Annotated in this window: 39 protein-coding genes (1 of these 39 only partly in view); 4 read left to right on the top strand and 35 right to left on the bottom strand. The window is 53.4% G+C overall.

Annotation, left to right across the window (positions count from 1 at the left end; genetic code table 11):
- From T260_RS125700 to T260_RS125750, 11 genes are all read right to left on the bottom strand, one after another.
- Positions 1–1037, bottom strand: a 1037-nt coding sequence (locus tag T260_RS125700) for an MFS transporter (RefSeq protein WP_023634304.1), incomplete at its 3' end; no start/stop codon positions are given.
- A complete protein-coding gene (locus T260_RS125705; protein ID WP_023634303.1) occupies positions 1022–1945 on the bottom strand; it encodes a TetR/AcrR family transcriptional regulator in 924 nt (307 codons plus the stop codon). The genes T260_RS125700 and T260_RS125705, both read right to left, overlap by 16 nt.
- A 340-nt stretch (positions 1946–2285) precedes the next feature.
- Positions 2286–3158 (bottom strand): ROK family protein, encoded by an 873-nt coding sequence (locus tag T260_RS125710; RefSeq protein WP_023634302.1) that lies wholly within the window; start codon positions 3156–3158, stop codon positions 2286–2288.
- Positions 3159–3320: 162 nt separating this feature from the next.
- Positions 3321–4142 (bottom strand): carbohydrate ABC transporter permease, encoded by an 822-nt coding sequence (locus tag T260_RS125715; RefSeq protein WP_011232675.1) that lies wholly within the window; start codon positions 4140–4142, stop codon positions 3321–3323.
- Positions 4142–5113, bottom strand: a complete 972-nt coding sequence (locus T260_RS125720) for a carbohydrate ABC transporter permease (protein ID WP_011232676.1) — start codon at positions 5111–5113, stop codon at positions 4142–4144. Before T260_RS125720 ends, T260_RS125715 begins: the two co-directional genes overlap by 1 nt.
- A gap of 61 nt (positions 5114–5174) precedes the next feature.
- Entirely contained in the window at positions 5175–6473 is a 1299-nt protein-coding gene (locus T260_RS125725; RefSeq protein WP_014196864.1) for an ABC transporter substrate-binding protein, read from the bottom strand.
- Between the two features lie 324 nt (positions 6474–6797).
- Positions 6798–8339, bottom strand: coding sequence for a response regulator transcription factor (locus T260_RS125730; RefSeq protein ID WP_023634300.1), 1542 nt, complete (start codon positions 8337–8339; stop codon positions 6798–6800).
- The gene (locus T260_RS125735; RefSeq protein WP_011232679.1) at positions 8317–9786 is read right to left on the bottom strand and encodes a sensor histidine kinase; all 1470 of its coding nucleotides are present in this window, start codon (positions 9784–9786) and stop codon (positions 8317–8319) included. The genes T260_RS125730 and T260_RS125735 overlap by 23 nt, the downstream gene beginning before the upstream one ends.
- A gap of 161 nt (positions 9787–9947) precedes the next feature.
- Entirely contained in the window at positions 9948–10961 is a 1014-nt protein-coding gene (locus tag T260_RS125740; protein ID WP_014196867.1) for a sugar-binding protein, read from the bottom strand.
- 219 nt (positions 10962–11180) lie between these two features.
- Positions 11181–12059: an Rpn family recombination-promoting nuclease/putative transposase gene (locus tag T260_RS125745; protein WP_023634299.1), complete on the bottom strand. Its 879-nt coding sequence runs from the start codon at positions 12057–12059 to the stop codon at positions 11181–11183.
- Between the two features lie 213 nt (positions 12060–12272).
- Positions 12273–13616: a 6-phospho-beta-glucosidase gene (locus tag T260_RS125750; RefSeq protein ID WP_011232682.1), complete on the bottom strand. Its 1344-nt coding sequence runs from the start codon at positions 13614–13616 to the stop codon at positions 12273–12275.
- Between the two features lie 124 nt (positions 13617–13740).
- Here T260_RS125750 and T260_RS125755 point away from each other — a divergent pair, with 124 nt between their 5' ends.
- Entirely contained in the window at positions 13741–14496 is a 756-nt protein-coding gene (locus T260_RS125755) for a MurR/RpiR family transcriptional regulator (RefSeq protein ID WP_023634298.1), read from the top strand.
- A 5-nt stretch (positions 14497–14501) separates the two neighbouring features.
- Here the strand turns inward: T260_RS125755 and T260_RS125760 are convergent, their stop codons facing one another.
- The 5 genes from T260_RS125760 to T260_RS125780 all read right to left on the bottom strand — a co-directional run bounded on the left by T260_RS125760 (position 14502) and on the right by T260_RS125780 (position 21262).
- Positions 14502–15938, bottom strand: coding sequence for a glycoside hydrolase family 1 protein (locus T260_RS125760; protein ID WP_023634297.1), 1437 nt, complete (start codon positions 15936–15938; stop codon positions 14502–14504).
- A 381-nt stretch (positions 15939–16319) separates the two neighbouring features.
- Entirely contained in the window at positions 16320–17687 is a 1368-nt protein-coding gene (locus tag T260_RS125765) for an FAD-binding oxidoreductase (RefSeq protein WP_023634296.1), read from the bottom strand.
- Positions 17688–17796: 109 nt separating this feature from the next.
- Positions 17797–18774, bottom strand: coding sequence for an alpha-ketoacid dehydrogenase subunit beta (locus T260_RS125770; protein WP_023634295.1), 978 nt, complete (start codon positions 18772–18774; stop codon positions 17797–17799).
- Positions 18775–19854: a pyruvate dehydrogenase (acetyl-transferring) E1 component subunit alpha gene (pdhA, locus tag T260_RS125775; protein WP_023634294.1), complete on the bottom strand. Its 1080-nt coding sequence runs from the start codon at positions 19852–19854 to the stop codon at positions 18775–18777.
- Positions 19855–19954: 100 nt separating this feature from the next.
- On the bottom strand, positions 19955–21262 hold the full coding sequence (locus T260_RS125780; RefSeq protein WP_023634293.1) for a dihydrolipoamide acetyltransferase family protein: 1308 nt from the start codon (positions 21260–21262) through the stop codon (positions 19955–19957).
- A 516-nt stretch (positions 21263–21778) separates the two neighbouring features.
- On the opposite strand from T260_RS125780, the gene gloA2 reads away from it, so the two are divergent.
- Together gloA2 and T260_RS125790 are read left to right on the top strand one after the other, a co-directional pair.
- On the top strand, positions 21779–22165 hold the full coding sequence (gloA2, locus tag T260_RS125785; protein ID WP_011232689.1) for an SMU1112c/YaeR family gloxylase I-like metalloprotein: 387 nt from the start codon (positions 21779–21781) through the stop codon (positions 22163–22165).
- A 98-nt stretch (positions 22166–22263) separates the two neighbouring features.
- Positions 22264–23250, top strand: a complete 987-nt coding sequence (locus T260_RS125790) for a Gfo/Idh/MocA family protein (protein WP_020755923.1) — start codon at positions 22264–22266, stop codon at positions 23248–23250.
- 95 nt (positions 23251–23345) lie between these two features.
- Here T260_RS125790 and T260_RS125795 read toward each other — a convergent pair whose 3' ends face one another.
- The 14 genes from T260_RS125795 to T260_RS125855 form a co-directional block, all read right to left on the bottom strand.
- Entirely contained in the window at positions 23346–23783 is a 438-nt protein-coding gene (locus T260_RS125795; RefSeq protein ID WP_014196879.1) for a DUF4275 family protein, read from the bottom strand.
- A gap of 228 nt (positions 23784–24011) precedes the next feature.
- Entirely contained in the window at positions 24012–24431 is a 420-nt protein-coding gene (arsC, locus tag T260_RS125800; RefSeq protein ID WP_023634292.1) for an arsenate reductase (thioredoxin), read from the bottom strand.
- Between the two features lie 15 nt (positions 24432–24446).
- Entirely contained in the window at positions 24447–25511 is a 1065-nt protein-coding gene (gene arsB, locus T260_RS125805; RefSeq protein ID WP_023634291.1) for an ACR3 family arsenite efflux transporter, read from the bottom strand.
- A gap of 24 nt (positions 25512–25535) precedes the next feature.
- Positions 25536–25883, bottom strand: a complete 348-nt coding sequence (locus T260_RS125810) for an ArsR/SmtB family transcription factor (RefSeq protein ID WP_013146521.1) — start codon at positions 25881–25883, stop codon at positions 25536–25538.
- A gap of 197 nt (positions 25884–26080) precedes the next feature.
- Positions 26081–26464: a DUF1360 domain-containing protein gene (locus tag T260_RS125815; protein WP_020278781.1), complete on the bottom strand. Its 384-nt coding sequence runs from the start codon at positions 26462–26464 to the stop codon at positions 26081–26083.
- 61 nt (positions 26465–26525) lie between these two features.
- Positions 26526–26711, bottom strand: a complete 186-nt coding sequence (locus T260_RS125820; RefSeq protein WP_014196885.1) for a hypothetical protein — start codon at positions 26709–26711, stop codon at positions 26526–26528.
- A 155-nt stretch (positions 26712–26866) separates the two neighbouring features.
- Positions 26867–27802, bottom strand: a complete 936-nt coding sequence (gene rbsB, locus T260_RS125825) for a ribose ABC transporter substrate-binding protein RbsB (protein ID WP_023634290.1) — start codon at positions 27800–27802, stop codon at positions 26867–26869.
- A gap of 34 nt (positions 27803–27836) precedes the next feature.
- Positions 27837–28781 (bottom strand): ribose ABC transporter permease, encoded by a 945-nt coding sequence (gene rbsC, locus T260_RS125830; RefSeq protein WP_011232697.1) that lies wholly within the window; start codon positions 28779–28781, stop codon positions 27837–27839.
- Positions 28778–30271 (bottom strand): sugar ABC transporter ATP-binding protein, encoded by a 1494-nt coding sequence (locus tag T260_RS125835; RefSeq protein ID WP_014196887.1) that lies wholly within the window; start codon positions 30269–30271, stop codon positions 28778–28780. Before T260_RS125835 ends, rbsC begins: the two co-directional genes overlap by 4 nt.
- Before the next feature lie 21 nt (positions 30272–30292).
- Positions 30293–30703, bottom strand: a complete 411-nt coding sequence (gene rbsD / locus T260_RS125840; RefSeq protein WP_011232699.1) for a D-ribose pyranase — start codon at positions 30701–30703, stop codon at positions 30293–30295.
- A complete protein-coding gene (rbsK, locus tag T260_RS125845) occupies positions 30703–31596 on the bottom strand; it encodes a ribokinase (RefSeq protein WP_011232700.1) in 894 nt (297 codons plus the stop codon). Before rbsK ends, rbsD begins: the two co-directional genes overlap by 1 nt.
- Positions 31593–32582, bottom strand: coding sequence for a LacI family DNA-binding transcriptional regulator (locus T260_RS125850; protein WP_011232701.1), 990 nt, complete (start codon positions 32580–32582; stop codon positions 31593–31595). The genes rbsK and T260_RS125850 overlap by 4 nt, the downstream gene beginning before the upstream one ends.
- A 308-nt stretch (positions 32583–32890) precedes the next feature.
- The gene (locus T260_RS1000000140330; RefSeq protein WP_013146530.1) at positions 32891–33007 is read right to left on the bottom strand and encodes a DUF3789 domain-containing protein; all 117 of its coding nucleotides are present in this window, start codon (positions 33005–33007) and stop codon (positions 32891–32893) included.
- Positions 33008–33093: 86 nt separating this feature from the next.
- Positions 33094–33546, bottom strand: a complete 453-nt coding sequence (locus tag T260_RS125855; protein WP_011232703.1) for a VanZ family protein — start codon at positions 33544–33546, stop codon at positions 33094–33096.
- A gap of 515 nt (positions 33547–34061) precedes the next feature.
- On the opposite strand from T260_RS125855, the gene T260_RS04570 reads away from it, so the two are divergent.
- On the top strand, positions 34062–34784 hold the full coding sequence (locus T260_RS04570) for a PIN domain-containing protein (RefSeq protein WP_011232705.1): 723 nt from the start codon (positions 34062–34064) through the stop codon (positions 34782–34784).
- Positions 34785–35125: 341 nt separating this feature from the next.
- On the opposite strand, the gene T260_RS125860 is transcribed toward T260_RS04570, so the two are convergent.
- From T260_RS125860 to T260_RS125880, 5 genes are all read right to left on the bottom strand, one after another.
- A complete protein-coding gene (locus T260_RS125860; protein ID WP_023634287.1) occupies positions 35126–36310 on the bottom strand; it encodes a M20 family metallopeptidase in 1185 nt (394 codons plus the stop codon).
- A gap of 33 nt (positions 36311–36343) precedes the next feature.
- A complete protein-coding gene (locus tag T260_RS125865; protein WP_023634286.1) occupies positions 36344–37573 on the bottom strand; it encodes a Zn-dependent hydrolase in 1230 nt (409 codons plus the stop codon).
- Between the two features lie 156 nt (positions 37574–37729).
- Complete coding sequence (locus T260_RS125870) at positions 37730–39058, bottom strand: helix-turn-helix domain-containing protein (protein ID WP_014196895.1); 1329 nt, start codon at positions 39056–39058, stop codon at positions 37730–37732.
- 256 nt (positions 39059–39314) lie between these two features.
- Positions 39315–40688, bottom strand: coding sequence for a UDP-glucose dehydrogenase family protein (locus T260_RS125875; protein WP_023634285.1), 1374 nt, complete (start codon positions 40686–40688; stop codon positions 39315–39317).
- Positions 40689–40928: 240 nt separating this feature from the next.
- Positions 40929–41294, bottom strand: the 3' end of a protein-coding gene (locus tag T260_RS125880) for an N-acetylmuramoyl-L-alanine amidase family protein (RefSeq protein WP_023634284.1). The gene runs 975 nt beyond the window's last position; the window shows 366 of its 1341 coding nt (coding positions 976–1341); the start codon falls outside the window, past its right edge — the gene reads right to left on this strand; it ends in the stop codon at positions 40929–40931.

Below are 41294 nucleotides of genomic sequence, written 5' to 3'. Positions count from 1 at the left end.
GAAAACGGCTTTAAAAACCAGCCGAAAAGCGGCTTCACCCCGATCCGGTATACCAGTCGACCGCCAAGGACGCTGCCGATGATCATCGTGATCATCATCGGCGTCATAATCGTCCCGGATTGGGTGGCGCTCACACCGACAATGCCTTGCATAAAAAACGGCACAAACATAATCGCGCCAAACATGCCGACGCTCATGAAAAAGCCGATGCCATTGAGCAGCGTAAACGTCCGATTGCGGAACAACCGAAGCGGAATGATCGGCTCCTCCGCCCGTTTTTCCGCCCAAACAAACAAAGCGAAAAAGACAACCGCGGCCGCAAACAACGAAACGATTTGCCACGACCCCCACGGATATCGGTCGCCGCCAAACGTCAACCCCAACAACAAGCTGACGACGCCCGCCGTCAACGTCGCCATCCCGGCGATGTCAAATTTCACCGGCCCTTCGGCTTTATATTTGCTTAACCCCATCGCAATCAGCACCGTGGCGAGAATGCCGACCGGCAAGTTGATGTAAAACACCCAGCGCCAGTTCAAATGGTCGACGATAAAGCCGCCGATTTGCGGGCCCAGCACTGAAGCGAGACCGTACAAACCGCCGAACACCCCTTGCCATTTCGCCCGCTCCTTGCCGGTGAACACGTCACCGATGACAATCATCGCCATCGGCATCATAATCCCGCCGCCCAGTCCTTGAATGCCGCGGTAAATGATGAGCTCGGTCATATCGTTCGCCATGCCGCAAAGCGCTGAACCAGCCATAAAAATGACCAACCCGCTCACATAGACAATCCGACGGCCCAATAAGTCGGCGAGCTTGCCGGCGATCGGCACGACCGTCGTCGACGTCAACATATACGCTGTCGTCAGCCACGTCATAATCCCCAATCCGTGAAGCTCCCCGACGATGCGCGGCATCGCCGTGCCGACGATCGTCCCGTCTAATGCCGCAAACAGCATGGCAATGATCAACCCGGTAATGAGCAACGGACGATGACGAATGGTGCTCGCTGGCACTGTTAACGCTTTTTCCATGGTTCTCTCTCCCATCCATTGAGTCGTTGATACGCTTCCATTTCTTGGCTCAGTGCGTCCAAAGCCGACGCAAGTCGAGGCGCCTGTTGATGGCGCAAATACAAAAGCAGCGCTTCAACGATATAGGCGCGCGGCGGCTCATTGCGCCCAAGCACTTCCTCCTCCAGCGCCGCTACGGCTTCAAGCACATCGTTCGCCTGCTTCGGATCGAGCCCGTTGGCGGCCTCCCGGACGGCGGCGAACGCCGAAACCAGCCGCTCCCGCTGGCGCTTGCGCTCGCGCTCTTCGAGTTCTATCCATGGCACGAGCGCCTCCTCGGTCAACAACGGGCGCTCGCCGGCCGCAAAGCTAGCAACAATGGCATCAATGCGGCGCACGAGAAAACGAGCCGCTGCGTCCGCATCAAACGCCTCCTCGCGAAAAAAGAAGTAAAACAAATATTGTCGGATGATGCCGTTGGTCATCATGGCGACATCATACACATACGGACCGACTTCCTCTCCGTACACCTCCGCCAGACGGGTGCAATACCATAAAAAAAGGCGCCCATGCTGGCGGAACATATACCGTTCCACTTCCGGATTGACTTTCGGCAATTGCTCCGACATCATCATACGCAAAAAGTCTTTGTACTCGCGAATGTGAGAAAAATGGGCAGCCAGCTGGCGAGTAAACCGTTCTTTTTCCGTCCCTTCCCCGCCGTCCGCCATGAAATCAGCGACCATTTTTTCGCTGTAGTAGCGGAGCACCGCCAGCAACAAATCTTCCTTCGAGGCGAAATGGTGATAAAACGCTCCTTTGGAAATCCCCCATGCCTCAACCAAATCTTGAATCGAGGTGGCATGATACCCTTTTTCCGCAAATAGTTTCATCGCGGTTTCAATAAATCGAACACGCCGTTCATCCATGGCAGCGTCTCCTTCCTTTCCCATTCCTCTCCATCCACTGCAGATAAGACGGCAACAATATGCGCGGTTTCACGAAATCAACCCGCACGCCGCACCGCTGCAGCCATTCAACCAACCGCCGAACATCGGCCATTGTCCTCGCCTCCATATCCCATATGACCATTTGGTCAAAACGATTATAAACTACTGTTATAAAGGTATGCAACTCAAAAACGATATTTTTTGACCAAATAGTCATTTTTTCAGACTAAATTTGTTGAACAATCAGTCAACATCCCTGCCTTCAAACAAAAAAAAACGGCCCCACCGCCTGATTGAAGACGGTGGACGGCCGTTCTTGCTATTCATTTGCCGCCGCTGCGAGCGCCAAGGCACCCGCAACACCGGCGTTGTCGCCAAGCCCTGGAAGAACGATGTACTCGTCGATCTTCTCGAGAATCGCTTCGTGCTGAACATACCCATTGAGCAACTCCTGCACATGACGGCGCACAAGCGGCAACACGTGCGTCTGCTTCATGACGCCCCCGCCCGTGATCACCTTTTTCGGCGATAAAATGAGGATGTAGTTGGCGATCGCTTGGGCTAAGTAAAACGCCTCAAGCTCCCACACCTCGCTCCGGTCGGCCAGCTCCGCCCCCTTTTTCCCCCAACGCCGCTCAATCGCCGGGCCGGACGCCATGCCTTCCAAACAGTCGCCATGATACGGGCAGATGCCGGCAAACGCATCATCCGGATGGCGGCGGACGAACATATGTCCCATTTCTGGATGAAGCATCCCGTGAAGCAGACGCCCTTCCACGACGGCGCCGACACCAATGCCTGTCCCGACCGTCATATATAGGCAACTATCCAATCCTTGCGCCGCCCCCCAGCGCTGCTCACCGAGCGCCGCCGCGTTGACATCCGTGTCAAAGCCGATCGGCACGGGAAAATGCTGCTTCATCGTGCCGACAAAATCAAACTGCGCCCACGCCTGTTTCGGCGTGCTCGTAATGTACCCGTACGTCGGACTGTCCGGACGCAAATCGACTGGGCCGAATGACCCGATGCCAATCGCCTCGATGCGGTGCGGACGGAAAAAGTCGATGACGTGCGCCATCGTCTCTTCCGGCGCCGTCGTCGGAAACACCGCTCGTTCATGGATGTTCCCCTGTTCATCGCCGATGGCGCAGACAAATTTCGTGCCTCCAGCTTCAATGGCTCCTAGGATCATATGTACGCCTCTCTTTCTTCATCTGCTCTTTTCTTGTATCTATCTTACTAGAAAAAGGGAGAGGGCATCAATGACAAAAAGCCGCTGATCAGCGGCTTTTTGAAACATAGCGCAATCGATTCTATTGTCTACCGGGTTTGTTGATCTACACTGCTGATTGGCTCACCCCTTCACCGAACCAGCCAACAACCCACGGACAAAATATTTGCCAAGGAAGATGTACACAAGCAAGGTCGGCAGCGCCGCCAACAGGGCTCCCGCCATTTGCACGTTCCATTGGACGATTTGACTGCCGGATAAGTTTTGCAAGGCGACCATGATCGGCTGTTTGTCCGATGTCGTGATCGTCACGGCGAACAAAAACTCGTTCCAAATGTTTGTAAACTGCCAGATCGCCACGACGACAAATCCAGTGATGGACAAGGGGAGCATAATATAACGAAAAATACGGACAAACCCAGCGCCGTCGATTTTCGCCGACTCAATCATTTCATCGGGGATCGCCGCGTAGAAATTCCGAAACATCAGTGTGGTGATCGGAATGCCGTAGACGACATGGACGAACACAAGCCCCGGAATCGTGTTGTACAGCCCGATTTCGCGCAAAAATTGGATGAGCGGAATGAGAATGCTTTGATACGGAATGAACATCCCGAACAAAATGAGCGTAAAGAGCGTATCCGCTCCTTTAAACTTCCATTTCGACAGTACATAGCCGTTGAGCGACCCCAGCAGCGCGGAGAGCAGCGTCGCCGGCACGACGAGCAAAATCGAATTCCAAAAGTTTGGGGCGAGCTTGTCAAATGCCGTCGCGTAGCTGCTCCAATCGATCGTTGACGGCAGCTTCCACATATCGGCCAATGTCACTTCATCGAGCGGCTTCAAGCTCGTTGTGACCATGACATACACCGGCAACAGGAAAAACACGCTCATGACGAGGGCCAACAAATACAAAAACGGCCGCGCCCACATGGATCTCGCCATCACGATCCCCCCTTGCGGCTTGAGATGAGATATGGAACGATAAAGATGGCGACCGACAGCAGCATCACGATCGCAATCGCCGCGCCGTTGGCGTAATAGTTGCCGCGGAACGTCGTTTCAAACATGTACACGCCCGGCACATCGGTGACAAAGTTCGCCCCCGGCCCGGTCATGGCGTAAATCAAATCGAAAATTTTGAGCGAAATATGAGCCATGATGATGATGACGCTGACAGTGATCGGCCGCAGCAGCGGCAAAATGATTTTCCAATACAATTGAAACTCGGTCGCTCCGTCCATCCGCGCCGCTTCCCGCACTTCATCTGGAATGGCGCGCAGGCCGGCGAGATACATCGCGACGGCAAAGCCAGTCATTTGCCAAACAGCCGCCACGACCACCGCAATGATGGCGACCGGGATGCCAAACTCAATCTTGCCCCAATGAAATCCGAACAGAATGTTCGTATCCGTATACCATTTTCCATCCAAGCCAAGCGGTTTTAAAAACAAGTTGACGCCCGTTGACGGGTTGAACAGCCATTGCCACACGACTCCGGTGACGACAAATGACAAGGCCATCGGGAAGAAGAAAATGTTGCGGAACAGCGACTCGCCGCGCAGTTTTTGGTCAAGCAAAATGGCAAGCAGTTGGCCGAGCACAATGACGGCGGCGATAAACAACACCGTAAACACAAGTGTATTGCGCAAGTCGGCCTGGAAGCGGAAATCATGAAACAAATACAGATAGTTTTTCAACCCGGCAAACGACCAATCCGGCACGAGCGAATTCCAGTTGCTCAAGGACACATACCCCGTCCAGCCGATAAACCCGTACACAAATAAGAAAATCAGTACGACCGACGGTGCCAAAAACGCCGCTGCCAGCCAATGATCGGCCGTCCATTTCCGCTTTTTCCGCACCGCGGGGACAGCCGCTGTCTTCTCGGCTGGCGTGATGTTGACCGTTTCCACTAAGATCCCTCCTCATGATGACGAAAAGGGGAAGAGAATGGCTCCCGTCCCCTTTTCCCGATTACTTCTTCAGTTCTGCGGCGGCCGATGCCAACGTGTCGATGAACGTCTTCACATCTTTTTGCGTCACGAAAATGTTGACGGCCTGATTGACCTTCGTGACAAACCCTTCCGGCGCTGCTGAACCGTGCGCTAAGCTCGGCGCCAGCTCCGCCGTCTTGAAGTCTTGCATCGTTTGTTTGCCGTATTCATCGTACTTGGACGGATCCGCGTCGATGCGGGCCGGGATGGAGCCTTTCAGCGGGTTAAACGCATCTTGCCCTTCCACCGAACCAAGCACCGATAAGAACTTCTTCACATCGTCCGGGTTTTTCACGCCTTTCGGCAGGCCGAACGTATCGGTAATGACCATAAACTTGCCTTCCGTATTCGGCACCGGCACATAGCCGAAGTCTTGGTTCACCTTCAATTTCAAATCGTTGACAAAATAGCCCTTCACCCAGTCGCCCATCACGTACATGGCCGCCTTTCCTTCGGCGACGAGCTGGGCGGCGTCTTGCCAGTTGCGCGAGCTATGGTCTTCGTTAATATAGCCAAGCATTTTCTTAAACGTCTCAACGGCTTGTTTCACTTGTGGGTCGTTAAACGATAATTCTCCCGTCCAAAGTTTCTTGTAGTTTTCCGTTCCGAGCGTGCCAAGCAGCACGTTTTCAAACAGGTGCGTCGCTGCCCACGGCTCTTTGTCGCCTAAGGCGAGCGGCGTAATGCCCTTTGCTTTCAGCTTGTCGGCCACTTGGAAAAACTCGTCGAATGTTTTCGGCGGCTGAAGCCCGTTGTCGGCAAATACTTTTTTGTTGTACCAAAGCACGTTGCCGCGGTGAATGTTGACAGGCACGGAGTAAATGTTGCCGTCTTTGCTCACCATGTCAATCAACGCTTTCGGGAATTTGTCCATCCAGCCTTCTTTTTCATATAAATCGTTGAGCGGCTCCATTTTGCCGGCGGCCACCCAGCCTTCATTCAGCTCCGCTCCGCCGTGTACTTGGAACGTCGATGGCGGATCGTTTCCTTGCATGCGGCTCGCCAACACCGCCTTGGCGTTCGTTCCCGCCCCGCCGGCCACCGCCGCGTTTTCGACTTCAATATCCGGATATTTTTCTTGGAACAGTTTGATGAGCGCTTTTAAGCCGTCTTCCTCACCGGCTCCGGTCCACCAGCTGAAAATCTCGAGCTTCTCTCCCGCTTTTTGGCTGCCTTGTTTGGCGTCATCGGACGAAGAAGAGTTCGAGCTGCTGCAGCCCGACAGCGCCATACCGACGCCAAGCGCCAACGCCAGCCATGCGGATGCTTTCTTTCTCATGTTCCTCCCCCTTTTCCGTTTGTTTTTGAAACCCCTTTCAATGTTGAGTGTACCATGGGCCGCTTATCAATCGGCGGCTTGATTTCTTCACTTTTTTGCGTTTTTCTTCACTTTTTTGTTTTCCTTTCTCCTGTTGGGCAAACGGAAGGCTCGCTGGTACAGCTAACGGCCGGTTCGCTTCCATGGCGCGAAAAAAGCCCGTCTCCCCATCAGTGGGGCGGGCTTCGCTTCGGACGCCGGAAGAAGGGCGGAGCCTGCTTTGTCCGCGGGACTTACCTTTTGACTTGCCATGCACCTTCCTTGTTGGAGACAGCACTCCCCTTGTCAGCGCGCCTGTACTTTTTTCCGGTATTCGCTCGGCGACAGGCCGGTTTGCTTTTTAAAGACGCGGCTGAAATAGTTGGGGTCGTTGTAGCCGACTGAAAAACAAATTTCTTTTAAGCTTTGATCCGTCTCAGCCAGCGCTTCTTTCGCCCGTTCGATGCGCACGTTCGTCACATAGTCGATAAAGGTGATGCCAAACTGCTCTTTGAACAGTTTGCTGAAGTAGTACGGACTGATGCCCGCTTGTTCCGCCACCTCCTCAAGCGTCAGCGGCTCGGCGTAGTGGCGGTCAATGTAGTCTTTCGCCTTGCCGAGTTTGCCATACGCTTGCTGCTGGCGCCAAACCTCGAGATCAGCGGCGATGCGGTCCAGTTCATCAAGCGCCGCTCGCTTCAATTCTGCCGCCGACCGGCAGGAAGTAAAGGAAGCGAGCCGCTCATAACGAATGCCCAGCTCCGATAGAAGACGCCCGAGCCACACAAAGGTCTCTTCCGCTTTGCGGCCGGCGGCCGGCAGTGAATGAGAAGAGGCCAGTTCCTCTATATACGTCAGACAAATCATCCGGGCTTGCTCGATGTCGCCAAGGCGCAGCGCTTCAAACAGCTGTTTATCCCGTTCCGCTTCCCCGCCGGCGCGCGTCGCTTCCGCCGGCAGAAACCCCACTTGTGCTTTTTGCCGGTCGGCGTAATAATGAGCGGCCGACAGCGCCTCATAGTACGAGGAACGAAGTTGGTCAAGGCGGGAAAACGGGGAGCCGAGCCCGATATACAGCGCGGCGCCGTACCGGGCCGAAAACTGCCGCGCCAAATCGAGCGCCAATGCCTGGATGACGGGCTTCCAGGCTGGCTCGCCATCGTTTGGGCTGCGGAAAAACAAGACCGGCAGGCGCCGGTTCGCCATCCGCCCGATCCAATAGCGCGTTGGCGCCTTCCCGCTAAGCTGCTTGTCCAGCCATGATTTCCATTCGTCAGCCACCCCTGCATCCGGGAACTGAATGACGAGGAACATCCCCGACGCAATCGAAAACGGCAGCAGTTCCTTCCACCGCTCCCACTCATCAGCCGATACGTCTTCTGTCATGAGGACGGACAGCCATTCGCTTTCCACAAGCGTCTGCAACCGGCGAATCTGCTCCTCGAGCTGGCGGCTGCTCTCCTCGTGTCGCCGCTTGGCCGCCACTTCTTGGCTGACCCGTTCCAAAGCCGAAATGACCTCCTCCTTCCGGCTCGGTTTCAATAAATATTCCTTGACGCCAAACCGCATCGCTTGTTTCGCATAGTCGAACAAATCAAACGCCGACACAATAATGAACTCCAGATCGAGGCCGTCTTGGCGAATCGCTTCGATCGCTTGCAGCCCGTCAAGGCCGGGCATTTTGATGTCAATCAGCATGATATCCGGACGATAACGCTTGGCGATCTCGACCGCCTCGCGCCCGTTGGCGCCCTCGGCGACCACCTCGATATCCGGAAGGTGGTCGCTAATCATTTTGCAAAGCGCTCTTCGCTCCAACGCCTCATCATCGACGATCGCCACTTTCACCGTTCATCCCCCCTTGCCATCTTGGCAGCCATAACCGCACCGTCGTTCCTTTTCCTAGTGCAGACTCGATTTCGGCCACATCCATCACTCCGTAAAACAGCTGCAGTCGGCGAATGACATTGTGCAAGCCGATGCCGGTTGAATGGCCGCGCCCTTGCTCACGGCGCGTCCGCGGTTCTTCGCCGCGGATCAACGCTTCAAGCTCCGCTTTCACCTGCTCATCCATGCCAACGCCATTGTCGCGCACTTCCACAACGACCCGCCCGTTTTCGGCGAAAACGGACACGGACAGCTCGGCTCCCTGCTCGTACGTCTCAATGCCATGGATGAACGCATTTTCAATCAGCGGCTGCAACGTGAGCGGCGGAATCGGTTGATCGAGGCAAGATGGTTCCGCCTCTAACGAAAACTTGATCCGATCAAAAAACCGCGTCTGCTGGATGAAGAAATATTCACGGGCGATGCGCACCTCATCGGCAAGCGTCACCGTCCGCTGCAAATCACCCAAGTTGTAGCGCAAAATGGCCGCCACCGCTTCAATCAGCCGCGACGTTTGCTGGGCGTCCTCCAAGTACGCCATCTTCGCAACCGTGTTCAGCGTATTGAATAAAAAATGCGGATTGATTTGGCTTTGCAAGCTTTTGAGTTCCAGCTCCTTCACCAGCCGGTCGAGCTCAGCCTTTTGTTTCATCTCCGCAATCAGCTGCTTTAAATTGCGGCGCATGTCATTAAACGTGATCGTCAACAGCCGCAGCTCATCGTTGGTCATCGGCTCAATATCCGGCCCGTCCAGCCGCCCGTCAGCGATGGATCGGGCAGCGCGCGAGAGAAGAATGATCGGCTTCGTTAAGTGGCCGGAAAAGAACACCGCCAGCAAGGCGCCAAGCAACAACGTCGTGACAAACAATCCCATTCCCATATAGCGGAAATAGCGGTTGCGCCGCTCCACTTCATCGTACCGCCGTTGGTAGGCCGTCAGCTCATCGTCAATCAAGTTTAACGTTTCCTCTTGCAAAAAGGACGCAATGTTCATCGTTTCATGCAAGTGGGATGAGTACAAGCCAATATTTCCAGCTTGAAAATGATAGACCGTCAGCGCCGCCTCCTCCAGCAAACTTTCAATCATATGTTCATAGTTTTCCGCCGCCAGCCGGTCGGACAGCACTGGCAAGATGGCGCCGAGCTGCCGGCGGCGTTGCTGCAGCCAGCGGAACTCCCGCTCATAAGCGCGTGCATACCGTCCTTCTTTTTCCGAGACGTACGCATTGAGCTGTTCCATCATTCGGTTTGCCCGCTGCGACACCTCATTGAGCAACAACAATCGGCGCATCCGTTGATCATAATCGCTCATCATCTCTTCGCTCGTCTGATACAAAAGAAACACCGCTCCGTTCAGCAAAAGCAAAAAAACGGTAAAGCAAAGCAGCATCTTCGTCCGAATGTTCATCTGAATTCCACCCCGCTGTCACCGGCGCTTTGTTGCCTGCATCGTCCTGCCGCTTCAAGTCGAACGTGTTCGAACGTCAAGGCGGCCATCTCTCATGCTTTAGCGCTCGCCAACCCTTCTCCGCTTTCAGCCCCCTCCCTACGGAGGCCTGGCAGGCCCCTTCATGGCGTGTTGACCTCATAATTGCGCGCCGGGCGCAGCGGCAAGTCTTTTTTCCGAATGACTTTCGTCTCCGTATTCGTCACCACCGGCACGTCTTTCCCGGCGACGATCTCGGCCATCATTTTGACAGCCTTGTATCCCATTTCATACGGCTCCTGCACCACCGTCGCCGCAATCGTTCCTTTTTGCAAATAGCGGATCGTCTCCGGCAGCGTGTCAAAGCCAATAATATACGTCTTTTGCTCCCGATGAAACTGCTCGACCACCTTGGCAACGCCAATCGCATCAAGCGCGCTCGTGCCGTAAAACGCATTCACATCCGGGTGCTTTTTCAAAATCGTATACGCCTTTTCCGCGGCTTGCACACGCGTAATGTGCGACTCTTCGATGGCAACGATGCGGATTCCTTTTTCCTGTCTCACTGCATCCTCAAATCCGCGCACTCGCAACTGTTGGTGCGCCGCCGTCAAACTGCCGGTAATAATCGCGACCGTCGCCTTGCCCTTTGTATCCTCAGCCAACGCCCGTCCCGCGAGAAAACCGGCATAATAATTATCCGTTCCCACATAGGCGACGCGTCGGCTCGTTGGAGCATCCGTATCGATCGTCACCACAGGAATATTCTTGTCCGTGATTTCGTTAATCACTGGGACAAATTCCGCTTCCGTCAACCCTTGGGTGATGATCCCATCGACTTTCGCTGCCGCGGCTTTTTTCAAAATGCGCAAATGCTCATCAATATTCGCCTGCCGCGGGCCGATATACTCGAGGTCAACCCCCAGTTCTTTCGCCGCCGCTTTCGCTCCTTTTTCCACGAGCCGCCAGTAATCATTATCGAGTTCCTCCGGCACAAGCACGAAATGATAGGCCTCTTTTGTTGTTTCCGGAACCCGTTCCTTTTCTGATTTCGGATACGCATACACGTTCCAAGCGCAATAGGCGGTGAAGGAAGCGCTTCCAATCAGCGCGGCGATGCCGCCCCCGTAAAACAGCCGTTTCCACCAATCGCGCATCTTGATCCCTCCTACCGCCATTGTACACGAACGTCGGGGCGCTAGCCTAGACAAAAGAAAATGGATGAATTGCATCTATATGAAATCCAAATAGGGGTCAGTCCGGCCGGCATCATTCGCCATACGGCGATGGCCATGCCCATCATCAAGTGCAGAGCGAGCAAAAAAACACCGTTCCGAAACAAGCTCGCTGCATCGGAACGGGGTCTCTCCACTCGTTTATCCTTTCAACTTTTCCACTGCCTCAACCGACAGTCCAGTCAATTCACAAATCGTTGGCACATCATATCCTTTCCCTAGCATCCGTTTCGCGATGTCCATCTTGCCTTTTTCGATTCCTTTTTCGATTCCTTTTTCGATTCCCTTTTCCATCCCCCGTTGCTCATACGACACGATGAGATCCGTCACTTTTTTCGCTTCCTTCGTTCCCATTTGGTTCACCTCGTTTCGCAATTGGATTTCCTCTTGTTCGGACAGCGTCAAATACGTCTCGAAAAATCCAAACAACAGCCGCTGTTTCGCTTCGTCAAGCTCCAAGCGGACGAGCATGCGCAAAAATTCTCTTTTCACTGCCACTCTCTCACTTTCATTATACCCCATTTTGCTTAACAAGGCGGCCGCGACCGGGTTGTCGCGGCGAATGTACTCACGCCATGGCTGTTTGCGCAGTTCAACAGTAAGAAAGCGGAAATCGACAACGGTTAGGAACGGAAACTTGATGGTGAACGAGGACGGTTCATCGCGGTGTTCGTCATAGCTGAAGATGGCAATGGGAAGAATGCGACGGCGGTATTTTTGAAACAAACGGCTGACATAAATGAACATGCGCTCGGGAAACGTCGGCTGCGTGTAACTTTGGTGTTCGATATGGACGATGATCAGCCCATCTCCCCCTTTCAATTTTGTTTCCACCAATAGATCCACACGGTGCTTTTCGCCGGCCGCCACATCCGTAAACACCTCTTCGGACAAAAAGGAGACGTGGCGGAAGTCGACTTGTTCATACACGTGCGGAAAAAACAGAAGCAAAAACTCTTCAAAAAACGTCGACAGCAACTCCTTAAACAACCGGTCGTGATCGATTCGCGTTTCGGACACGGTCTCCCTCCTTGTGATATTTGAACTTTCTTTATTTTCTTCGCCGCGCCTTGGGCAAAATCCTGCCGAAAAGGCTGGTGAAAAGCATTGATTTTGTCTAAAATAAGGGGAATGTGAATGGGAAGAAAGTCCTTGTGTTGTGCGGCTTTTCACGATGAAATGACAAAGCCGCCCCGGCGACAGGCGGTTTTGTCAATCGCTTTTCCAAACGATTTAGTTTCCAGCTACTGTTTTGGCCTGTTTAAAAAACTGCGGCAAATGTTCTTTATGCGCTTCAAGCATTTCGTCCAACATTTGTTTGGCGATGGTGTCAGACGGGACAAGCGGGTTGATCGTCATGGCGACGAGCGCGGTTTGGTAGTCGCCGGTGACCGCGGCCTCGGCAGCGACGCGCTCGAACGACTTGATTTGCTGGACGAGCCCACGCACCGCGACCGGCAAATCGCCGACGGCGATCGGTTTCGGTCCATCTTTCGTGATGACGCAGTTTACCTCCACCGCCGATTCCGGAGGGATGCTCGCAATGGCGCCGTTGTTTCTCGTGTTGACCGGCTGAATGTCGCGCTTGTCGTTGTAAATGGAGCTGATCAAGCTGCACGCGGCGTCGCTGTAGTACGCCCCACCACGCTGTTCGAGCTGCGGCGGCTTGATGGCCAAGTTCGGGTCTTTGTACAGCTCGAACAGCTCTTTTTCGAGCTGCTGCACAACCTCGGCGCGCGTCCCTTTCGTTTTCGCCGCCTCCAGCTCCTCGGCGAGCATTTTGTCTGTTTGGTAGTAATACCGGTGGTACGGGCAAGGCAGCACCTTCAACCCTTTTAAGAAATCCGGCTCCCAGCCAAGGTCAACGATGTTTTTCATCGTCACACCGGAGCGGTCTGGATGGGCGACGAGATCAATCACCTTTTCGGTCACCTCGACGCCGTCCAGATAGACGTGCAAGCCAAACACCATATGGTTCAAGCCGGCAAAATCAATGTGCACGCGGTCGGCATCAACGCCAAGCAGCTTGGCGACGCCCATGCGCATGCCGATCGGCACGTTGCACAACCCGACGACTTTCTCCTGCTTCGTATAGCGCAAGACGGCTTCTGTCACCATCCCAGCCGGGTTCGTGAAGTTGATCAGCCATGCATCAGGGCAAAGCTCTTCCATATCGCGAATGATGTCCAAAATGACCGGAATCGTCCGCAATCCCTTAAACAATCCGCCCGGGCCGTTTGTCTCCTGGCCGATCACCCCGTATTTGAGCGGGATGCGCTCGTCTTTCGCCCGTGCCTCTAGGCCGCCGACACGAAATTGCGTCGTAACAAAGTCTGCTCCTTCCAAGGCCCGGCGGCGGTCTAGTGTCAAATGAATCTCAATGGGCACACCGGCTTTTTCGACCATCCGTTTGGCCAGTGCGCCAACGATTTCGAGTTTTTCTTTGCCTTCCGGAATATCGACAAGCCACAATTCCCCGACCGGCAATTCATGATAACGCTTGATCAACCCTTCGACCAATTCCGGCGTGTAGCTCGACCCGCCGCCGATCGTCGCCATTTTCAATCGTTTATCCATACTCCTCTTCCCCTTTCGCCCTGTTGGGCATGGTATAATCAATGTAGGAATCAACCAGTGGGCTTGGAAGCGCCATCCTTTCCCAGCTATCGCACGTTCCGTCCCATGAAAGCGAGGTGTCCCGATGTTCACTCCTGAACAAATCGCCCAGTTCTCCGAGCTCGACTACGCCATTTACGACTATGTGATGAAACATCCTCATGAAGTCGCGTACATGCGCATTCGCGAGCTCGCCGAGGCCGTCCATGTCTCGCCGCCGACCGTGCTCCGCTTTTGCAAAAAGGTCGGATGCGAAGGGTTCAGTGAATTTAAAACGAAATGGAAGCTGTATTTGCGCGAGACAAAGCGAACCGCGATCATCAGCAGTCAAGAGGCGCTTAAGGAATTTTTCGAACGGACGCTGACCGCCGATTACGAGCGGACCATTCTGGATGCGGCAGCCGCGATCGCCCTGGCGGATCACGTGATTTTTGTCGGCTCCGGCAGCTCCGGCATTTTGGCTGAATACGGATCGCGCTATTTTTCTGCCTTTCAAAAGTTTTCCGTCTACATCAAGGACCCGTTTTTTCCGATTTACGGCCATTATTTCCACAACTGCGCCGTGATCGCCTTGTCGGTGTCTGGAGAGACGTCATATACGCTCGCCCAAGTGCACCGGTTCAAGGAAAACGGCAGCACGATCATCAGCATCACCAACCGGAAACATTGCACACTCGCGAACATCTCGGACTACAACTTGACGTATTATGCCACCGCCGAGCGGATGGGACAGACGGATGTGACAACACAACTGCCGGTCGTTTATTTGCTTGAGCGGCTCGCGAAGGAAATGTACCGGTTGCTGCCGACGCAGACTGACCGCGGGCCGAGCGGGCGGTGACAAAGCTACAGCTCGGCACCGTTCGTCGCAATCACACGCTGATACCAATAAAAGCTTTTCTTTTTGATGCGGCGCAAATCTTTTTCCGATTCATCGTCACGGTTGACGTACACAAATCCGTACCGCTTTTGGTAGCCGTTCAGCCAGCTGAGCAAATCGGTGAACGACCAAACACAGTAACCGAGCACATCAACCCCATCCGTGATGGCGCGTTGAATTTCTTGAATATGGCGGCGCAAGTAGTCAATTCGATAATCATCATTCACGATATCGTCTGGTTCCAGCGTATCGAACTCACCTAAGCCGTTTTCTGTAATCAAAATCGGCAGCCGGTAACGATTGGCAATGCGGCGGAGGCCAATCCGCAAGCCAACCAGGTCAATCGCCCAATCCCAGTTCGTCGTATCGACATACGGATTGCGCACGGTTTTAAACAGTCCTGGAATGCCGCTCGAAGTGGATGTTCCTTTTTTTCCCGTCGTATTCATCACGCCTTCGCCGACGCCATCTGGCGGATTATGCTCAACGGTCGTCGTTTGGTAATAGTTGACTCCCATAAAGTCCGGCTTCGCCTCTTGGAGCAGCTCCCAATCGCCCGGCGCCACCGTCGGCTCGAGCCCTTGCGATTCAAGATAGTTCCAAGCCGCCTGTGGGTACATTCCCCACGCATACACATCCATCCACCAATGGTTTTGGAATTCTTCCGCGTTTTCAAAAGCGAGCACATTTTCCGGACGGCTGTCGTACGGATACATTGGCGAGTAGGCAAAGCTCGGCCCGATTTTTCCGTCAGGCACGTAATGACGGAACGATTGAATCACCTTCGCATTCGCCAAATTGGCGATATGGTTTGCCTCATACATACGTTTCATGTCTTTTACGCCCGGCGGATGCAAGCCAAGCCGGTAGCCCAAAGAAATGAAAATGTTTTGTTCATTGAGTGTCACCCAATATTTGACCCGGTCGCCAAACCGTTGAAACAATGTCACAGCATACCGGTCAAAATCATCGATGATGCGCCGCGATTCCCATGCCCCATAGGCATCCATCAAGGCTTGCGGCACGTCCCAATGGTATAACGTCACAATCGGCTCGATCCCATGGGTTCGCAGCTCCTCAATCAAGCGGTCGTAAAAATCGAGCCCTTTTTCATTGACGGCCCCGTTTCCATCCGGAAACACGCGGCTCCATGACACCGAAAACCGATACGCTTTCAACCCCATTTCCGCCATCAATGCTACATCTTCTTTATAGCGATGATAATGATCGACAGCGACGTCGCCGTTGGTCCCCTTAAACGTTCGGCCCGGCTGTTTGGCAAACACATCCCATACCGATAATCCTTTTCCATCTTCGTTCCACGCCCCTTCGACTTGATACGCAGCTGATGCCGCACCCCATAAAAACCCGGGCGGAAACGGTTTCAGATGGCGATGCTCCATTCAAATCGTCTCCTTTCCCAAAGCAAACCCCGTCGATTGAATCGTTTTATCTATCACCAATAAACCGCGTTTAATGCAAAAAGTAAAGGGCGCGGCGGCTTTTTGTAACGCCACGAACGCGAAAAACAATTGTTTCTTCGGAGTAACAAACGGTTACAAAATAGGACAAGCCGGCGCGCAGGATACAAAAAACAACCGGGAGAGCGGTTCATGAAATGCGAGAAACGGCCCTCTTTATTCCTGGTCAGGAAACACAAGAAGAAAAAGGTGCTCCATTCGTTCGGAGCACCCTTTTCCACATGCAGGACGGTCTTTCCCTAGTGATCGTTGGGAGAAAATCGCTATTACCTTCATCCGTTGAACCGCCATACGGACGAAGCGTTACGGCAAAAAGATTTTCCCCGGATTGAGAATGCCGTTCGGGTCAAACAGCTGTTTCAACCGTTTCATCCAAACGACGGCGTCGCCTTTTTCCTCGCGCAAAAACGTCCGTTTGCCAATGCCGATGCCGTGCTCTCCCGTGCATGTGCCGCCGCGCGATAAGGCATAGCGGACGATATGGGCGTGCACGCGTTCGATCCGCGCCATCTCCTCGGCGTCATTCGGATCAAAGGCAAGCACGGTATGGTAGTTGCCATCGCCGACATGGCCGAAAATCGCGGCGGTCATGTTCTGCTCATCAACAAGCCGACGCGTATCGGCGATGGCGCCGGGCAGTTCGGACAGCGGCACGCACACGTCGGTGGAGAGCATCGCCTTGCCTGGATAGGCGGCTTGAATGGCAAACGCCGCATGGTGGCGCGCTTCCCACAGCTTCGCGCGGGCGAGCGAGTCGGTCTCGACCACAAACGAAACCGCCCCCTCCGCTTCGCACAATTCGTTGACAAGCTTTGTCCCTTCCTCGACGCTTGACGGGCTGCCGCTCAGTTCAATAAACAGCGTCGGTTTCACTGGATAATCGGTTTTTTTGTACGCATTGACCGCCGCGATCGTCGCCTCGTCAACGAGCTCGATTTTCCCCGGACCGACGCCCGCTTTCAGCACGGCAAACGCCGCTTGCGCTGCCGCCTCAAGCGACGGAAAGCACACTTTGATGGCCGTTGTCGCCTCCGGAATGCCATGCAGGCGGACAATAAGACGGGTGAACACGCCAAGCGTCCCTTCCGACCCAACGAACAAGCCGGTCAAGTCATAGCCGGCCGACGATTTCACCGCCAAGCTGCCCGTTTGCATGACCGAACCGTCAGCGAGCACCACCTCTAATCCGAGCACTTGATCGCGCATGACGCCGTATTTCACGCAGTTCGTGCCGCTCGCGTTCGTCGCCGCCATGCCGCCGATCGTCGCGTCCGCCCCCGGATCGACCGGGAAAAACAACCCGTATCGCTTCAGCGCCTCATTCAGCTGCAGCCGCGTCACCCCGGGCTCGACGATCGCCAAAAAATCATCGGGACGAATGTCAATGATGTGGTTCATCAACGTCAAATCGAGGCTAATCCCGCCTTGGACCGGAATGACGTGCCCTTCCAAGCTCGTGCCGGCGCCAAACGGTGTGACCGGAATGCGATGCTCGTTGGCAAACGCCATCACCCGGCCCACTTCCTCCGCCGTTTTCGGAAACACGACGACATCTGGCTTATGCGGCGCATGGTAGGCGATGCCTTTGCTGTGGTGTTCGAGCACCGTTTCATTGATGCTCACCCGCTCGCGGTCGCCGATCAATTCAAGCAGTGATTCGTATACGTTCATCGTTCTCCTCCTCACCCGATCGGATCAAGCGGTGCCATCCATCGATGCGCCACCTTTTCTCTTGACGCACTCTGATGGTGGATCGATCGACCCGGATGGCATGGTTCGTTTAGTATCGCAGCAGCGTTTCGATCCCTTCCACGATGCGTTCGGCGTTCGGCAGCCAATCATCCTCGACCGACGGCACCGGGTACGGCGTGTCGTAGCCGGCGATGCGCACGATCGGGGCCGAGAGGGCGAATAGCGCCCGCTCGCTGATCAACGCCGCCACTTCCGCGCCAAACCCGCCTGTTTTCACCGCTTCATGGACGATCATCACCCGTCCTGTTTTTTCCACCGAAGTGATGATGGTGTCGATATCAAGCGGCTGCAGGCAGCGAAGGTCGATGACCTCCGCATTGACTCCTTTCGCTTGCATCTCGGCGGCGACTTTGGCGGCAAGCGGCACGGTCGCCCCCCAAGCAATGATCGTCACATCGTCTCCTTCTTTCACAACCCGTGCTTGGCCGAGCGGAATCGTGTACGGCTCTTCGGGCACTTCCATGCGAAACGCCCGATACAGCTTCATCGGCTCCAGAAACAGAACCGGGTCTTCATCGCGAATGGCGGAAATGAGCAGCCCTTTCGCATCGTACGGATTGGACGGCATGACGACTTTTAAGCCCGGCGAATGGGTAAACAGCGCCTCCAACGCATCGGAGTGCAATTCCGGCGTCCGCACCCCGCCGCCGTACGGGCTGCGCACGACGATCGGGCACGAAAACCGTCCGGCCGAGCGGAAGCGGATGCGCGCCGCCTGGGCCGCCAGCTGGTCCATCGCCTGGTACACAAACCCGAGAAACTGAATTTCGGCAATCGGGCGCATGCCGTTGATCGCCAGTCCAATAGACGTGCCGATAATGCCCGATTCCGCAAGCGGCGTATCAAACACGCGCCCCTCGCCAAACTGCGCAAGCAGCCCGTCCGTCGCCCGGAAGACGCCGCCGTTTTCGCCGACATCTTCGCCCAGCACGATGATGCGCGGATCGCGCTCCATCTCTTGGCGCATCGCTTCATTGATCGCTTCAATCATCGTCAATTCCGCCATTTATCTCACCCCGCTCCGTTGTTTGCGCCGCATCACTTCGTCTTTTTGCTCGGCCAGCAATTTGGGCGCCTCGCTGTACACACAATCGAATGCATCGACAATCGAACCGGACTTGCTGGCGATGGCCGCCTCGTACGCCGCGGTCACTTCATCATTCACTTGGGCGACAAGCGCGTCTTCCTGCGCTTCCGTCCATAATCCGCGCCGTTCCAAAAGCAGGCGCAGACGGCGGAGCGGATCTTTCGCCCGCCATGTCTCGACTTCTTCCGGCCGGCGGTATTTCGTCGGGTCATCCGCCGTCGTGTGCGGCCCGAGCCGATAGGTGAGCGCCTCGATCAACATCGGCCCCTCGCCGCGGCGGGCGGCTTCGACCGCCTGTTTCATCGTTTCATAAACCGCCAGCACGTCATTGCCGTCAACGAGCACCCCTTTCATCCCGTACGCAAGCGCCTTTTGCGCGATCGTCCGGCTGGCCGTCTGTTTCCGGTACGGGACGCTAATGGCGTACTGGTTGTTTTGGCAGAAAAAGATGACCGGCACGTTGTACACCGCGGCAAAATTCATCGCTTCATGAAAATCGCCCTCTGACGTCGCGCCATCGCCAAAATACGCAACCGATACTTGCGATTCGCCTTTCAATTTCGACGCCCACGCGCAGCCGACCGCATGAAGCGTCTGAGCAGCGATGATGATTTGCGTCGGGAAAATGTTCACTCCCTCCGGCATCCGTTTCCCTGACAAGCGGCCCTGCACGTAATGGAAAAACTGCTCAAGCGGCATGCCATGCATCAAGCATACCGCCACTTCGCGGTAGCTCGGGAAAATCCAATCGTCTTTATGAAGCGCAAGGGCGCTGCCGATTTGCGCCGCCTCTTGGCCGCTGAACGGGGCGTAGGTCCCGATCCGCCCCTGCCGCTGCATGCGCAAAAGCCGCTCATCAATGACGCGCGCCCGCCGCATTTCCCGGTAGGCACGAAGCAGCCACTCATCGGAAAACGCCGCTAACTTCTCCTCATCGCCATTTCCGTTTTCATCGAGAATTCGCACGATCTCGACCGGCAATTTGTCCGGGTCAAACATGGGCTTCCCTCCTCATCATTTTTTCATCACGGCCCAGCTGCTTCTCTTTGGCGCTCGCTCTCTTCCAGCACGAAGACATGTCCTCCTAACCGAGCGCCGCCTACCGCACGTCCAAGAGCAACACTTCCGGATTTTCCAAATAGTGCGCCACCGTCCGCATAAACCGCCCGGCCGGCTCGCCGTCAATGACGCGGTGGTCAAAGGTGAGCGACATCCCCATCATATCGCGGATGACGATTTCATCGCCGACGACAACCGGGCGCCGTTTGATCGCATGAGCCCCGAAAATCGCCACTTCCGGATAGTTGATGATCGGCGTCGCAAACCAGCCCCCGCCCGCCCCGGTGCTCGTGATCGTAAACGTGCTTCCTTGCAGCTCCTCAAGGCGAAGCGCCTGGCGGTGCGCTTTTTCTGACAGTTTCGCGATTTCGATGGCGAGCTCGCGGATCGATTTTTGATCGGCGTCACGGATGACGGGGACGACGAGACCGGCTTTCGTCGCCGTCGCGATGCCGATGTGATAGCGCTTTTTCAGCACGATTTCATTCGTCTCTTCATCGAGCGAAGCGTTAAACATCGGATATTGCTTCAGCGCCCTTGTCACCGCTTTAATAATAAACGGCAAATACGTCAGTTTGATACGTTCTTCCGCCAATTGATTGGCAAGGTGCTTGCGGATTTCCACCAACTTCGTGACGTCCACCTCGTCCATGCCGGTCACATGCGGCGCCGTGTACATCGATTTCACCATTTTTTCGGCGATTTTTTTGCGCAAGCCTCGAAGCGGGATTCGCTCTTCTTCTTCAAACACCGCATCCAAACTCGCGATGGATGTCCATGAGGCTATACTCTCCTGCCGTCCTCCGGCCGCACTCGCGCTGCCGGTCGGCAGAACGCCGGCTTCGTTCGCTTCCCTTCTTGCCGCCTCCGCCACCGAAGCGGCCGCCTCGCGCTCCCTGACATACCGCTCCAAATCGGCGAGCGTCACCCGACCGCCTTCGCCCGTTCCTTCCACTTCATCGATCGGAACACCCATCTCCCGCGCCCGCTTGCGCACAGACGGCGCGGCAATCGCCCGTTTGCGCGCAGGACGAGGCGTTTCTCCATGCAGAACAGGCACCGGCTCCCGAACCGAATCTTCGATGGGCGTGGCTTCCCCCGCGACCGACGCCTCGGTTTCCACGACAATCAACGGCTCTCCAACCTTCACCGTCGCCCCTTCCGGTCCGGCAAGCGCCACGACTTTGCCAGCGACCGGCGTCGTCATTTCGACCATCGCCTTATCGGTTTGAATTTCGGCAATCGGCTGATCCGCCTTGACCACATCCCCTTCCCGGACGAGCCAGCGGATGATTTCGGCTTCATGCAGCCCTTCGCCGATGTCAGGCAATTTAAATTCGTAGATCATGTGATATCCCCTTCCCCTTGTTCTCATGCTGTGATGGGAAACAAACACAATGGTGCAGCATCCATGGTGCGGCGATCATGAGGAAACATAGAAGTTAAGCGCTTACAAAAAACGTGGTGACCATTCGTTTTTTCTACCAAAATATCAAATGAATATTTTAAATTTTCCAACCTACAAGATTTATGATAGTCTATAGATTGTCAAACTGTCAATATAAGGAGAGCAGACATTTTTCGCCCGCTTCGACAAGCATCGACAACCCCTTCTATTATCGCAAAATAACAATTCTTGGTTCGATTTGACCGAAACACCGAGAACGGGCTCAACCGCTGCTGATTTCAGTGATGGGTAGGCAGTTTTCCGAAAAACATGGAAGGACGTGAAACATGGCTGTCTCGTACCAATGAGCGGAAATGGTTCAAAAAAAGTTAATTGTACGAGGTTTCTCTAAGAAGAATGAATAAGTTCAATGGTATTTTGCAATACATCACTCGTCTTATAAGAGGAGGAAGCAATATGCGTCTTGCCACGATTCACCATATCGCTTTGATTTGCTCGGACTATGAACGATCAAAACGATTTTATACAGAAATTCTCGGATTTCGCCCCATCCGGGAGCAATACCGCGCTGAGCGCCGTTCGTACAAACTCGATTTGGAGGCTGATGGCGGCATTCAGCTTGAGCTATTTTCCTTTGAAAACCCGCCGAAGCGCCCAAGCTACCCGGAAGCGTGCGGACTGCGCCATCTTGCTTTGGCGGTGGACAACCTCGATGAAGCCATTGCCTACTTGCGCCAACACGGCATCGATCCCGAACCCGTCCGCGTTGATGAAGCGACCGGCAAACGATTCACCTTCTTCCAAGACCCAGATGAACTGCCGATCGAGCTGTATGAAAACTAAAGAGAAAAGCACGCTTGCTCCATGACGATGACAAAACGAAGCCTCTCCGTTGATTTGTGGTACAATGGGGTCGATACAAATGAAGGAGGCCAAACAACATGATTCGATTCGCAACCATCGGCACAAACTGGATCACCGAAGCATTTCTTGACGCCGCGCGCCTCGTCGATTCCTTCGAACTCGCCGCCGTCTACTCGCGAACCGAGGAGACCGCAAAGCAGTTTGCCGACAAAGTCGGGGCGCCGCGGACGTTCACGGACTTGCAAAAGCTGGCCGAAAGCGACGGCATTGATGCCGTCTATATCGCCAGCCCGAACGCACTTCATGCCGAGCAGGCGATTTTGCTCATGAATCACGGCAAGCACGTCTTATGCGAAAAACCGCTCGCCTCCAATGCGAGAGAAGTCAAAGCGATGATCGAAGCGGCGGAGCGAAACGGCGTCGTATTGATGGAAGCGATGAAAGCGACGCTGCTTCCCACATTCCGGTCCATCCGCGAGCACTTGCCGAAACTCGGCCGCATCCGCCGCTACGTGGCGAACTATTGCCAATACTCATCGCGCTATGACGCCTATAAGCAAGGAACGGTGCTCAACGCCTTCAACCCAGCTTTCTCCAACGGGGCGTTGATGGACCTTGGCGTCTATTGCCTGTACCCGATGGTCGTTTTGTTCGGCCAGCCCCGTGGCGTGAAGGCGCAAAGCGTGAAGCTCGAATCCGGCGTTGATGGCGAGGGTTCGATCGTGCTCGATTACGGCGACATGGACGCGGTCGTCTTTTATTCGAAAATCACGAACTCGCACTTGCCTTCGGAGATTCAAGGGGAAGACGGAAACATGATCATCGACGCCATCCACACACCAACCAAAGCGGAAATCCGCTACCGCGACGGGCGCGTCGAGGACATCACCGCGCCGCAGGACAAGCCGCCGATGTATTATGAAGCACAAGAGTTTATCCGTTTGATCGAAAACGGAGAACGCGAATCGGCCGTCAACTCGCACCGCCATTCGCTTTGGACGATGGAAATCATGGACGAAGCGCGAAAACAAACCGGCATCGTGTTCCCGGCCGACGAGCGATAATAAAAAGGTTCCAACCTAGTCTTCCTGGGGCTCGGTTGGAACTCTTTTTCTTTCTGTCTCATTGGATTTCCTTGGCCGCCGATAAGCCATGGCTGTTACCTTCTGCTAAAATACGGGCCAAGCCATCCGCTTTCATGCGTCATGACAAACGTCCAGTTGAACTCGCTGTCCACCACATATAGATCGATTTTGTCGTTTTCCGCTGCCAGATCGGCGGCTTTCAATCCGGACGCATCCTCCACGGTGAACGCATCGTCGCCATGTTGAAAGAAAAGATAGCAGCACGTTTTCTCTTCTTGATCAAACGCCATTTCCGCTTCTTCTCCTGTGAAACAGCCTCTCATCCCATAGCTGAACACATGCCATAAGTAGCCGTTGACTCCATTCCGATTATGAAGGTGGATGTGTTGTTTTTCTTCCACAGTCAAATGGCCGGCAAACACCTTTTCCCACTGTTGTCGCCATTGCGCTCCGAAACCGGACTGTTTGCGGATTTTGATGTTTCGGCGAGCTAACTGATGAAATAACTCCATTTCGTTTCTCCCCCAGTGACCTGACGTGGCACCGCCTTCATCGATGTGCTCATTTCGTCTGTCAAAACGTTCGATGGATCGACAAGATGGCTTCTCACCATCTTTGTCACGCCGAGCGGTTTTCGTCCGCCCAGCCACTTCCCCGTTTCCGGCCGCACTTCGACGAGCAGCTGCTGCGCACCCTATGCAAGACAGTTTCCCCGCTCTTTGCGCCTTGCTGCACCGTCCCTATTCACCCGTCTCGGCAAACCGGCGGATGCGCGCGCCAATTTCATCGCGGACGCGGCGGAACACCGCCAGCTTCTCCTCTTCTGTCCCTTCCGCTTTCGCTGGATCGTCAAAGCCCCAATGGACGCGCTTCACGTGCGGCGGAGTGACCGGACAATGGTCGGCCGCATGGCCGCACAGCGTCACGACCAAATCAGCGCGGTTTAAAATGTTCGGGTCGATGACGTCAGACGTTTGCTTCGAAATATCGATGCCGACTTCTTTCATCACCTTGACCGCATTCGGATTGAGCCCGTGCGCTTCAATCCCGGCGCTGTACACATCCCATTCATCGCCTAACAGTTGTTTGGCCCAGCCTTCCGCCATTTGGCTGCGGCACGAGTTGCCGGTGCATAAAAAGTATATGACTTTTTTCTTCATCGCTGGTTCCCACCTTTACGTTGATGTTGGATTGCCCGAAGAAAAATACTTTCGCTGAAACGCCAATGCTACGTTGACAAGCGCCAGCATCACCGGCACTTCAATGAGCGGACCGATAACTGCCGCAAACGCCGCGCCCGAATGAATGCCAAACACCCCAACCGCCACAGCAATCGCCAGCTCAAAGTTATTGCTCCCCGCTGTAAACGCCAGCGTCGTCGATACCGGATAGCCAGCCCCCAATTTTTTCGCCAAAAAGAACGACACAAAAAACATGATGACAAAATATAGCAGCAACGGAATCGCAATGCGCACAACATCGAGCGGCAAGCTGACGATCATATCGCCTTTGAGCGAAAACATCACCACGATCGTAAACAAAAGCGCAACAAGCGTCAGCGGGCTGATTTTCGGCACAAACACTGTTTCATACCATTGCCGCCCTTTCGCTTTCACAAGCACAAACCTTGTCGCCATGCCAGCGAGAAACGGGATGCCTAAGTAAATAAACACCGATTTCGCCACTTCCGCCATCGTGATCTCGACAACGGCTCCCTCAAGCCCAATCCATCCAGGAATGACCGTCACAAACACGTACGCATACAACGAGAAAAACAGCACTTGAAACAGTGAATTGAAGGCGACAAGTCCTGCTGCGTACTCGGTGTCGCCGCGCGCCAAATCGTTCCAGACGATGACCATGGCGATGCAACGGGCAAGCCCGATTAAAATCAAGCCGATCATATACTCCGGCTTGTCAGGCAAAAAGACAATCGCCAAGATGAACATCAGCAGCGGGCCGATCACCCAGTTTTGCACGAGGGACAAGACGAGCACCTTCACATCTTTGAACACGCGCCCCATTTCCTCGTAGCGCACTTTCGCCAGCGGCGGATACATCATCAAAATCAAGCCAATCGCAATCGGAATCGAGGTCGTACCGACTTGCAGACGGTTCAAGCCATCCACCAGCCCAGGAGCCCAAATCCCGACTCCGATCCCGACCGCCATCGCGAGAAAAATCCATACCGTTAAAAAGCGGTCTAAAAACGACAACCGCTTCGGTTCACAACAATCCACCGTTCTTCACCTCGTTGTTTAAAGTCAGCACCCGCAGCGGGCTGCAGGATTCGCTGTCTCGATTTTGCGAATGTTTTCCTCTTGATCCGGAACGTACGACAACACCGCTTGCAGCAGGGAGTAGTATTCGCTTTGCGGCCGGAGCGAATAATACACCCATTGCCCCCTCCGCTCCTCTTGGATCAGCCCGGCGTCTTTCAACTTGCGAAGATGCTGGCTGATCGCCGGCTGGCTGGTCGAAAACACCTCAAGCAGCTCGCACACACAGCACTCCCGCTGATTCAAAATCGCCAAAATCGTCAGCCGCGTCGGATCGCCGAGCAGCTTCAACACCCGAGCGGCTGCTCCTATCTCCATTGCGAGTTGCGGCATATCACCCCTCCATTCATCATCATATCATGATTTGCTTATATAAAAACGAACATCCATCATGAAACGGCCACGCCGACCAATGAAATGGTTTCCGTCAATCAGTATATAATTAAATAATTATATAAGTCAACCATGATGTATCGACAAAAGCAAGAAAAGCGAGCGTGCCGCATGTTTCCACCGCACGCCCGCCAATGTCACTCCATCCGCTTTTTCGCCGCTGACAAAAGGTCGACCGCCTTCGTCCCGACCCCGACAAACGTCTCGAGAATCGCCTGCGCCCCGGCGATGGAAAAGACAAAAATCAACGGCATGGCGATCTTCGGGATGAATAAATACCCAAGCGCGAGAAACATCGCGCTCCATACGCCCGCGCACCAGTAACAGTTCAACAAATAGCCGAATTTCGATTTCGGCACTTTCTTGATTTCCGTACTCCCGTCTTCGTGTTGGATTGTCTCTTTTTTCATAAACGGATTGCGAATAAACTCCGTGATCTTATCAAAGACGATCAAGTGGGTGAACCGATAGCTGGCCAAAATGATCATGATGTACGTCATCCAGTCGAGTTCACGAAGCATGGCGAGTCCCTTTCTTTTTACATTTCGTCCCTTGTATTATGGACCAAAAGTCGTTTCATTATCACATGACCGCCACAATACCAGGAGGAACAAAGCCAGCTGTCCACCTTTTTGCGCAGCCACAAAACGTCCGCATGAAACCCTCCTCTTTGTTTTTCTTCTTGGGCACAATCATTTTCTGGTATAACTTATCTTCTTCACCCCAAGTTTGGCGTGACTCGGCAAACAGCATTTTGACCTTTTTCATGTGCCTGCAATGTCCTTTAACCTGTCGAACTTAAAATGTCACTTGACGATTCCAAACGTTGAAACCACCACAAAAAAACGAGATGTGCAAACAGTCGCCTCAACGGGAGCTCCCTCTGCGGCGCACATCTCGTTCACGCGAAAGAATATTACGCGTTATTGCCCTTGAACCAATTCGAGCGGAACCGGAATAAATTTTTCCACTTTCTCCCCTTTGTGAACGCGAATGGCGGCTTCCACAGCTTTTTCGCCAATTAATGCCGGTTTTTGTGCGACCGTGGCTGCCATTTTGCCTTCTTTCACGGCTTTGACTGCGTCATCTGTCGCATCGAATCCGACCACAAGGACGTTGTTCATTCCATGTGCTTGCAACGCCTCTAAAGCTCCTAAGGCCATTTCATCATTATGCGCAAAAACCGCTTGAATGTCTTTATGGCTTTGCAAAATGTTTTCCATGACCGCCAGTCCTTTCGCCCGGTCAAAATCTGCCGCCTGTTTGGCGACGACCTTCATATTGGCTGCTTTGTCAATGACTTGGTGAAATCCTTCTCCACGTTCACGAGCGGCCGAGGAACCAGGAATCCCTTCCAATTCCACAATGTTTCCACCGTTTTTCAAGTGATCGACAAGAAATTGGGCCGCCATTTTCCCACCAGCCACATTGTCAGAAGCGATATGGGTGACCACTTCCCCGCCGTCCGCGCTGCGGTCGACCGTAATGACCGGGATGTTGGCGCTGTTGGCGGATTCAATCGCAGAAGCCACGGCGCTCGAGTCCGTCGGATTGACCAAAAGCACATCGACCTTCTGCTGGATCAAGTCTTCAATATCGTTAATTTGTTTCGCCGAATCATTTTGGGCATCAACCACAATCAGCTCTGCCCCTTCATCCTTGGCGGCTTTTTCAGCCCCTTCTTTTAATGTGACAAAGAACGGGTTGTTCAAGGTGGAAATGGACAAACCGATTTTCACTTCCCCATCCTGTTTCGTTTTCCCTTTGTCGCTCGATGCGTTGTTCTGGTCGAGCGAACATCCACCCAACACGCCGCCTGCAAGCAACAATGTGGCTAACAAACCAACTGCTTTTCGCATTTTCATACTCCCCCTTATTTTTTGATAACATCTATCATACTTCTTTGCGGCGGTCTAACAGCACCGCAAGAAGAATGACCGCTCCTTTGATGACTTGCTGGTAAAACGACGACACATTGAGCAAGTTCAATCCATTGTTCAATACACCGATAATCAAGGCGCCGACTAACGTGCCGAAAATCCAGCCTCTTCCTCCTGACAAACTGGTGCCGCCTAAAACAACGGCCGCAATGGCATCCAACTCGTACGCCGTTCCCGCTGTCGGCTGCGCGGAATTCAAACGGGAAGTTAAAATGAGCCCCGCCAAAGCAGATAACGCCCCTGTTAGGGCATACACATATATTTTGAGTCGATCAACGCGAAGTCCCGATAGACGGCTCGCTTCTTCGTTCCCGCCAATCGCGTACGTATGGCGGCCAAATGTAGTCTTTTTCAATACTACATACAAAGCGATATAGACCGTGAGCATCAATATAATAGGTACGGGAATGCCGAAGAAATAACCGCGCCCCATCATCTGAAACAGGATGTCATCAGACGCAAACCCTGTAATCGGGCGACCGTCCGTGTAAACGAGAGTCAAGCCGCGAAACGCCGTCATGGTCGCCAGCGTGGCAATAAAAGGAGCCACTTTTCCTTTGGTGACCAAGACTCCGTTCAAGACGCCCATGGCCGCGCCTGCTAATAAGCCGACGAATATCGCAACAAATCCATTGACCCCTTGCGCCATCATTCCTGCTGTGATCGTGCTTGATAACGCCAACACCGAACCGACCGATAAATCAATGCCTCCCGTTAAAATGACAAACGTCATGCCAAAGGCGATGAGCGCGTTAATCGATACTTGCCGCAGGAGATTGAGCCAGTTGTCCATCGTCAAAAAGTCATCGCTCAATATGGAAAGCACGATGCATAGCAGAAACAGCCCGATCAAAGGCCCTAGTTTTTTCACATCCCATTTTCGCTTTGCTCCCATCATCGATTCCCCCCTGTCGCCGCCCGCATGATGGTTTCTTGATCCAACCCGTCGTTTTCCAAGATCGCTTGCACTTTCCCTTCATGGACGACCATGACGCGGTCGCTCATGCCCAATACTTCCGGCAGTTCAGAAGAGATCATAATGATCGCGGCGCCTTGGGCAGCCAATTCATTGATCACTTCATAAATCTCTTTCTTTGCCCCAACATCCACGCCGCGAGTCGGTTCATCCAAAATGAGGATGCGCGGGTTCATCGCCAGCCATTTGCCGAATACGACTTTTTGTTGATTCCCGCCGCTCAATGCTTTCACGGGTAAATCTGGGGAAGAGGCTTTAATATTCAACAGATGAATGTATGTCAACACCACGTCCCGTTCTTTCGATGACTGGATGAATCCCGCTGTTGCTAATTGTTCCAACTTCGGCAAGGTCAAATTCTCATGGACGCTCATCTCGAGAATGAGCCCTTTTTGCTTTCGGTCTTCGGTAATCATGGCGATGCCATGTTCGACGGCCTGGCGCGGAGAACGGATGCGCACAGGACGCCCGTCGATATAGATGTCTCCTTCATCGAATGGTCTGGCTCCGAAAATCGCTTCCATGATCTCGGTTCGCCCCGATCCCATCAGTCCCGCCACACCAAGCACTTCACCGGCTCGCACGGAAAACGATACATTCTCAAACAACCCTTTTTTCGTGAGCCGCTCTACGCGCAGCCGTTCTTCTCCAATGGTGACGCGCCGTTTTGGAAAACGTTCCCCAATTTGCCTGCCGACCATCATTTGAACAATTTCATCGAAGTTCGTTTCCTTTACTCGTTTCGTTCCGATGAACTGGCCATCGCGGAGAACCGAAATCCGGTCGCAAATGGTAAAAATCTCTTCCATCCGATGTGAAATGTAAACAACCGCGACGCCTTGCTGTTTCAAGGTGCGAATAACAGAAAATAAAGCCTGAATTTCCCGTTCCGTCAGCGCCGCTGTCGGTTCATCCATAATAAGGCACTTCGCATTCGTCGAAATGGCCCTGGCAATTTCGATCATTTGCTGTTTTCCGACAGACAACCGACCGGCGAGTTCTCGTGGGTCAAGGTCCATCCCTAATCTCCGCAAATAGGAAGCGGCCTGTTGCTCCATTTCTTTATAACGAATGACACCCGTTCTCCCGATTTTCGGCTCGCGGCCAAGAAAAATGTTTTCGGCCACCGTCAATGTTGGAATGACATTCAACTCTTGATGAATCACGACAATCCCGTCGCGTTCCGCCTCTTTCGGATGACGGTAATGCACTTCGCGCCCGTTGACAACAATCGTTCCCCCATCCCGCTCATAAATGCCGGTCAACACCTTGATGAGCGTCGATTTCCCCGCTCCGTTCTCTCCCATCAACGCATGCACTTCTCCAGGAAGCACTTCAAAATCAACGCCATTCAGAACGATATTGGCGCCAAACGATTTTTGAATCGACCGCATGTCAATCAAGGGCCTCATCGTTTCTGCCCTCCTTTTCCTTCAGAAATCTTTCGATGAAAAACTTACACCGGAACGCAGAATGATATTGGCATAGGGGGTTGCCTCTCCTGTGCGAATCACCGCTTTCGCCTGCTTCGTCATCGCTTTGAATTGTTCGTGGGGAACAAACTGCACAGGCACACCACCCATTCTTGCCCTGATGCTTTCGTATAAATCCGGATTCTGGTCTTTGATCTCCTCGGCTAGTACGATTGCTTCAATTTCCAATTCATCAACAACCGCATCCAACACGGATAAAAAGGGCGGAAACCCTTTGACGAGAGACAAGTCGATGCGCGCCTGTTCGTTCGGAATCGGCAACCCGCAATCGGCAATCACGATCGTATCGGTGTGCCCGAGCGAGGCAAGCAGCGTGTTCAATTCTTTATTCAAAATCCCGCTTTTTTTCATCAGTGACTCTCCTTCTGTCTGGACAAAAATGATTCGACCTCTTGCCGTCTCGGCATCCCAGCTTGCGCCCCAAGTTTCGTCACCGACAAGGCCGCCGCCGCATTGGCAAACCGACACGCTTCATCAAGCGGCTTCCCTTCTGCCAACGCCACGGCAAGCGCACCGTTAAACGTATCGCCCGCGCCCGTCGTATCCACGACGGGAACTTGGAAACTTGGAATGAGCCGTTCTTGTCCATCTTGCCAAATGCGCACCCCTTTTGCCCCTTCGGTGACAATCAGCTTATCGGCAAACGCTTCTTCGTCCATCTTGTCGAACAAAATCGTCCGTTCATGTTCATTGGGCGTCAAGAAACTCGCCTGCTCAAGCACCGACGGCGGCAGCGGCTGGGCCGGAGCGGGGTTGACGATGACGCGCACGCCATGGCGATGAGCGATCGAAACCGCCCGTTCCACAACGGGAAGCGGAATCTCGAGCTGCAATAAGCAAACATCGCTTTCGGCGATCACGGATTCACATGAATCGAGATCTTCCGGCGTAAGCGCATGATTCGCCCCAGGAACGACGATGATCCGATTGTCCCGCTCAGAAATCGTAATGGAAGCAATGCCTGTACTCCCATGTGTAACCGGTTTCACATAATCGACGGAAATGCCCTCATTTTGTAACGAACGGATGAGCTCTTGACCAAACGCATCATCCCCCACTGCGCCAATCATCCGAATGTTGGCGCCGAGGCGGGCGGCTGCCACCGCCTGATTCGCCCCTTTGCCGCCGGGAGTGGTGAGAAACTGTTCGCCTAAAATCGTCTCTCCTTGGTTTGGAAATCGCGCCGCCACAGTGACTAAGTCCATGTTGAGGCTGCCGATCACCGTAATGGTTGGTTTGTTCAAGTCAATCCCCTCCTTGACGTCGACTGCCGCACCACAAGTTGAACCGGAAGTTGATAATGGAGCTTTTCAAGGGGCTTTCCCTCAATTTGTTTAATTAAAATTCTTGCCGCCATGGCCCCCATTTCGTAAATAGGCTGAGACACGGTCGATAGTTCGGGTGTTGTCATTTCCGTCAGCGGGATGCCGTCGTAGCCAATAATGGCAATATCATCCGGAACCCGCAGCCCGCATTGCTGAACCGCTTTCAAAGCACCGACCGCCATCGCGTCGTTGCCGGCAAAGATCCCGTCCATATCATGTTCAGCCAACGCGGCCATCACCGCTTCTTTCGCCTGCTTCAACTGGTAATTCCCTTGAATGACGAGCTGACGATCTCCCAACCCTAACGCCCTCATTTCATCTTGATAGCCGCGGAAACGCTCCATGGCGTTCACCACGTGGTTGGGCCCTTGAATATGGGCAATCCGCCGGCAGCCCACTTCATACAAATGCCGCGTCGCTAAACGAGCTCCCTCGTAATTATCCGCGACCACCGACGGATAACGCTCATGCAACGGACGGTCGAGCACGACAATCGGAACATCCCATTCCTCGACTTCTTCCGGCGCGAACTGATTCGTGGTCAAAATGACGCCGTCCACATATTTTTGCTTTAACACTTCGATGTATTCTCGTTCTTTTTCTACTTTCTCATCGGAATTGCATAGAATGACCGTATAGTCATAAATATTCATCACATCTTCCACCGCGCGAACGAGTTCGGGAAAGAACGGATTGGTAATATCAGGGACAATGAGTCCGACTGTTTTCGATGTCTTTTTAAACAGAGCTCTCGCCACTTCATTCGGTTTATAATTGAGCTCTTTCATCGCCTGTCTAACCCGTCTTTCCGTTTCCTCATTAACATATCCATTTTGATTTAACACACGCGAAACGGTGGCGACGGAGACACCTGCACGCTTTGCCACATCACGAATCGTTGCCATGTTCGCTTCCTTCTTTTCTGTCTATGTGTAACCGGTTACACATAGTATATCCTATTTTTTGTGCGCCATCAAGCTTTTTTTAAATACTAGTGATTTAAGGGGAAATGTTGCTCCCCAGCAACGTTTCTCAAACTGAAAAACTTTGCAACAAAAACATCATTTTATCCCCTTCAACTTTTCGAATCCGTTGTGCTTCGCCGGTCTTTCACGGCGGTTCTCAAACAATGTGCGGCCTTTTTTGCAAGCTGACGTAAACATGATCGCACAGCATTTTCAAAAAAAATCCCTTGCCTGCCGCAAGGGACTTCTCACTTTTCCCTCCACCGTTCGCTCGCTTCATCCGCCCGTTTCGCGGCCACCATCATGCTCATGATGACGAGCATCACGAACGAGCCGACAAACATTCCCGCGATAAACGCGACCATGGCTCTCTCTCCCTTTTCTCGCAAACTTGTTATTTGCCATTCTTTCCTTTTACATCTAAGCCGATACATCGGGAGAGCTCATTCTATTATACGCCGCGTTTGACCGCACAATGCTTTGTCCTTAACCAATGGCGGCAAACAAAGACGATCAAAAGCGCAATCAGCGCCCCGCACGAATCAATCGCCACGTCTTTTGGCGTCGCCGTCCGCCCTGGTTCAAACGATTGGTGCCACTCATCGGTCGCCGCGTAGGCGGTCGCAAACAGCCAAGCGCCTGCATACGCAAACCGCTTGGGCAACAGCGCCCGCCACACAAGCGCGGCCAAAATGCCAAACTCCGTCAAATGCGCCGCTTTGCGAATCAAAAAGTTCAAAAATGGCGGCCCCTCTTCATCCCCGCCGCCAAACGGCAAGTACGATAAAATCATCTGCAGCACATGCGCCGTATTCGCCCCAGTGAACCAGGAAGACTCGCTGAACGTGTAAATGACGACACACCAGAGAATGACAGGAAGCCAGCGGGAAAGGAAATCTCTCATCGTTTCACCTGCCAACACCTTTTTACCAACAAAACAAGGTACCTAAACAACAAACGAAAGTAGACACCTTGTTCGCTAAACCCTTTACCATCATAACAGGGATGGTGATATTTTTCCATTTTCTTTTTTGAAAGCTTCTTCACCGTTGTTTTAAAATCGTTCGCTCACAGGCTGGAAAGAAGACTTCTTTTCCGTTCCCCTTTTCTTTCACCCATTCCCCTTTTAAGGGAGATTCTCTCCGTGTTTATGTTTTCATGAACAAGGGTATAGTAGTAAAAGAAAAATCTGTACATTTTTTCTGGCCAGCATTATAATTTTTAGAAAGGAGAATCAATGAGGTGATCAATATGCCCTCCGCTTTGGAAACGAAAATGAGGGTGACACTATCTTGCACGGAACAGGCCAACAAACCGAATAAGGATCTTTCATTTGCCGAATTACGAAAAAAAATAGCCAAACCTTCTCCCTTTGGCAAAAAATTAGTGGACATCTACAAACAAGGACGGTAGCCGATTATGTCGTTTGTGATGACATATGAAGATGCCATAGATGAACATTTTGGACAAGCGTCTATATACATCGATGCTTGTTTTATTTTGGCCTATATGGACTCCGATGATCCAAGGGGAGATAAGGTATGTGAAATCCTTCAAAAATGGCATAACGAAGGTGTAACGAAATTAGGGATAAGTACACATGTATTTGGGGAAGTGGTACATAACTTATTCATTCAAGAAATTCTATTACCATTAGAAATCTACCATAAAAATCAATCCAATTTACATTCAAAGTCTCGCCAAAATCATCCCCTTGGAGAATTAGAAGAAAGCGTACCCTTCCTATATAACGTTTGGAAAAAACATATTCCAAAATTCTACAAGAAGAACGTTTCTATTAATATTTCAGAATTAATCAAATTCGTGAAAATGAATTATCCCTCACAAAGAAACAAGTTGCAAATCTTCTACAACAGTTCCATTGATCGATATAATGAATTTTTATCTGCCATAAGGCAACATTTCCGCATCGAATTCCTAACAACAGATGCCAACATTCAAGATTTAGCCTTGGCTCAAATGCGGCTCCTTCAGCTCGAAGCCTATGATGCCTTGCACTACGCCATTGCAACATATCATCATTATGACTACTTCGCTACGCTTGACGGCGATTTTGTCCACGCTCTTTACAACCAAGACCTCGACCTAGCACCGATCACAAAAATTGTCAAAATCGCCTAGCCTTGTCGTCTTGATCGAATCGAAGTCCAAAACAAACATTAAGGAAGGCAAAGAGTCCCCATGCTCTCTTTATTTCCTTTATCCACTCATGTGAGCTACACCAAGTTCAACCATGTGAATTAGCGACAGAGAAAGAGCATGCAACTCACATTTCGCACCCTGAATAAAAATTCGAAATAAGCCCGATTTGACCGAATAAAAATTAATTATTTTACATTTTTTATAAAAAATTATTTTTATGCGAATATTCTGGTTATTTTTTGTATATTATGCAAAGGTTGCGAAATATGAGATGCAATATATCGATCCGCCTTTATGATGTACAAAAAAGCGGAAGCATCCTACTCTGCTTCCGCCAACAGTTTCAACGTCGCGGCGACAAACATTTGCACGCCAATCTCAAGCGCGTCTTCGTCGATCGTAAAGCGCGGATGGTGATGCGGGTACACGATCCCCTTTTCTTCGTTTCGGGCGCCGACGTAAAAGAAGCTGCCCGGCGCTTTTTGCAAAAAGGCGGAGAAATCTTCGCCACCCATGTTCGGTTTCAAGCGGGCGACGGCTTCTTCGCCCAATAGTTCGCGCGCTGTTTCCTCAATGACGCGGGTCACTTCATCGTAGTTGATGACCGGGCGGTAGCCGTAGTCAAATTGAAACTCATACGAGGCGCCGTGCGCTTCGGTGATTCCTTTGACAATGCGCTCCATCCATTGCGGCACCGTGCGCCGCAGCGTCTCATCAAACGTGCGCACTGTCCCTTGGATTTCGACCTCCCCAGGCAGGACATTATGCGCCGTACCCGCCACAAATTGCGTCACGGACAGAACAAGCGGCTCGAGCGGGTCGACATAGCGCGAGACGATGTGCTGCAAGTTCGTCACGACTTGCGCTCCGATGGCGATCGCATCGATCGTTTGGTGCGGCATCGCTCCATGGCCGCCTTTGCCGATGATGCGGATGAAAAAGCGGTCGGGTGCGGCCATCATCGGCCCATACACAATGCCGATTTTTCCGCGCTCAAGCGGCGACCAAAGGTGAGTGCCGATGACGACGTCCACCCCGTCCATGACGCCGGCTTGCACCATCTCCTCCGCCCCACCCGGGAACAATTCTTCCGCGTGTTGGAACAAAAAGCGGATTTCACCGCGAATGTCATCGCGCAGCTGGGCGAAAATTTTCGCTGCCCCCAAAAGCATCGCCGTATGGCCGTCATGCCCGCACGCATGCATGACGCCTGGGTTTTTGGAAGCAAACTCAAACGTGTTTTCCTCTTGAATGGGCAGGGCGTCCATATCCGCACGAATGGCGACGACCCGGCCTGGCTGTTGGCCAATGAGCCGCGCCATGACGCTCGTTTTCGTCGGCCGCGACAACTCAAGATGGCCGAATGATTGCAGCGTCTCGAAAACAAACTGCGCCGTTTTCTCCTCTTGGAACGACAATTCAGGATGGGCGTGCAGATGGCGGCGCCAGGCGATGACGTCCGTTTTCACTTCATCGACGAGCCGTTTGATTTCTTCCTTTGTCATCCATAGTCTCCCCCTGTTCGTTTGTCTTTTTCGTTATTCCCCTTGGGCCAGTTGCCACACCGTATGATAAAGCACCTCTGCTCCAACGGCGCAGTCTTCTTTAGTACTCCATTCCGCCGGACTATGACTCACCCCGTCTTGGGAGCGGACAAAAATCATCCCGATCGGGCAAATCGGAGCCAACTGTACGCCGTCATGGGCTGCGCCGCTCGGCAGCCAAAACGGCGGATACCCGAGCTGCTTGCACGCTCTTTCCGCGGCCTGTTTCACCACCTCGGAACATAACACCGGCGCCATTTCTTGCAGTCGCTCGGTCGTGAGGCGAACGTTCCGCTCCTTGGTGATCGTCTCTGCCCGCGAGGCTATGTCATTCCATACTTGATCGCGCACCTCAGCCTTCAAGTCGCGCAAATCGAGCACAAATTCGACCCGTTCCGGAATGACATTAATACCGCCCGGATATACATGCAACTGTCCTACAGTACCGACCGTTGTCCCTGTTCGTCTTGCTTCCTCTTCGATCACTGTGATGATCTGGGCGGCTGCCGCCATCGGGTCGCGCCGCAATGACATCGGCGTCGCTCCGGCATGTTCCGCTTTTCCTTCGATGATAAACTTCACCCAAATCAGCCCGGCGATGCCAGTGACGATGCCAACTGGAAGACCAGCCTCCTCCAGCACCCGTCCTTGTTCGATGTGCAGTTCGACATAGGCTTTCACCGTTCCTGGTTTTCGTGCTGCCTGCGGCAAACGGTCCGGGTCAAGCCCCGTCTGTCTCATCGCTTCCGCAATAGAAATTCCGTTCGCGTCGCGGCACTCGAGCGCTTCCGGCAGCAACGTCCCCGCCATCGCCCGGCTTCCGATCATGCCGAAACGAAAGCGCGCTCCTTCTTCGTCCGTAAACGCCACTACTTCAATTGGGTGGTGCGTCACAACCCCGTGCTCGTTCATCGTCTGAACAACTTCCACGCCGGCCAACACCCCGAGCGGTCCATCAAAGCAGCCGCCGTTGTAAACCGAATCGAGATGAGATCCAACAAGGACGACCGGGGCATCCGGATTCGCCCCTTCTTTCCGTCCGATCAAGTTGCCAGCCGTGTCTTCATATACGAAAAGCCCGGCTTCGCGCATGTAGGAAGCGACCAAGTCTTTCGCCCTCCGCTCTTCAGCAGTGAACGAGAGGCGCGTGACGCCGCCGCTTGGTTTCTTGCCGACCTCCCCTAGTTCCATGAGCCGTTGCCAAAGACGTTCCCCTTGAATCAAGCTATCCTCCCCTCACGCCAATTACGGATAATTTTCGGATATGTCCTTAATTATAATGGAAACAGAGGAAATTTTCAAATAATACAAATAATACAAACGCCTTCAAGACAACAAAAAACTTCTGCCTGTCGCTAAAGGCAGAAGCTGATCGAGCAATTATAAGAAAATGCGGTATACTTTGCGCGGACGCCCGCGCGGATACGGGTTTGTTTCCCCGGCCACTTCGGCAAGGCCCACGGTCTCCAATTGGTTTAAAATCCGGCGGGCGCTGCGCGGCACAATCCCCATGTAAGAGGCCAACTCATGCGCTTCGATCTCGTTGGTTCCTCGTTTTTGCAATATTGCTTTCAATTTGCAGAGCGTCGCGGCGCTTAATCCCGTCCGCTCCGCCAGCTGCCGCAGTTCTCCGCCGCCGAGCGAATAGCGGAGGTGCACACTTTTTCCTAACGGACCCGAGATCGTTCCGTCATCAAACACCACCATCCACGCACCCCGTCCGCTTTGTTTCGCATGCAAAAACGCCTTCCCAGCCTGAATTTCGGCCTCATACGCCGTTCGGCCGATGCCGATTCCGCACGCGATGACCTCGCTGTACAAGAGCTCCGTCTCCTCCGCCGAGGGGACCGTTTTATAGCCATCGGTGATCTCTTTTAATGCGCCCCTTGTCGTAAAAATGACATAGCGGCCCGGCCCGGCGCTTTTCAGCGACCCTTGGACTTTTTTTGCATACCGTAGCAATTTTTCCGTTGTCTTCATCTCCAAACGATATATGTCATCGGTCGAAAATGTCTCTGGGGAGGCCGCCTGCATCGCATCGACTTCAATCATTTGCACGGCGATTTGCGCATCTTGCACCTGCAGCATCTGTCCGGTGCGAATGATGGTTTGGATGACCGCTTCCACCGCCGAGCGGGCAGGCAATACCCGATACACCGGCATTCCGAGTTTCTCCAGTTCGAGATGGGCTGTCCGCAAACAGGTGACCGCTGCTTCCGTTTTCCCTTGTTTCCAAAGGGTGTAATGATAGTCGGACAGTTCCTGGGCCGAAATGCCTCCCTCGTAATGCTTGACGTATGGAATCGGCTCCTCGATGCCCGCCTCTTCGAGCAGCCGTTCGATTTCGCGGCGCTCGTACGTGTCAAAACTAAGCCGGCTGACCGGAATCTGCTCCGTATAGTGCGCCTGCAGCAGTGTGCGGTACAAGCTGGCACCAATATGTGGCACATAAAACAGCGGCGCATCGACCTCACTGGACTGCTTGACGATCGAATACGGCACTTGTCCGGAAAACAGCCACATATCAACTTCTGACGCGAGCGGGCGGATCAAATCGATCACTTCACTTTCATCCCAATACACAACGGGAACGCAAACAAGCTCTTTGTACTCTTGCGCCACCGCCTGAATAATTGACAGCGAATCGTCCGCACCAAACAGACCTAAGCGAATGCGGATGATACATCCCTCCTTTTGCCGCCTGCCCATAGCGGTGGGAAAAGACGGCTTCTTCAGCCGCTCTCTTCCCCGCCTGTCTCCGCTTTCAAAGTGGCGGGCCACGACCCCACGTTTTCCCATAAAACCACTGGAAACATAACCTTCTCTTTCTTTGAAACGGCGATTGATGCCCCGCGCCCGCCGGCATGTCTACTATCCCACTTCCATCGAACGGACAGACCGCCTTATTCCCTTTTTTACAAAAAAGCCGTCGTGGCGATGCGAACGGGACAATTAAGCGGCATCCCTATTCACTTTGTTTGTGGAAAAAGGCAGCTGAGGCGCACTGGAGAACGTCAACAGCCCGATCCACTTTCAGCTGCCTATGCCCCACCGGCCGACCGATCGACTCGTAGATGAGGCCGGCGGCGTCGGCTTGTTTCGGGTCGTAGCAGTTGCGCCCGTCAAGCACAATTGGCCGATTCATCAGCGTCTTGTAACGGTGAAGGTCAAATTGCAGCACAGCCGGCCATTCGGTGAAAATGAAACAAACATCCGCGCCGCGAATGGCTTCCTCCATTGTCTCGCAACAAACAACCGCATCGCCAAAACGGCGCGAGACATGACCGAGGGCGGCCGGGTCCCAGACGCGCACGTCGGCTCCTTCGGCAATGAGCCGTTCGATGTTCGCCAATGCCGGCGATTCGCGCACATCGTCAGTGCCGGGCTTGAATGCGGCGCCAAGCACAGCAACAGTCCGGTTGCGAAAATCTCCGATGTGCGGACGCGCTTTGTCAAGAAGCTTCCATTTTTGTTTCTCATTGACGTCCATCGCCGCCCACACGGTTTTGAGCGAATAGCCATGGGAGGCAGCCAACGCATAAAGCGCCTTCGTATCTTTCGGCAGGCAAGAGCCGCCGTAGCCGACGCCGGCGCGCAAAAAGCGGCGGCCAATGCGCGGATCCATGCCGATTCCTTCCGCCACCGCCTGAATGTCGGCCCCTACCAACTCGCATACGTTGGCGATCTCGTTGATGTACGAAATTTTCAGCGCCAAAAACACATTGGCAGCGTACTTGATCATCTCTGCGCTTTTGCGGTCGGTGACAATGTACGGGAGCGCAAACGGGGCGTAGAGGTCCTTCATTATCCGCTCAGCTCTCTCCGATTCGACGCCTAACACAATGCGCGGCGCCTGCAACGTATCGCGCACCGCCGTTCCTTGTGACAAAAACTCCGGATTGGAAACGACATCGATACGCACCCCGCCGCGTCCGTGTTCCGCCAAAAAGCGAGCCGCTTCGTCTCCCGTACCGACTGGCACGGTCGATTTGATGGCCACAAGGCAGTCGCGTTCGGCCGACGCGGCGATGCGGCGCAGCGTTTCCCATACGTCATCGAGCTTGACCGATCCGTCCGGCAGCGGCGGGGTGCCGACCGCGACCATGATCACTTCCGCCCATCGATACGCTTCCGCATCGTCTGTGGTAAAGCGAAGGCGGGCGCTGTTCCGTTGGATGAGCGGTTCGAGCCCCGGTTCATAAATGGGGACGATTCCTTCATTCAACCGCCGAATTTTTTCCTCATTGACATCCACGCATATGACATCATGACCTTTATCAGCCAGGCAGGCGGCGGTCACAAGCCCAACATACCCCGCCCCGGCGATCGTGATTTTCATCGTTCCTCACACCTTTTTGATCCATTGCGCTATCGTCGCTTGTTCTCATTATAGCGAATCGCCTGGGGATTTTCATTGTTTTCGCCTAGCCGCTGAGTTCACCGGTTGTGCTCTGCGGCCAAAAGAAAACCGGGAGGAGCCACCCCCCGGTTGCGCGGCGTGTTTCCGTTTGCTTGATGACGGCCGATTGATCACAAAAACGAACAGACCGCCGATCAACGATTTCTCCACCATCATTCCTTATTCAAAATAATGCCGAACCGCATCCGCAATCGCGGTCGTCACCGCTTCCTGATAGTCGTCTGTCGCCACCGTCGCCGCATCTGTGCGGTTGCTTACATAGCCGAGCTCAAGCAATACAGACGGTCTGTCGTTTTCCCGCAGCACGTAATAGTCGCCAAACGCAACGCCGCGGAAAGGCAGTGCGGCCAATCGGGAAAGCGGGTCTTCGAATGATTGCGCTAAGCCGTAATCGGCAAAACGGTCGTAATAATAAACGGTGATGCCGCTCGCCTGTTGGTCATCTGCGCTGTCATAATGCAGGCTGATAAACGCATCCGCTTGATACAGGCGCGCCATCGCCACGCGCGCGGACAGCGGCACATA

The sequence above is a fragment of the Geobacillus thermopakistaniensis genome (assembly GCF_000498995.1).
GTDB lineage: Bacteria > Bacillota > Bacilli > Bacillales > Anoxybacillaceae > Geobacillus > Geobacillus thermoleovorans.
The sequence above is the reverse complement of the archived record's forward strand: the minus strand, read 5'-3'. Positions and strand labels throughout refer to the sequence as shown.

Coding starts and splice junctions, on each gene's coding strand:
- T260_RS125810 (WP_013146521.1), bottom strand. CDS start 25,883: ATGCCGCAACTCGCAATGGAGATAGGAGCAGCCGCTCGGGTGTTGAAG.
- T260_RS125850 (WP_011232701.1), bottom strand. CDS start 32,582: ATGGCAACGATTCGTGATGTGGCAAAGCGTGCAGGTGTCTCCGTCGCC.
- T260_RS125715 (WP_011232675.1), bottom strand. CDS start 4,142: ATGGCGAGATCCATGTGGGCGCGGCCGTTTTTGTATTTGTTGGCCCTC.
- T260_RS125750 (WP_011232682.1), bottom strand. CDS start 13,616: ATGGATAAACGATTGAAAATGGCGACGATCGGCGGCGGGTCGAGCTAC.
- T260_RS125705 (WP_023634303.1), bottom strand. CDS start 1,945: ATGGATGAACGGCGTGTTCGATTTATTGAAACCGCGATGAAACTATTT.
- T260_RS125820 (WP_014196885.1), bottom strand. CDS start 26,711: ATGAAAAAGGTCAAAATGCTGTTTGCCGAGTCACGCCAAACTTGGGGT.
- T260_RS125770 (WP_023634295.1), bottom strand. CDS start 18,774: ATGGCGGAATTGACGATGATTGAAGCGATCAATGAAGCGATGCGCCAA.
- T260_RS125780 (WP_023634293.1), bottom strand. CDS start 21,262: ATGATCTACGAATTTAAATTGCCTGACATCGGCGAAGGGCTGCATGAA.
- T260_RS04570 (WP_011232705.1), top strand. CDS start 34,062: ATGTCGTTTGTGATGACATATGAAGATGCCATAGATGAACATTTTGGA.
- T260_RS125765 (WP_023634296.1), bottom strand. CDS start 17,687: ATGAACGTATACGAATCACTGCTTGAATTGATCGGCGACCGCGAGCGG.
- T260_RS125860 (WP_023634287.1), bottom strand. CDS start 36,310: ATGACAAAGGAAGAAATCAAACGGCTCGTCGATGAAGTGAAAACGGAC.
- T260_RS125815 (WP_020278781.1), bottom strand. CDS start 26,464: ATGCTTCGTGAACTCGACTGGATGACGTACATCATGATCATTTTGGCC.
- T260_RS125755 (WP_023634298.1), top strand. CDS start 13,741: ATGTTCACTCCTGAACAAATCGCCCAGTTCTCCGAGCTCGACTACGCC.
- T260_RS125725 (WP_014196864.1), bottom strand. CDS start 6,473: ATGAGAAAGAAAGCATCCGCATGGCTGGCGTTGGCGCTTGGCGTCGGT.
- arsC (WP_023634292.1), bottom strand. CDS start 24,431: ATGAAGAAAAAAGTCATATACTTTTTATGCACCGGCAACTCGTGCCGC.
- gloA2 (WP_011232689.1), top strand. CDS start 21,779: ATGCGTCTTGCCACGATTCACCATATCGCTTTGATTTGCTCGGACTAT.
- T260_RS125790 (WP_020755923.1), top strand. CDS start 22,264: ATGATTCGATTCGCAACCATCGGCACAAACTGGATCACCGAAGCATTT.
- T260_RS1000000140330 (WP_013146530.1), bottom strand. CDS start 33,007: ATGGTCGCGTTTATCGCGGGAATGTTTGTCGGCTCGTTCGTGATGCTC.
- T260_RS125870 (WP_014196895.1), bottom strand. CDS start 39,058: ATGGGCAGGCGGCAAAAGGAGGGATGTATCATCCGCATTCGCTTAGGT.
- T260_RS125855 (WP_011232703.1), bottom strand. CDS start 33,546: ATGAGAGATTTCCTTTCCCGCTGGCTTCCTGTCATTCTCTGGTGTGTC.
- T260_RS125735 (WP_011232679.1), bottom strand. CDS start 9,786: ATGAACATTCGGACGAAGATGCTGCTTTGCTTTACCGTTTTTTTGCTT.
- T260_RS125740 (WP_014196867.1), bottom strand. CDS start 10,961: ATGCGCGATTGGTGGAAACGGCTGTTTTACGGGGGCGGCATCGCCGCG.
- T260_RS125795 (WP_014196879.1), bottom strand. CDS start 23,783: ATGGAGTTATTTCATCAGTTAGCTCGCCGAAACATCAAAATCCGCAAA.
- pdhA (WP_023634294.1), bottom strand. CDS start 19,854: ATGTTTGACCCGGACAAATTGCCGGTCGAGATCGTGCGAATTCTCGAT.
- T260_RS125875 (WP_023634285.1), bottom strand. CDS start 40,688: ATGAAAATCACGATCGCCGGGGCGGGGTATGTTGGGCTTGTGACCGCC.
- T260_RS125835 (WP_014196887.1), bottom strand. CDS start 30,271: ATGAGGCCCTTGATTGACATGCGGTCGATTCAAAAATCGTTTGGCGCC.
- T260_RS125760 (WP_023634297.1), bottom strand. CDS start 15,938: ATGGAGCATCGCCATCTGAAACCGTTTCCGCCCGGGTTTTTATGGGGT.
- rbsC (WP_011232697.1), bottom strand. CDS start 28,781: ATGATGGGAGCAAAGCGAAAATGGGATGTGAAAAAACTAGGGCCTTTG.
- rbsB (WP_023634290.1), bottom strand. CDS start 27,802: ATGCGAAAAGCAGTTGGTTTGTTAGCCACATTGTTGCTTGCAGGCGGC.
- rbsD (WP_011232699.1), bottom strand. CDS start 30,703: ATGAAAAAAAGCGGGATTTTGAATAAAGAATTGAACACGCTGCTTGCC.
- T260_RS125710 (WP_023634302.1), bottom strand. CDS start 3,158: ATGATCCTAGGAGCCATTGAAGCTGGAGGCACGAAATTTGTCTGCGCC.